The organism is Sphingobium sp. PNB, from assembly GCF_019873065.1.
GTDB classification, from domain to species: domain Bacteria; phylum Pseudomonadota; class Alphaproteobacteria; order Sphingomonadales; family Sphingomonadaceae; genus Sphingobium; species Sphingobium fuliginis.
This window is the reverse complement of sequence record NZ_JAINEZ010000034.1, coordinates 1-49,683: the sequence shown is the minus strand read 5'-3', so window position 1 is coordinate 49,683 and position 49,683 is coordinate 1. Positions and strand designations below refer to the sequence as shown.

Sequence of the window (49,683 nt, the reverse complement as noted above, 5' to 3'; positions counted from 1 at the left end):
CATGACCCTTGCTCCTTTCGCAAACGGCCTGCTGCCGTAAGGCAACAACGCTCAGTTAAGGGGCGAGCCATCCATAAAGGGGGACCGGGTCGGCCTTTTCCTGCCCAATGTCCCTCATTATGTCGCGGCCTATTATGGTGCGATGATGGCCGGGGCGACGGTCGTCAACTATTCCCCCCTCTACACGGCCGCCGAGCTGGAACATCAGGTCGAGGATAGCGGGACGAAGATCCTCTTCACCCTGTCGGCCAAGGCATTGCTGCCCACCGCGCTGGAAGTGCTGGACAACAGCAGCCTGGAACGGCTGGTCGTCGGCTGCGTCGCGGAAGTCCTGCCGCCTGCCAAGTCGGTGCTGTTCCGGCTGTTCAAGCGCAAGGAGACGGTCGCGGTACCGCACGATCCGCGCCTTACCCATTATGCGGACCTGCTGCGCCATGGCGAAGACCCCGTGCCGGTCGCCATCGATCCGGAGCAGGACATCGCCCTGCTGCAATATACCGGCGGCACCACCGGCCGGCCCAAGGGCGCGATGCTGACCCATCAGAACCTGACCGCCAATGCGCGGCAGGTCCGCCTGATCGATCCGCATCCCGAAGCGCCCGACCGCATATTGGCGGTGCTGCCCTTCTTCCATGTCTTCGCCAATACATGCGTGCTCAACCGGACGGTGCTGAACGGCGGGGAGATGGTGATGCTGCCCCGCTTCGACGGCACGCAGGTTCTGGCCGCGCTGCAGCGGACCAGGGCGACCTCGCTGCCCGGCGTGCCCACCATGTACCAGGCGCTGCTGGATCATCCCGCGACGCCCAATATCGACTTCTCCTCCCTGCGCCTCTGCATTTCCGGCGGCGCGCCGCTGCCGCTGGAGGTCAAGCAGCGGTTCGAGGCGATGACGGGCTCCAAGCTGGTCGAGGGCTATGGCCTCACCGAAAGCAGCCCGGTCGTCTGCTCCAACCCCTATGAGGGCCTCAACAAGTCCGGCACGGTGGGGCAGCCGGTGCCCGGCACCCGCGTCAAGCTGGTCGACCGCGAGGACCCGACCCGTCCGCCGTCCGAGGGCGAACCGGGCGAACTGGTCTTTTCCGGGCCGCAGATCATGAAGGGCTATTGGCAGCGGCCGGACGCCGACGAGGAGGTTTTCGTCGACGGCTGGCTGCGCACAGGCGATGTCGGGCTGATCGACGAGGACGGCTATGTGAAGATCGTCGACCGGCTGAAGGACATGATCGCCGTGGGCGGGTTCAAGGTCTTCCCCAGCGAGGTCGAGAAGGTCCTCTACCACCATCCGGCGGTCAAGGAAGCGCTGGTGATCGGCATTCCCGACCATTATCGGGGCGAATGTCCGAAGGCCTTCGTCACTCTTCAGGAGGGCTCCGGGATCGACGGGGCCGCGCTCAAGGACTGGCTGAACCCGCAACTGGGCAAGCATGAGAAGGTGTGCGAGGTGGAGGTGCGCCTCAACCTGCCCAAGACGCTGGTCGGCAAGCTGTCCCGAAAGGAACTGGTGGCCGAGGAACGCGCCAAGGCGGAGGCGGCGATGCGGCAGACTGGAACCGCGGGCTGATCCTTCCTATCTCGGCGGCCAATTCAGGATAAGGACTCCCTATATGGCCGAAGAGATCGCAACCCTGGCTGGCGGCTGCTTCTGGTGCACGGAAGCGGTGTATCAGAATCTGAAGGGCGTGAAGGCCGTGGAAAGCGGCTATATCGGCGGCACGCTGCCGAACCCCAGCTATGAGCAGGTCTGCTCCGGCGCGACCGGCCATGCCGAGGCTATCCGCATCACCTATGATCCGGCGGCGATCGGCTATGGCGACCTGCTGGACATTTTCTTCGCCACCCATGATCCGACGACGCTCAACCGGCAGGGCAATGACATCGGCACCCAGTATCGGTCGGCCATCTTCCCCCATTCGCCCGAACAGGCGGCGGAGGCGAAGGCCGGGATCGAGCGCGCCCAGGCGGATCAGGCGAACCCGATCGTCACCGCCATAGAGCCCGACGCGCCCTGGTATCCGGCGGAGGATTATCACCAGAAATATTGGGAGCGGGTAGGGGACCGGAACCCCTATTGCATGGCGGTGATCCCGCCCAAGCTCGCCAAGCTGCGCAAGGGCTTTGCCGAGCGGATCGAAGCGCCCTAACGGTTCGTCGCCCACGGCTTGCCCTGGCCGCCAGCGTCTTTAAGCTGGCGGACATGACAAGCCGGGGAAGAGATATGAACAGGATCGCATGGGTGGCCGCGCCGGCTTTGTTGCTGTTCCTGCCGGGCTGCATCGCGCGGACGGCGGCGAATATCGTGACCGCGCCGGTGCGCGCGGGCAGCCAGGTGGTCGACTGGAGCACCACCAGCCAGGAAGAGGCCGACCGCAATTACGGCCGCAAGATGCGCAAGCAGGAGGCGCGCGAAGCCCGCGAGCGGAAGAAGGAGGAAGAACGCCGTCGCCGCGAATGCCGCGATGCGGGTTATGATAATTGCGGGTGAGTGATTTCTCGCCCTTTTATCCGGCCCATCCCCACGCGTCATGCTGAACTTGTTCATAGGCGGGCCGCATGAATGCGAATGTTAAGCCGCTGCCCGCCGCAACCGGTCATTGATCGCCACCCCGATCCCCTCATTCGGGATTGGCGCCACCGCGATCCGCTCCGCCGCGCTGGCATCCGCGATGTGCAGGGCCGCGAACAGATGCGCCGCCGCTTCCCGAATATCGGCGTCGGGGCTGAGATTCACATGACACGGCATCAGGCCGAAGCCGATCAGATATTCGTCCTTCTCCGCCTTCAGCGCGTTCAGCCGCACCGGCTTGGACGGCGCATAATGGCTTTCCAACTGCCCCGGCGCCTCGATCTTCGCATTCTCAGCGCCCGTCACCACCGGCAGCCTGCTTGCCTCCTCCAGCATGGCCGCCGTGATCGGGCCCGGTCGCAGCAGGCGGATGCAGTCGCTTTCCGGCGCGACGATGGTCGATTCCAGCCCTTCGCTGGTCGGCCCCTCATCCAGGATCATGCGGATCTTGCCGTTGAGGCTCGCCAGCACATGTTCGGCGCGCGTCGGGCTGATCGCGCCGCTGCGATTGGCCGAAGGCGCGGCGAGCGGACGCCCGCTTTCCCGGATCAGCGCCCGCATCGCCGGATGGGCGGGCAGGCGCAGCGCCACGGTCGGCAGTCCCGCCATGACCAGCGGCGACAGTCCGCTGTCTGCTCGCACAGGCAGAACCATGGTCAGCGCGCCGGGCCAGAACCGCTCCGCCAGCTTGTCGGCCACGGGCGAAAAATCGGCCAGACGCCCGGCCATCTCCCGATCGGCGACATGGACGATCAGCGGATTGAAGCTTGGCCGTCCCTTGGCGGTGTAGATCGCCGCCACCGCGTTGGAGTCCGTGGCGTCCGCCGCCAGGCCATAGACCGTCTCCGTCGGCACGGCGACCGGTTCGCCCGCACGGATCAGCAGCGCCGCCTCGCGCAGCGCTTCGCTGCCATAGCGGCTTATTCGGGTGGAAAAGACTGGATTTGGGATGGTCACGACCCCAGCGATATAAGCCCCGATTTCCGGGAGTAAAAGGCCATTGCTACAGAAGAATGACATGGGCGCCGCGCTTGCCCGTCATGCGGATGCGGGCTAAGCGAGGGCGCCATGAACGATGCCCTGCTGACCCGCATTGCCGAAGCGCTGGAACGGATCGCTCCACCGCCCGCTTCTTCCGCCGATCTGGCCGCCGCGCCCGCCTATGTGTGGAACGGCGCCACGATCCGGGCAGTGGAGGCCTTCGCGCCGGTGGATTACGCCCTGTTGACCGGCATCGATGCGCAGAAGCAGGCGCTGCTTGAAAACAGCCGCCGCCATGCTGCCGGACATGCGGCGCATGACGTGCTGCTGTGGGGCGCACGCGGAACCGGAAAGTCCGCCGTCGTTGCCGCCGTCATCGGCAAGCTTCAGGCGGAGGGGCAGGACATCGCCCTGCTGCAATGCGCGATCGATGAACTGGCCAGCCTGCCGCAACTCTTCACCCTGTTGCGCGACACGCGCCGGCCCTTCATCCTGTTCCTCGACGATCTTGGCTTCGATGAAAATGGGGTGGGCGACGCCCGTGCGCTTCGGTCGCTGCTCCAGGGCGGAACCGCCGCCCGCCCGGCCAATGTTCGCCTCTATGTGACGTCTAACCGCCGTCACATCGTGCCCCGCCACCTGTCGGAGCAGGACGACCCCGTCAATCCCCGCGACGTGGTGGACGACAAGATGGCGCTTTCGGACCGCTTCGGGCTGTCCCTGGGTTTCCACGCGATCGACCAGGATGCCTATGTCGCTATTGTCAGCGGCTATGCGGCCAGCCTCGGCCTCAGCTTCCAGCCGCTGGACGCGATCCAGTGGGCGACCCAGCGGGGTAGCCGCTCAGGCCGCGTGGCCTGGCAATATGTGGTGGAACTGGCCGGGCGGCATGGCCTCAATATCTAGGCCGTAAACCCATCCGGGCGTCCTGCGGTTCGACCAGAAAGGCCCATCACGGCGTCGGCAGGGCTTGAAACATATTCCCGCGCCCTCTCTCCTTGTGCCGAGCCTTTTGCCTCAAATCTTGAGCGCGCCATTCATGGGTTTGCGGCCGGGGTATTTTGGCGGAGTGTCCCTCTCTGCCGGCCCTCGACGGGAGAGGATCAAGGGCACTCCCCGGCAAGAACCCATCACCTCACTTCGCCGCCGTCACCCGCCAGACGACCCCGCCGACATCGTCGCTCACCAGCAACGCGCCCCTGGCGTCCGCCGTCACATCGACCGGGCGCCCATGCGCCTCGCCCTTGCTTCCCAGGAAGCCCGTCAGCACATCGACCGGCTTGGCCTTGCCCGCCTCCCCATTGTCGCCAAAGGGCACGAACACGACCTTATAGCCCGCGGCAGGCTTACGGTTCCAACTGCCGTGCAGCCCGACAAAGGCGCCGTTGGCATAGGGCGCGCCCAGCGTCACCTTGTCGGCGAAGCTGAGGCCCAGCGGCGCCACATGATTGCCCAGCGCATAGTCCGGCCGCTTGGTATATTCGCGAACCTCCGGCCGCTGCGGCTGGACACGGCGATCCTCATAACCGCCCCAATAATTCCACGGCCAGCCATAGAAGGCGCCGAATTCCACCCGCGTCAGATAATCGGGCACCAGATCGCTGCCCAGCATGTCGCGCTCGTTCACCACGCCCCACAAGGCGCCGCTCCTGGGCTCGAAAGCCAGCCCCACGGGGTTGCGCAGGCCCGAAGCGTAGATGCGATAGGCGCCCGTATCGGGATTGACCTCCAGCACGGCGGCGCGATTGGCCTCCGTCTCCAGGTCATTTTCCCCGATATTGCTGTTGGAGCCGACGCCCACATAAAGCAGCCCCTGCGGGCTTGCGGCCAGGCTGCGCGTCCAGTGCATGTTGGGCGCCTGCGCGGGAAGGTTCAGGATCTTGCGCCCCCTGGCCGTGATCCTGCTGTCCCCTTCCTTGTAGGGAAAGGCCATCAAGGCATCGGTATTGGCGACGTAGAGCGTGTTCCCCACCAGCGCCATGCCATAGGGGGAGTTGAGCCCGGTGAGGAAAGCGGTCTTGGTTTCCGCCCGCCCGTCGCCATCGGCGTCGCGCAGCAGGGTGATGCGGTTGGCGGACGGCACGCCGGCGCCTGCCTTGTTCATCAGATAGTTCATCACCCGGTTGACGATGCCGCCCGTCGGGCGTGACGGGCTGTTGGTTTCGGCCACCAGCACATCGCCATTGGGCAGGCGCAGCAGCGAGCGGGGATGGTCCAGCCCATCCGCGAAGCGATCGACGTTCAGCCCCTTTGCGGGAACCGGCTTTTCCCCACCCTTCCACGGCACGGCATCCGCGACGTTCATCGTCGGGATCATTTCGCTGCGGGGGCTGGTGAAAACCGGCTCCTTGCCCACATCCGCGCCGGCCGGAAGCCGCGCCGTATCTCCCCGCGCGAAATAGAAGAAAAGGCCGATGAGAACGGCCAGCGTGAGGAGGGTGAGCGCGATCAGATGCTTCTTCATGGCTATCCGTTTATGCTGGCCCACAGATGGTGGCAAGGCGCGCAAGTGCCGGGTGCGGAGCTATTTTCCCCGATCCCGCACCCATAGCAGCACCGCGATCACGATGCCCAGCGCGGTGCCGCCCAGCAGGCCTGCACTTGGCTGGCCCATCAGGCCGCCGACGATTGTTCCGCCCAAAATGGTGAGCGCCAAAATGGCGCCTGCGCCGATCGGTTCTTTTCTGGCATTGGTCATTTCCCGGTCCTTGCCACGCGCGGGGATGCATGGCCAGCGCTTTCCCGCCTGCGCCTTTTCAGGACAGGTCTGTGCCGCAACGGGATGTTTGTGCCATGGCGGGACTTGGCTAACCGGCCGTTCACCCTTCCAGGCCGCGCTGCTCCGTCGATGGCCATGGTTGGCATGGGGATTGAACCATGATCCTTACCGTCAGGGTGGGGACTTTGGGGGGCTTCGTCATGAACATGCCATATCTTTCCAATCGAAAGAGCTATGAGGACGCAGCTGAGCTGATGTCGCTGTTTGGCGACAATGCAGGCTATGAAGCCGCGGCGCGCGCCGACCGAAGCCGCGATCTGGGCAACCATATCCGCTTCTGCCATTGGCGGCAGATCGAGCGGCTGATCGTGCTGCTGACCCATGAAGGGCCGCTGGGCACGATCCATTGATCCAGCGCATCTCCGAAGCTTCGCTCGCCCCGACTTCCCATCCGTCATGCTGAAACGAGTCCGGCATGACGGATGGAGCAGATCGAATGTTGGCCTATAGCCGCAGGCCAGCCGTTTCCGGCAGTCCCGCCAATATGTTGAGGTTCTGCACGGCGGCTCCGGCCGCGCCCTTGCCGAGATTGTCGAGCGCCGCCACCAGCCGCGCCTGACCGGCCGCCTCATTGCCGAAGACGAACAGCGCCAGCCGGTCGGTCGCGCCGACATGCTCCAGCCGGACCTGAGTCATCGCCGCGCTGTCCTCCAGCGCTTCCACGCTGACGATGGGCGATCCCGCATAGGCGGCGGCCAACACGCCATGCACATCGGCCACCGAAGGCGCGCCGGGCAGGGCGCGCAACTGCAACGGCACCTCCACGATCATGCCGCGATAGGCATTGGCGACGGCCGGGGCGAACAGGGGCGGGTGCTGCAAGCCGGAATAGCGCAGCATTTCCGGCACATGCTTGTGGGCCAGCCCCAGTCCATAGGGCCGGAACGCGCTCGGCGCGCCCTCCGCGCCTTCATATTCCGCGATCATCGACTTGCCGCCGCCCGAATAGCCGGACGCGCCGGATACCGTCACCGGCCAGTCGCCCGGCAGCAGACCGGCGAGCACCAGCGGTCTCACCAGCGCCAGGAAGCCTGTCGGCCAGCAGCCCGGATTGGCGACGAACCGCGAATTTGCGAGCCTGTCCCGATGCCCCGGTTCCAGTTCGGCAAAGCCATAGGTCCAGCCGTCCGCCACTCGATGGGCCGTCGACGCATCGATCACCCGCGTCCGGCCATTGTCGATCAGGGCCACCGCCTCCCGCGCTGCATCGTCGGGCAGGCAGAGGATGACGATGTCCGCCGCGTTCAGCGCGTCCCTGCGCGCCGACGCGTCCTTGCGCCTGTCCTCGTCGAGCGTGATGATCGACAGTTCGGGACGACCCGCCAGCCGCTCGTTGATTTCCAGACCCGTGGTGCCGACGCCGCCGTCGATGAATATCCGATGTGTCATGTGCCGATTCTCCGCCTCGCCGTCACGGGTTCCGCGTGGTCCGCCGCCAACCGTCCGACGACGTCGGCCAGTGGCTCGATCACCACGCTCATCCAATGGGCGTTGGCATGTATCATGTTGCGCTCGTCGGTCATGATGCCGACATGGCCGGGGAAGAAGACAAAGTCCCCTCGTCGGAGCGGCGCATCCGGCGCGAGGGGGGAACCGATCCCCTCCCGCTGCAGATCGGTGTCGCGGGGCGCCTTGATACCGCACTGGCCGAGCGATACCTGCACCAGGCCGGAACAGTCGACGCCGCGATGCCCGCGCCCGCCCCAGACATAGGGCTGGCCCAGATAACGCTCCGCCACCGAAACCCAGTCGCTTTCCAGCGCGTCGATCTCCGCGACATGGCGCCGATGCACGAAGCCTTCCGCACAGGCGAAGAAATCGCCCTGCGCCTCTGCCGCGAACTGCGCGCCGCGCGGCCAGTAATCGGCAATGGGCGACTTGATGTCGGCGGCGCTGAAGAGCGGCGCCGTGCCGGTGATCACGCGGCTGTTCACCACCTCCCGCACGTCCAGCGCTTCCCGCCGGACATAGCCGACATAGCCGTCATGCCCGCAAAAGCCCCAGGCCCAGTCCGCCGTCACGTCCAGCGCGTGGAAGCTCTCGCCGCGCAGCAATTCGCTGACCGCCTGCGCCTTGGGCGTGTCGGACGCCAGCACCGGTGCGCCGGCGGCGACGCAGGTCAGTTCGACGGCGCGGGCATAATGGGCGGAAAACAGCACGCCGGCCAGCGCCAGGTCGGCCAGGTCGCCGCGCGCCGCGTGGACGCGCGTGTCGAGCCTGACCGATCGGCCGTCCAGCTTGAATCGGATGCGTTCAGGCGGTGCGTTCCGCAGGGGAGAAGTTGAGGCGTTCATCGCGGCCGGTTCCTGCGATGAAATGGTGAAAGGCGTCAAGAAATTCCGCCCCTTTTGGGGTTCGGGTGATGAAAATATTGCGTCGGTCGGTGGAGTCCCGTTCCCGCCGCAGATAGCCAAGCGCCGATAATTTGTTGAGTGCGCGGGTGATGACCGGCTTGGAGACGTTCAGCGCTTCCGCGAGTCCCCGCACCGTATGCGGCCCCGCGCCGATGTAGACGGTCAGCATCAGCGCCATCTGCCGGTTGGTGAGGTCGGGTTTGCCGGACCGCACATAATCGACCAATGTGCGCATCCATTGGCTGAGCGGCTTCAGGCCGGGACGGTTCAGCTCTGCGGCTTCAGTCTGTGCGGAATGGGCATCCATGACCCCGTAACGCACGATAGCCAATCCGGTTGCGTAACGGCCTCGGACAATCGCTTTCTTTTTACTTTTTACGGCCGTAGCGCGCTTGCAGCATATGGAAGGCGGCGCGCAGTCCCAGCGCCTCGCCCCCCTTGGGCCGCCCCGGCCGGGAGGCGGGACGCCAGGCAAAGGTGTCGAGATGCAGCCAGGGCACGGCGTCGGGCACGAACCGCCTGAGGAACAGCGCGGCGGTGATCGCCCCTGCGAAGCCGCCTTCGCCCGCATTGTTGATGTCGGCCACATCGGACTTCAGCATTTCCGCATAGCCGTCCCACAGGGGCAGGCGCCAGGTCGGATCGTCGACGGCGGTCCCGGCCGCATCCATGTCTGCGGCGAGCGCCTCGTCATTGGCGAACAGGGCGGGGAGGTCCGGCCCCACGGCCACCCGCGCCGCGCCGGTGAGCGTCGCATAGTCGATGATCAGGTCCGGCTTGTCCTCTCCCGCCAGCGTCAGCGCGTCGCCCAGCACCAGCCGCCCCTCGGCATCGGTATTGCCGATCTCGACCGTCAGCCCCTTGCGCGACCGCAATATGTCGCCGGGCCGGAAGGCATTGCCGGACACCGCATTCTCCGCCGCCGGGATCAGCAGGTGAAGCCTAACCGGCAAGCGCGCGTCCATGACAAGCTGCGCCAGCGCCAGGGCATGGGCCGCGCCGCCCATGTCCTTCTTCATCAGGCGCATGGCGGAAGACGGCTTGATGTCCAGGCCGCCGCTGTCGAAGCAAATGCCCTTGCCGACGACCGCGACCTTCGGGTGCCCGGGATCGCCCCAGCGCAATTCGATGAGGCGCGGCGCGAAGCCCTTGTCCGCGGCCTTGCCCACGGCATGGATCATCGGGAAGCCATGTTCCAGCGCATCCCCCTTCGTCACCTTGCAGTCCGCGCCGAAGCGTTCCGCCACCTTGCGGGTTGCAGCTTCCAGTTCGGCCGGCCCCATGTCGGCGGCGGGCGTGTTGACCAGATCGCGCACCAGCGCCACCGCCTCCGCCAGGCGCGTGGCCGCATCGATCTGCGCCACTTCCGCGGTCAGCAGGACGCGCGCTCCCGATCCATTTTCTTCGCTGCGATAGCGGTCGAAGCGATATTGCGCGGTCAGCCATCCCAGCATCGCCGCGCCGGCCGCGCCTTCGACCAACCGATAAGTCCCCTCGGGCAAGGCCTCGGCCAGCCTGGCAAGGCACCATGGTCCCAGCTTCGTGGCGGAAGCGACGCCCGCCACTACCGACCAGTCCGCCGGATCTTCGCCAGGCAGAATGGCGAATTCATGCGCCTTGCCCTTGAATTTCTGCGCGGCGGCCAGCGCGCGCACACGCTCCGGCTGGCTTCCCAGCCAGCTTTCCAGCCCTGGCGCATCCACGATCAGGATCGAACGGGCGGGTTGATTGTTGTCGGCTTTCAGCAGGTCGGAAAAATCGCTCATGCCCTATGTTCTGGAGAAAGGCGGCGGGTAAGAAAAGCCCAATCTTTCGTCGTCCGCGCGCCTCCTTCGACCGCGCTATCATTTGCGTCGGGCGGAGCGCAGGCATAGATTGAACGAAGTTAAAAGAAGGAGAGACATGATGATGCACAGCGACGATGGCCGCCTTCAGGCCCTGCGCGCCCGTGCCTATGCGCTGGCGGAAAGCGGGCGTTTCGACGGCGCGCATGCGGTGGAGCAGGCATTGATCGCGGAAGGCTGGCCCAATGCCGGCGCGGCGCTCCAGAGCAGCTATGCGCGCAAGGCGATCAGCGAACGGTGCATGGCGGCAGCCAAGGCCCATTGATGCGCCGGATCAAGGGGAGGGAACTGGCGGGACTGCCCCTGGGGGCGGTCCTGCTGCTTTGCGCCTGTTCGCCGTCGAAAGATGCCCGGAATGCGGGCGAAGCGGCTTTGCCGGGCAACGATGTCGCGGCCAGCAATTTCGCGAACCGCATGTCCGGCCAGCCGGAACCGCCGCCGCCCGCCCAACCCTTCGAGCAGAAGGAGAAGACCGATCTGCTCGAATTCGCCTATGGCTACCCTGCCCAGGCCGCGCAGATACCCGCCCTGGCGGAGAAGTTCGGCAACGCGCTGAAGGTCGGCAAGGCGGATGCGTTGAAAATGGCGCGCGAAGACCAGAAGGCCGCCAGCGCGTCCGGCTATCCCTTCCGCGCCCATGCGCTTGACGTCCATTGGACGGTCGCCGCCGATACGCCACGCTTCCTTGCGCTCCAATCGGAAAGCTATGTCTATACCGGCGGGGCGCATGGCATGACCGGCTATGACGCATTGCTGTGGGACAAGGCGCGCAAGCGGGAGACGGCGGTCACGGCGTTGATGACTTCGCCTGCCGCCTTCGCGGCCGCCATCCATGACCGCTTCTGCGACGCACTGGACAAGGCTCGCGCCGAAAAGCGCGGCGAGCCGGTGAAGCGGAGCGATGACGACGACTTCACCAAATGCATCGATCCGATGCAGCAGGTGCTGGTGCCGACGTCGAAGGACGGCAAGCTGATCGACGGCGTCACCGTGGTCATCGGTCCCTACAGCGCCGGGCCCTATGCGGAGGGAAGCTATGAGATCGCGCTGCCTGTGGACGGGGCCATGCGCAAGGCGATCAGGACGGAATATCAGGACGCCTTTGCGGCGGCAGAATGACGCTGCCCCCCCCACAATGCGCCGTGCCCCTGCGAAGGCGGGCGTTCCGTTCTGACGTCGGAACTGGGTTCCTGCCCTCGCAGGAACATGGTGCCCTAAACCGACGGCACTCCGTAAAGGTCATGCTCGTCGGCATCCTCGATCAGCACGTTCAGGATGCTGCCCGGCTGCAAGCCTTCGCCCACGTCGCGCAGGAAGACATTGCCGTCGATTTCCGGTGCGTCGGCCTGGCTGCGCGCGGTCGCGCCGATGGAGCCGTCCTCGTCCGCTTCGCCCACCTCGTCGATGATGACGGGCAGCACGCGGCCGACCTTCGCCTGTAACCGTGCGGCGGAAATGGCGGCGGTCTTCTCCATGATCCGCTGATAGCGTTCTTCCTTGACCTCTTCCGGCACGGCGCCGGGCAGGTCGTTGGCCGCCGCGCCCTCCACGGGTTCGAAGCGGAAGGCTCCCACGCGGTCGAGCTGCGCCTCGTCCAGCCACTGGAGAAGATAGTCGAAATCCGCCTCCGTCTCGCCGGGAAAGCCGACGACGAAGGAGGAACGGATCGCGATGTCCGGGCAGATGTCCCGCCATTTGCGGATGCGGTCCAGCACCTTCGCTTCGTTCGCCGGGCGCTTCATGGCCTTGAGGACAGAAGGCGCGGCATGCTGGAAGGGAATGTCGAGATAGGGGGTCAGCAGCCCATCGGCCATCAGCGGGATCACCTGATCCACATGGGGATAGGGATAGACATAGTGCAGACGGACCCAGGGCGGCGTGCCATCGGCGGTGCGAAGCTGCCCCAGTTCGCGCGCCAGATCGGTCATGTGCGCGCGAACCTCGCGCCCCTTCCACTGGCGCGCCTCATGCCGGGTGTCGACCCCGTAAGCGGAGGTGTCCTGGCTGATGATCAGCAGTTCCCGGGTTCCGGCATGCACCAGCTTTTCCGCCTCGCGCAGCACGGCGTCTATGCGCCGGCTGACCAGATCGCCGCGCAGCGAGGGGATGATGCAGAAGGAGCAGCGATGGTTGCAGCCCTCCGAAATCTTCAGATAGCTATAGTGGCGCGGGGTCAGCTTGAGCCCACCCTCCGGCACCAGATCGACGAAGGCGTTGGGGATGGGCGGCGACGCCTCATGCACCGCATTGACCACCGCCTCATATTGATGCGCGCCGGTGACGGCCAGCACCTGCGGGAATTTCTGACGGATCAGTTCCGCTTCATTGCCCATGCAGCCGGTGACGATGACCCGGCCATTCTCCGCAATCGCCTCTCCAATGGCTTCCAGCGATTCTTCCTTGGCCGAATCGAGGAATCCGCAGGTGTTGACCAGCACGACGTCGGCGCCGGCATAGTCGGCGGACATCTGATAGCCGTCGGAACGCAGCTTGGTCAGGATGCGCTCGCTGTCGACCAGCGCCTTGGGACAGCCCAGCGACACCATGCCGACCTTCGGCGCTTCGGGAATTTTGGTTGCCATGATCGGCGCGCACATAGGGATTTTTGCGCGCAATGTCACGGGGGCAGGAAATCAGGGCAGGGACCGGGCTTCCCCGGCGGCCGCCCCCTGCACGATTTCTATGATCAGGTCGCCGGTCTGGAGCCGGGCCGCGCCCTCTTCCCAGAAGCCGATGGCCCGCCCGTCGCGGTAGATGCGTACCCCCAGACCAGTGGCGATGGCGGAAAGCGGTTGCCCGATCTCCTCCGGCAGAACGAAGCGCTCGTTCAGCTTCACCTGACCGCCCGAAGCGGCAAGGTCCGACATATAGTCGGCAATATGCTGGCCGCTGGTGCTGCCCGCCAGCAGCAGCCCGGCGAAGCTGACCGGGTTGATCACGGTGGTCGCGCCCGCCTGCCGCGCGGGCAGTTCGTTATCCTCGTTGCGCACGACGATGCTGATGGGCAGGCGAGGGGCCAGATGCCGCGCCGTCAGGGTGATGAGGATCGAGGTGTCGTCCCGCCCCGCCGACACGATCAGCGTCCGCGCCCGGTGGATCGCGACGTCGTTCAACGTCCGGTCCCGCGTCGAATCGCCGCACAATATGTTGCAGCCCAGCGCTTCGGCCTCGGCCAGCGCCTTCTCGACCGGGTCGACCACCACGATCTCGCGCGGGTCGACGCCCCGCGCCAGTAGCTCGCGCACCGCCTCGGCCCCGCTGGTGCCGAAGCCGGTCACGACGATATGATTGTGCAGATCGGCCTGAATGCGAGCCATGCGCCACCTGTAGAGGATGTTGCGAAAAAAGAGATTATAGGCCGTGCCGAGGAAGATCAGCCAGACGAACAGGCGGATCGGCGTCACCAGCAATGCTTCGAACAGCCGGGCTTCCGGGCTGACCGGCACGATGTCGCCATAGCCGACCGTCGTCACGGTGACGGTGGTGAAATAGAGCACGTCGACGAAGCTGATCCTGCCGTCGAGATTGTCCTTCAATCCATCCCGGCCGACCCAGTGGATCAGCAACACCAGCCCGATCAGGCCGAACACCAGCCCCACCCGCCAGGTGAGGTCGGCCCAGATCGGCAGCGAAGACCGCCGCCGCAGAAAGCCCGCCGCGCTGGACGGCGGCCTTACCGGAACGATCCTCATCGGATCTTTTCTTCGATGATGCGGATGGGAGGCATCGTGGGAATGGTGAAGGCAGGAAGAAGGAATGCGCGCGACATCGCCATGTCTTTAACGCGCTGGCCCCGCCATGGCCAGATTCCGTTCCGGTCGGCTGCAAAACCATATCCCCGCCTGGGCAGGAACATGCCGTCAGCGGACCTGCTCTCCGAAGGCCTGCGCCGTCGCCGCGATCGCACTGTCCTGCGTCAGGTCGTAATGCAGCGGCGTCACCGTCACATAGCCTTCGGCAATGGCGGCCAGATCGCTGCCTTCCGGCACGGAGTCGCTCTTGCCCAGGCCGAACCAGTAATAATCATAGCCGCGCGGATCGGTGCCATGGATGATCTTCGTCCGGTCCACATCGTGAAAGCCCTGCCGCACCACGCGGATGCCCTTTACGGCTTCGGGTTCGACGGCCGGGAAGTTCACGTTGAACAGCAGCCGGGGGCTGGCCGGCATGGCGATCAGCGGGCGCAGCACCCGCTCGCCCCAGGCCCGCGCCGCCGCGAAGGGCACGGCGTCGCCCATCCCCTCCCGCACATAGACCTGGCTGAGCGCGATCGATCTGATGCCCGAGATCGCGCCCTCCATCGCGGCCGATACCGTGCCCGAATAGGTCACGTCCTCCGCCAGGTTGGCGCCGCGATTGACGCCTGACAGCACCAGATCGGGCTTCGCATCCTTCATGAGATGGCCGACCGCCATCATCACCGCGTCGGTCGGCGTTCCCGACACGCTGAAATGCTTCTCGCCATGCTGCCGGACGCGCAACGGCCGCGTCAGCGTCAGGCTGTGGCCGGCGCCGGACTGCTCCTCGCTCGGCGCGACGATCCAGATGTCGTCCGACAGCGTCCGGGCGATCTCCTCCAGCACGGTCAGGCCCGGCGCATGGACCCCGTCGTCATTGGTGAGCAGGATGCGCATATATCTGGAATCCCTTCGCTTGGGGGCCGGCAGCCTACCGGGGCCGCAACCGCGTCAGCCCGCCCATATAGGGGGCCAGCACTTCCGGCACGATCACGCTGCCGTCCTCCTGCTGGTAATTTTCCAGAACCGCCACCAGCGTCCGTCCCACGGCCAGTCCCGACCCGTTCAGCGTATGGAGGAAGCGCGTCTGCTTCTCCCCCTCCGGCTTGTAGCGAGCGTTCATCCGCCGCGCCTGGAAATCGCCGCAATTGGAGACGGAACTGATCTCGCGATAGGTCTGCTGGCTAGGCAGCCAGACTTCCAGATCCCATGTCTTGCGGGCGCCAAAGCCCATGTCGCCGGTGCACAGCAGCACCTTCCGATAGGGCAGGCCAAGCGCCTGCAAAACCCCCTCAGCCGCGGCGCACATGCGCTCATGCTCGGCCTCGGATTCCTCGGGCCTGCAGATCGCCACCAGTTCGACCTTCTCGAACTGGTGCTGGCGGATGAAGCCGCGCGTGTCGCGCCCGGCCGATCCGGCTTCCGACCGGAAACAAGGTGTCAGCGCCGTCAGCCGCAGCGGCAGGCTTTCCACCGCCACGATCTGTTCGCGCACCAGATTGGTGAGGGAAACCTCCGCCGTGGGAATCAGCCAGCGCCCATCGGTGGTCCTGAACAGGTCCTCCGCGAATTTCGGCAACTGTCCCGTGCCGAACAGGGCCTCATCCTTCACCAGCAGCGGCGGGTTGACCTCCTCATAGCCGTTTTCGCCCGACTGGCGGTCCAGCATGAACTGCGCCAGCGCGCGGTGCAGCCGCGCCATCTGCCCGCGCAGCGCGGTAAAGCGCGCCCCGGAAAGCGCCGCGCCGCCTTCGAAATCCAGCCCCAGCGCCGGGCCAAAATCGGCATGATCCTGCGGCGTGAAGGGGAAGCTCCGCGGTTCGCCCCACCGTGCCACCTCGACATTCTGGACCTCGTCCTCCCCCGTCGGCACGTCGTCCGCCGGCAGGTTGGGGATCGCCGCCAGCCGCGCCGCCAACGCTTCGGCAATCTCGCGATCCTCCGCCTCCAGGGCGGGCAGACTCTCCTTGAGCGCCGCGACTTCGGTCTTCAGCGCGTCGGCCGTCGCCATGTCCTTCTGCGCCATCGCCTGGCCGATGGCCTTGCTCGCCTCATTGCGGCGCGCCTGACCCTGTTGCAGCGCGGTCTTGATCGCGCGGCTCCGTTCGTCCAGCGCCAGCAACTCCGCGCTCAGCGGTTCAAGCCCGCGCCGGGCCAGCCCCGCGTCGAAAGCGGCGGGATTTTCGCGAATGAAACGAATGTCGTGCATGGGTCAGCCCTATGCCGTTCTGCGACCAGCCGCGCAACCCTGCACACCGCCGTCCGTTGGTGGTAAAATCAGGCGTTGAGAAAAGAGGAACGGGACGATGCAGATAGACCATGACGCGATGGTGCTGGTGGCCGATGGGCGCAAGATGCTGTTCTTTCGCAACAAGGGCAGCCCGGCCTTTCCCAATCTGGAAACGGAAGAGGTGAAGGAGCAGGATAATCCCCCCGATCGTGAGCAGGCCTCCGACGGCACGGGACGTGGGCCCAATTCGGTCGCGAGCCATCGCGGCTCCGTCGAGCAGACCAATTTCCACGATCTGGAGGAAGCGCGCTTCGCCGCGGAAGCGGCAGAATTGCTGAAGCGCCGCGCGCTCGCCAATGATTTCGAAAAGCTGATCGTCGTCGCGCCGCCCGCCGCTCTGGGCGAAATGCGCAAACATTATCACAAGGAAGTGCAGAGCCGGCTAGTGGGTGAGATCGCCAAGGACCTGTCGAACCACCCGGTGCCGGAAATCGAGCGGATCATCGCGACGAGTTGAAACCCGACCCGGCCGGCGCTCCCCCCGGATGCGCCGGCCGGGTCGCCCCGCGGTTAACCCTCGGCGCCCGCCTTGGCGCGCGCGAAACGCTTGCGCGCCAGCAGGGCCGCCGCGCCCGCCCCGAACAGCAGCACCATCGGCGGCGCCGGCACGTCGGTCGGCGGCGGCGGATGATGATGGTCGCCGCCCGACGAACTGGATGAAGAGGACGTCGAGGACGAAGACGACGTCGAGCTGCTGGTCGAGGAACTGGTCGAAGAGGAGCTGGACGTGGAGCTCGACGTCGAGGAGCTGCTGGTCACATTGCCGCTGGAGGTCGAGACGTTGCCCGAAGAGGTCGACACATTACCGGATGAGGTGGAAACCCCGCCCGTGGACGTCGAAACGCCGCCGGTCGAGGTGGACACGCCGCCCGTGGTCGAACTGGTGGAACTGGTGATGCCGCCGGTCGAGCTGCTGGTGGAGGAGATCACCACCGATCCGCCCGAACCGCCGCTGCTGCCGCCGAAGAAGCCGCCGAAAAACCCGCCGCCGCCAAAGCCGGGGCCACCCGCCAGCACCACCGGCGCGCCGCCGCCACCGCCGGACATGACCGGCATTTCCGCGGCCGCGACCGGCGCCGGCAGGGGGATGGGCGCCGCCTGGGTGGTCACCGTCACCGTCTGCGGGGCGCAGGAAACCGTCTTCACCACGCGCTGCACCTTGCGCACCGCATAATGCTTGCGGGGCGCCGCCTTGACGCTCTTCGTGCTCTGAACCCCTGCCGGACGCGCGCTTTCCGCGACATGGACGGCGCCGCCGCCGATGATCGCGCCGCCGGCGGCGCAAGCGCATAATTTAGCCAATGCCATCCGTACCGACATAGGTTCCACTCTTGTTTGTCTTCGGCCTGACGATCTCGTCACCGCGTTGCGCAGTAACGGATGCGGGGCCGTTCCCTATTGCTAACAACGCAAAACAAAGCGTTAACTTCAATGGCGTTAACTCTGAATATCGGGGTCAAGTCGAGGAAAAAACTAACAAATTATGAACTCATATGGTTAACGTCCCATTGTGATACGGCGGCCGGCCGCTTGGGCGATACGGCTGGTCTATTTTCTTTTATGATCTGCCGATGGCCGGGAATCGCGAATTTTCTGGGGATAAGCGCGCCGCAATGCGCGGCCGGCGCGCCGGACGACCGATTGCCCGCTTGTCTCAGGCCTTGGCGCTGGCTATTAGGCGCCGTCAACCACAAGTCACGGATACCCCGGCACTTTCAGCATCGGGGGTCCCGCGAGTCGGAGAGCCAGATGGCATCGGTCCTGAATTCCGATAAAGACGGCCAAAATCCGCCGAAATCGGCTGTAACACTCCCACCCGACTATCGTCCTTCCGCAGACGAAGAGTTCATGAACCCGCTTCAGTTGGAATATTTCCGGCAGCGCCTGTGGGACTGGAAGAAGCAGATTCTGGCCGAAGCGGAAGGGACATTGGCCGTCCTGCAGAACGAACCGCTCCGCGAACCCGACCTCAACGATCGCGCATCGAGCGAGACCGACTGGTCGATCGAACTGCGCACCCGCGACCGCCAGCGCAAGCTCATCTCCAAGATTGACGCCGCGCTCCGCCGCATCGACGAGGGCGAATATGGCTATTGCGAAGTGACCGGCGAACCGATTTCGCTGGGCCGCCTGGAAGCCCGCCCGATCGCGACCATGACGGTCGAAGCGCAGGAACGGCACGAGCGGCAGGAAAAAGTCTCTCGCGACGATTAACCTTTTATCCATGCCGCCATGGCAGGGTCGCCGGGAAATTCCAGTGATCTTGCAGGGCGTTGTCGATGGATAGCAATCAGGATGATGGTGATCGTGGTCCGGCGCGTTCCGGCCCGCGCGACAGCCTTTTCCTGCTCACCAATCTAAGCTCGGCCGACGGGGTTCCGCTCGGCCGCGCCCGCGTCCGCAATCTTTCCGCCACCGGCCTCATGGCCGATTGTGAGCGCGCCGTGCCCAATGGCATCCGCATTCGCTTCGACCTGCGCGGCATCGGCCAGGTCCATGGTTCGGTCGTCTGGTCACGGGAGGATCGCATCGGCATCGCGTTCGACGTGCCGATCGATCCCCAACTCGCGCGCCGCCGGGTTTCCGCGCCGGAAGGACAGCTTGCGGTGCCCGATTATCTGCGCCAGCGCCGCTTCATGCGCTGAGCGTCCAAAGCGGATTACAGGGTGGCTCGGATTGCCGCCGCCCACAAAAAAGCCCCGCAAGGCATGGCCCGGGAGCTTCTCCCGGAAGGGCAGGATCAGCGGCAAGGGACCGCCGATCCATGCCTTTCACACAGGCGTCACCGCTGTCAGTGTTGCGCCTCCATTTCCTCCTTCAGCCGAAGCTTCTGCTTCTTGAGCGAGGCCACCAGGATCGCGTCAGGCATGGGACGACTCGTCTCCGCCTTGATTCGAGCCTCAAGCCCGGCATGCTTGGCCGAAAGAGCTGAAATGTGGCTGTTTTCCATGACATTCTCCTTACGAGGGCAATGGATGAACGAGTAGATCACGATTCGCTGGCCGAGTCTTCGGGCGATTCGCGCTTTGCGACGGGCCGCTTTGAAATTTGCGATGGTTCGTGCCGGCCCGCCGGGCTATCAAGGGGCGATGGGACGGCAATGGGTGCGAAAGTAGGTGTATGGTGAGCCGCGAAGACATCATGCGTCGGCTGGAATTGTTGCGAATCGAGCATCGCGACCTGGACGGCGCCATCAGCGCGCTGGTCGATTCCGGTTCGGGCGACCAGATGCAGGTCGCGCGCCTCAAGAAGCGGAAATTGCGCCTGCGCGACGAAATGGCCCTGCTGGAGGATCAGCTCGTCCCCGACATCATCGCCTGAACGGTTGAACGGATTATGGCCAATGCGGTCCTGACTGATCCCGAATGACACAATTCGGGGTTAACGGGCCCGCATCGGGACTGACAAGGCGCCCGCTCTATGGCACATATCGGCCATGAAACTCGCCGCGTCTCTTGAACAGGGCATGCATCGCCGCCTTGTCGACGGTCTCTATGTCGAAGCCATGGTGATGGCGGATGAAGCGCGCGCCTATTTCGATGTGCGTGAGGGAGGCGATCCGGAGACGGACGATCCGCTTCGCCGCGTCGCCTTCGCCTGCGAATCGCTCAAGGTCACGACGCGCCTCATGCACATCATCGCCTGGTTGCTGAGCCAGCGCGCCTGGCAACGGGGGGAACTCAGCGATGCGGAGATGCTGGACGAGAAATACCGCCTCGGCCATGCCGCGACCACCGATCCTTCGGTGGCCGGCAACTTCCCCTTCGCCGCCCGCGCATTGATAGAGGCAAGCCAGGACCTTTACGAAAGGGTCGCCCGCCTTCAGGATCGCATGGCGCGTCCGCGGGCGCAGGCGGAACCCAATCCGGCCCGGGCATTGATGGATCGGCTCAACGCCGCCTTCTGACGGGGGGGGTCGCTGGGGCGGGTCGGCAGGAGCGGGGTTACACATCTCCACGCCATCCAGCCTTTCAGCCTAAATCCCCGCACAGCCTGTCCCGCCATGATCTTGGGGGCTGGCCATCCGCCCGATTTCTGGTCTAGATCAGCGCTATGAATACCGGTTTGCGGACCTGCCGCCGCATTTCAGGCCTGCCGCAAGCTGCTCTTCTCGTGCCGCTGCTTCTGCTCGCGCCTGTCGCTCATGCGCAGGCGGCGGCGCAGGCCGGCGCCCAGCCGGTTCCCGATCAGCCCGATCTGGATCCCAATCTGGCCCCCATGCCCGACATCGGCGTCGACTGGCCGGACATGGGACAGCCCGACATCGTCACGCCCATGGTCGAACTGCCGCCCCAGTCTTCCGACGTGCCGCAGCAGGCGGTCGCGCCCGAAGCGGCCGAGGAACAGGCTGAGGAGGCCGTCACCTTTGCGGATACGGGCGCGGACACGGGTGAGGAGCGCCGCTACACCGTCGCGATGACAGGCGTGGAGGAGATTGCCGACGCCCAGTTCACCACCCGCTTCAACGAACTGTCGGTGCTGCATCAGGGCGAGGGGAAGCCCGCAAATCTCGCCCAGATCAACCGCCGGATCAAGGAGGACAGCGACCTGCTCGACCGGTTGCTGCGCGCCAAGGGCTATTATGCCGCGCGCATTCGCGGCGCCGTGACGCCGCCGGCGGCGGGCAGCGACAGGCTGGCGGTCACCTTCCGGATCGTGCCGGGCGCGCGCTATCTGCTGTCGTCCGTCGACCTGAAGGGCCTGGAGAGCACCGGCGAGCGCGAACCGGAATTACGGTCCGCCTTTCCGCCCAGGGCGGGCGATCCGGTCGATGCCGACGCCATCCTCGCCGGCCAGCAATCCCTGGCCGTCGCGCTGCTCGAGAACGGATTTCCCTTCGGCAAGGTCGAGGAACCGGAAGTCCGCATCGACCATGAGGAGCGCAAGGGCGATCTGGACATCGTCGTCAATCCCGGCGCCTACCGCACCTTCGGCAGGATCGTCATGGCCAATGATGCGCTGTTCAGCGCCCGCCATGTCCAGCGCATCGCCCGCTTCCGTCCCGGCGACACCTATATGGCATCCGATGTCGAAGACCTGCGGCAGGCGCTGATCGCCACCGGGCTCGTTTCATCGCTGACCATGACCCCCAGGGATGCGGGAGACGGCGAGCATGTCGACCTGGCCATCGACGCCCGGCCGGCGCCGCTGCGCACCATAGCGGGCGAACTGGGCTATGGCACCGGGGAGGGTTATCGCGCAGAGGTGAGCTGGGCGCACCGCAATTTCTTCCCGCCGGAAGGGGCGGTGACTGTGCGCGGGGTGATCGGCACGCAGGAGCAGACGGCGTCCTTCACCTATCGCCGCAACAATTTCCGCCGTCGCGACAATGTGCTGACGGGCCTGCTCTCCGTCAGCAACATCAAGCGGGACGCCTATGACGCGCGCACCATAACCCTGTCGGGCGCGCTGGAGCGGCAGACCAACATATTGTTCCAGAAGAAATGGGTCTGGCGCATCGGCGGCGAGCTGATCGCGTCGGACGAAGCGGATGCGTTCAGCAACGGCAGCCGGCGCACCTTCCTGATCGGCGCCATTCCATTGAGCCTCACCTATGACGGCAGCGACGACCTGCTGAACCCCAGCCGGGGGTTCCGCCTGGGCGGCCGGCTCAGCCCCGAACTGTCCTTCCAGAACAGCACCTTCGGCTATGCCCGCGTGCAGCTTGACGGCAGCGTCTATCAGCCGATGAACGACCGGATCGTGCTCGCGGCCCGTGCGCGTTTCGGCACCATATTGGGGTCCACGGTCGACCGGATCGCGCCCTCGCGGCGCTTCTATGCCGGCGGCGGCGCTTCGGTGCGCGGCTATGGCTATCAGGCGATCGGCCCGCGCTACGGCCCGAACGACGATCCGGTCGGCGGCAAGAGCCTGGCGGAATTCTCGCTGGAATCGCGCATCCGCTTCGGCAATTTCGGCGTCGTGCCCTTTGTCGACGCCGGCAACATCTCGACCAGTTTCCTGCCGCGCTTCCGCGACCTGCGCATCGGCGCGGGGCTGGGCGTGCGCTATTACAGCAGCTTCGGCCCGATCCGCATCGATGTCGGCACGCCGCTCAATCCGCAGTCGGGCGATCCGAAGATCGCCGTCTATGTCTCGCTGGGGCAGGCCTTCTGATGGCCGGGGAGACGCCCGCCGCGCCGCCGCCGCCGCGCCGCCGCCGCGCCTGGGACGGCCGCTGGCAGCGTTGGGTCGCCGGCATTCTCGCCACGCTGCTGCTGATCGCCGCCGGCGCGCTGGCCTGGCTCGACACCGTGCCGGGCCATCGCTTCCTCGTCTCCCGCATTGCGAAGATCAGCCCGCCTTCGGGCCTGCGCATCCATGTCGACCGGATCGACGGCAGCATCTACCGCAAGGCCGTTCTCCATGGCCTGACCCTGTCCGATCCCAAGGGCGCCTTCCTTGACGCCCCGCGCGTGGAACTGGACTGGTGGCCCTTCGCCTGGCTCTCCAACCGGCTTGATATAGACCGCCTGGTCATTCCGCAGGCGACGCTGCACAAGCTGCCCAAGCTCAATCCCAGCGAGCGGGAGGGGCCGATCCTTCCCGGCTTCGACATCCGGCTGATGCAATTTTCGGTCGGGCGCCTCATCATGGAGCGGGGCATCACGGGCAAGGTGCAGCAGGCGACGCTTTCCGGCGATGCGGACATTCGCGGCGGCCGCGCCATTATCGATCTTTCCGCCCGGGTGTTGAACGGAGAGGATGCGCTCAACATCGCGCTCGACAGCCGGCCCGACGATGACAAGTTCGACCTCGACGTCACGGTGAACGCACCCAGGGGCGGCGTCCTTGGAATCATGGCCGGGTTGAAGCAGGACGCCAATCTCCGCATCCAGGGGCAGGGAAGCTGGACCCGCTGGAACGGCCGCCTGGCGGGCACGCTGGACAGCGAACCCGCCATAGACCTGAAGCTGGCGGCCCGCAGCGGCACCTATACGGCCGCCGGCACCGTCGAGGGAGCCGCCATGGCGGGACAGGGCCTTGTCCAGCGCCTTTCCGCGCCGCGCCTCGCCATCCAGGCGAGCGGATCGATGGCCGACCGGGTGATCGACGGCAAGCTGTCGCTCCGCTCCGCCGCGATCGACCTCAGCGCGGACGGCGCCATCGACCTGCGCAACAATGCGCTCGACAATCTGCTGGTCGATGTGAAGCTCGCCCGCCCGCAGGCTTTGCTCAAGTCGATGGGCGGCCGGGATATTGCGGCGCGCATCCGGCTGGATGGCCCGCTCTCGGGCTTCGGCTATGAATATCTGCTCACTGCCAGGCAACTCGCCTTCGGCAAGACCGTGATCCACGATGTCCGCGCCGACGGCAAGGGACGCAGGGCGAAGGGCGGCCCGGCGCTGATCCCCGTCCATCTGCGCGCCCGGCGCCTCGATGGCCAGGGCCCGCTGGTAGAGGGGATCATCCGCAATTTCGACCTGAACGGCGTGTTGCAGCTCAGGAACCAGCAGGTCGTCAGCAATCCGATGACGGTGCGGTCCGACAAGCTGCACGGCAGGCTGCTCTTCCTCGCCGACCTGAAATCGGGGCGTTACGACATCGGCCTGGACGGTCAGATCAGCGGCTTGGCCATTCGCGGCCTGGGCGTCGTCGACCTGACGTCGAAGCTGCGCGCCGTGCCCGGCCCCCGGGGCGCCTTCACCTTGAGCGGCAATGCGATGGCGCGGATGCGGCGGCTGGACAACAGCTTCCTGCGGTCGCTGGGCGGCGGCCTGCCGGTGTTGCGCAGCGGCCTGTCGCTCGGACCGGACGGGGAGCTTCAGTTCACCGGCCTCCGCCTGGAGGCGCCGCTGCTAACGCTGTCGGCCAAGGGCTATCGCCGCCGCGACGGCACGTTCCATTTCGAAGGCAATGGCCAGCATGGAAGCTATGGTCCGCTGCGCCTGATCCTGGACGGCAGGATCGACCGTCCGACCGTCGATGTCGTGCTGCAGAGCCCGCTGAAGGCGCTTGGCGTCACGGACATGCACGCCCATCTGGTTCCCGATGCGGCGGGTTACGCTTTCACGGCGGAGGGGGGATCGACGCTCGGTCCCTTCACCGGCAACGGCGCGATCCTGCTGCCGCCCGGCGGCCAGGCGATCGTCCGCATTGCCCGCGTGGCCGCATCGGGCGTCAGCGCCAGCGGCGACCTGCGCCCGGTGACCGGCGGGCTGGACGGCGTGCTGAACGTCAGCGGCCCCGTGACCGGCACCGTCGCCTTTGCCCCTGTAAACGGCGTTCAGCAGCTGAAGCTCGCCCTCACCGCCACCGACGCCAGTTTCGACGGCCCGACCAGCATCGCCGTGCGCCGGGGCAGGCTGGATGCCACGATCCTGCTCGACCCTTCCGGCACGACGATCGGCGCCACGGCGCAGGCGCGGGGCCTGCGCATCGGTGCGATCCAGATCGGCCGCCTTGCGGCCAATGCCGATCTGGTCGACGGCAGCGGCAAGGTGACGGCCAGCCTATCCGGCCAGCGCGGCCGCCTCTTCGACCTCAGCGGCGAGGCGCAGGTCACGCCCGACCGCATCCAGCTTCAGGCCGGCGGCACCATCGACAAGCGGCCGATCAAGCTCAATCGCCCCGCCATATTCACCCGCACCCAGGACGGCTGGCGCCTGGACCCCGCATCGATAGGCTTTGCGGGCGGATCGCTCCAGCTTGGCGGCGAACTCAGCGGCCAGACCACCAGCATAGAGGCGCGGCTGCAGAAACTGCCGCTTTCGCTGCTGGACATCGCCTATGACGATCTGGGCCTTGGCGGCACGGCGACCGGCTCGCTCAGCTATGTGCATACGCGCGGCGGCATGCCGACGGGGAAGGCCGAACTGCGCGTGCGCGGCCTTTCCCGCTCCGGCCTGTCGCTGAGTTCCCGTCCCGTGGATGCGGGCGTCAACGCGGTCCTCAGCCATGACCGTCTGGCCACCCGCATGATATTCGTCGCGAACGGCCAGACCATCGGCCGGTCGCAGGCGCTGCTCATGCCGCTCGGCACCGAAGGCACTCTGGTGGAGCGGCTCAACCGCGCGTCCCTGTTCGCGCAGCTTCGCTACAATGGCACCGCCGACACGCTCTGGCGCCTGACGGGGGTGGAGATCGTGGACATATCCGGCCCGGTCAGCGTCACCGCCGACGCGCGCGGCACGCTGGGCGACCCCGTCATCGCGGGGTCTCTCGCGACGGACAATGCCGCGATCAACAGCCCCGTCACGGGCATGCGGCTGCACGGCGTCAAGGCGCGGGGCCGCTTCTCCGGCGCGCAGCTCGTCATGACCGGCTTCAGCGCCGCCGCGCAAAATGGCGGCACGGTCACCGGGACGGGCAGCTTCATCTTCAACGGCATAGCGGGGGTCGGCATGGACCTGCGCCTCCAGGCGGAGAATGCCGCGCTCCTCGAACGGGACGACATCGCCGCCACCGTCACCGGCCCGATCACCATCGCCTCCACCGGCAAGGGCGGCACCATCGGCGGCGACCTGATCCTCAACCGCAGCCGCTTCACCATGGGGCGCGCCGCCGCCGTGGCGCAGATTCCCGAACTGCGCGTGATCGAGATCAACCGTCGCGGCGACGAGATAGAGCGGCCCCGCACCAGCATTCCCTGGGACCTCGCGATCAAGGCGCGCGCCCGCAACCGCCTGACCGTCACGGGCCTTGGCCTTGAGAGCGAGTGGCGCGCCAATCTGGACATCGGCGGCACGGTCACGAGCCCGGCTATTGCGGGCACCGCCGATCTCGTCCGCGGCACCTATGACTTCGCCGGCCGCCGCTTCGACCTCAAGGAAGGCAAGATCCAGTTCGACGGCCGCACCCCCGTCAACCCAACGCTCGACATCGATGCGGAGGCGGATGTCAGCGACCTCACCGCCACCATTCATGTCGGCGGCACGGGCCTCAAGCCCGTGATCAGCTTCACCAGCGTGCCCGCGCTGCCGCAGGACGAACTGCTGTCCCGCATCCTCTTCGGCACGTCGATCACCAACCTGTCCGCGCCCGAGGCGCTGCAACTCGCCTCGGCCGTGGGTTCGCTTCAGGGGCAGGGCGGCCTCGACCCGATCAACGCCGTGCGCAAGGCGGCGGGGCTCGACCGGCTGCGCATCATCGCCGCCGATCCGACGCAGGGGCAGGGCACCTCCATCGCGGCGGGCAAATATCTGACCCGCAAGACCTATGTGGAACTGATCACCGACGGGCAGGGCTATTCCGCGACCCGCATCGAATATCAGGTCACGCGCTGGCTCTCGCTGCTCGGCGCCATCTCCACCCTTGGCCGCGAAAGCGCCAACGTCCGTGTCTCAAAGGATTATTGAACGTGACCAAATCCCGCATCGATGCGGCCGCCGCGATCAGCGTGATGGACCTGTTCACCATCGGCATCGGGCCGTCCAGTTCGCACACGGTCGGGCCGATGCGCGCCGCGCTGATGTTCATGGACTCGCTGCCCGCCATCCCGGCCCGCGTGCAATGCGAACTCTATGGATCGCTCGCCCTCACGGGCAGGGGCCACGCTACCGACATGGCGATCCTGCTCGGCCTCTCCGGCCAGCGTCCCGACAGCGTCGATCCCGACGCCATTGCCGGCATCCTCGCCACCATCCGCAGCGAGCGCCGCATCCGTGCGGGCAGCGTGGAGGACCGCTTCGTTCCCTTCGACGAAACGACCGACCTCCTCTTCCGCATGGGAGAGTTTCTGGAGGCGCACAGCAACGGCATGCGCTTTTCAGCCTGGTTCGACGGGCAGGAGGAGCCGCTGGTCCGCGATTATTATTCGGTCGGCGGCGGCGCGGTCCTGCCGGGCGCGGAGGCGATCGCCGCCGACGCGCCGCTCGGCCATAATGTCGTCCAGCCCTATCCCTTCTCCTCCGGCGCGGAAATGCTGGCGCTGGGGGAGAGCACCGGCCTCAGCATCGCCACGCTGGTCCTGCGCAACGAGGGGGCCTGGCGCGCGCCGCGGGAAACCGAAGCCTTCCTCGACAGCGTGATCGACGCGATGAGCGCGTCCATCGATCGCGGCCTGAAGGAAGAGGGGTTGCTGCCCGGCGGGCTGAAGGTCCGACGCCGCGCCCGCGCCATCCATAACCGGCTGGTGCTCCAGCAAAATGCCCTCGGCCCGGCGCAGATCTTCGAATGGGTCAGCCTCTTCGCGCTGGCGGTGAATGAGGAAAATGCCGCCGGCGGGCGCGTCGTCACCGCTCCGACCAACGGAGCGGCGGGCGTCATCCCCGCCGTATTGCATTATTATCGCCGCTTCGTCCCCGGCGCCGACCGGGAGGGGGAGCGCCGCTTCCTGTTGACCGCGGCGGCCATGGGCTTCCTCTACAAGAAGCGCGCCTCCATCTCAGCCGCCGAAATGGGCTGCCAGGGGGAAGTGGGCGTCGCCTGCTCCATGGCTGCCGCAGGTCTTGCCGCCGTGTTGGGCGGCACCAACCAGCAGGTCGAAAATGCCGCGGAGATCGGCATGGAGCATAATCTCGGCCTCACCTGCGATCCCATCGGCGGGCTGGTGCAGATCCCCTGTATCGAGCGCAACACCATGGGCGCCGTGAAGGCGATCAACGCGGCCTATCTCGCGCTCCAGGGCGATGGCCGCCATATCGTCAGCCTGGACGCGGTGATAGAAACCATGCGCCAGACCGGCGAGGACATGGCGAGCCGCTACAAGGAAACGAGCCTTGGCGGACTGGCCGTCAATGTCGTGGAATGTTGATCAACTCACCGCCTGCACGCCTCAGCTACGCGGCGAACCGAGCTGGTTTTGTGGCATAAAGGACACAAATTCAGTTGTTTATCTCAGGTTCATGCAACCTCCAGGGACTTCCATGACTTCACCGTCTCCCCGGCTGACAGGGGATTGAGAAGATAAAGTGGAGTACCCGAATATGCGTAAGATCCTGGCCGCAACCCTCCTGACCGGTGCAGCGGTCGCAAGCCCCGCTCTGGCGCAGGACGTCAATCCTACCTTCACCGGCCCGCGCGTCGAGGCGATACTGGGCTACGACCATACCGGCGCCGGCAGCAGCGTGGACAATGACAATGGCCGCGACGACCAGTCGATCGACGGCCTGCTCTACGGCGTGGGCGCCGGCTATGACGTGAACCTTGGCAGCGCGGTGGTCGGCGTCGAGGGCGAATATACCGACTCCACCTCGAAGAGCGGCCGATCGGACCCCACCGACCAGTTCGGCTTCGGCCGCGTCAAGCAGGGCCGCGACCTCTATATCGGTGCGCGGGCGGGCATATTGGCCAGCCCGAACACGCTGGTCTATGTCAAGGGCGGCTACACCAACACGAAGCTGGACGTGCTGGCCGGCAACACCAATGTCGAAACCGACACCAATTTCAAGCTGGACGGCTGGCGCATCGGTGCGGGCGTGGAGCGCGCCATCAACGCCAATACCTTCGCCAAGCTCGAATATCGCTATTCCAAATATGAGGATGCGCATATCGACTTCGCCAACGGCACGACGACCGACGAATTCGGCATCGACACCGACCGGCACCAGATCGTCGCGAGCCTGGGCTGGCGCTTCTGACGGGAGGGAGGGGCCGGTCGTTCCGGCCCCTTCGCCCCACGGCATGGCGCGCCGTCCTGTCGCCCTGCCTTCGAACCTGCTATGACGCTGCCCGTGCACAACGCCATTCCCCATCTTTATTCCGTCGGCATAGAGCCGGACGACATCGACTTCATGGGTCATGTCAACAATGCGAGCTATCTGAAATGGGTTCAGGCGGCCGTACTCGACCATTGGCGGGCGCTCGCTCCCACCGAGGCGGTTGCCCAGCATCTATGGGTCGCGCTCAAGCATGAGATCACCTATCGCAAGCCGACCTTCCTCAACGACGACGTCATCGCGACCGTCCTGCTGGAAAAGGTGCAGGGCGCGCGCGCCTTCTACGAAACGGTGATCCGCCGTGGCGAGGAAGTGCTGGCGGAGGTGAAGTCGAGCTGGTGCTGCCTCGACGCCTCCACGCTGCGTCCGGCGCGCCTGGCGCGGGAGGTGATCCAGCATTTCTTCGCGCCGGACGGAACGTGACGTTTCGACCCTGAACGGGCCGCCTAAAGCGTCGCCTCTATCTCCCGCGCTGCAATATCCGGCTTTTCCGCCAGGCTGATCGGCCGTCCGACCACCAGGATCGAGGCGCCCCGGTCCAGCGCCTCGCGCGGCGTCACCGCGCGCTTCTGGTCGCCCATCGCGCCGCCTGCCGGCCGCACGCCCGGAACCACGAAGAATCCGTCAGGCCACGCCTTCTTCGCCAGCGCGACCTCCTCGCCGGAGCAGACGATCCCGTCCAGCCCCGCGCTGCGCGCCAGATCGGCCAGTCGCGCCACCTGATCCTCGGCCTTGCCGCCCACGCCGATGTCGAGCAGGTCTCCATCGTCCAGGCTGGTCAGCACGGTCACGGCGACCACCCGGGTCTTGGCCCCTGCCGCCGCCTTCGCGTCCTCCAGCATGGCGCGCCCGCCGGCGGCATGGACGGTCAGGATCGCAGGCTCCAGCACATGCAGCGCCTGCACCGCCTTGGCGACCGTGTTGGGAATGTCGTGCAGCTTCAGATCGAGGAAGATCGGCAGGCCGAACTTCATCATCTCATGCACGCCATGATGGCCGTGGGCGCAGAAGAATTCGAGGCCCAGCTTCAGCCCGCCCACATGATGACGCACCTGCTGCGCAAGGTCCTGGGCCTTGCGCAGGTCGGGCGTATCGATGGCGACATAGATGGGGCTGGTCATGCTGGTCCTGTGGTGGAGAGGGTAGGGGTCGCGGCCTTGTTGTCCGCGACGGCGAGGGATGGAGGGGCGGAAGACGAGGGGGCGGCGGTCGCCGCGACGAGCGCGCGCTCGGTACTCTCCAGCTTGCGCTTCATGCGCCAGCGGGTTGCCCGCGCCATGATCCAGAAGGGCAGCGCACCCAGCAAATAGGCGCCGATCAGCAGGACCGGCAGTTTCGTTTCCATGACCAGGTCGCCCCAGAGATTCACTTCTACGCGCGTGTAATTGGCGACGCAGAATAGCGCGAGGGCGACGGCGATGACGACCCAGAAGGCAGTCCGCAGAAATTGCATCAACGCTCCTATAGCTGCTGAGCGGGCAGCTTAGGCGATTTTGTCGCGCTGCGGAAGCGCTTCGTCGGACGGAGGGAAGGCGATGCGCAGGGAAAGCGTCTTTTCCGCGCCCGGTTCGATGCTGTCCATGCCCGCCGGACGATTGACGGCATCGGGCATGTGGGTGACAGGTTCCAGGCAGAAATCCGGGGAAAGGGGCGGGCGATAGACATGGAACCATGACGCGCCCACGGCGCTGAGCACGACCCGCGTCCCATCCCCTCGCCGGACGGTGGCGCTGCCGTCCCAGCCGCCATAGGCATTGTCGATCAGGCTGTTTCCCCGCACCCGCGCGCCCGCCGACCAGTCGCCCAGCGCGTCCGCCGCCACCTGCCGCACGGGCAGCATGTCGGCTGTCGCAAGCCACAGCCGGTCCGCCCGGAACTGGAGCGACGTGTCTTCGTCCGCCTGGAAATAGGGGTGGAAGCCAAGGCCCGCTGGCATGGCCTCATCGCTGATGTTGCGCAGCGTCAGGCTCATTTCGATGGCATGGTCGGACAGGGTGAAATGCTGCTGCGCTTCATAGGCCCATGGCCAGCCGCCATCGCCGTCATATCGGTGCGTGAGGTGCGCGCTGTCCTGCGCCGCCGCCGCGACGCTCCATGCCGAGGTCCAGCCGATGCCGTGGAGGCTGTGCGGATGGTCCCCGAAGTTGAGCGGCATCCGCACGTCGCGCCCGGCGAAACGAAAGCGGCCATGGGCGATCCGGTTGGTATAGGGCACCAACGGGAAGCTCGCCATCTGCAACGGATCGCTGCTGTCGGCCGGAGCGGCCCGCAATATGTCCGTCCCCGCGAAGCGAAGCGCCGCCAGCGATCCGCCGATGGCGGGGGCGAGCACGGCTTCCACCGCCCCCGCCTTCAGGGCGATCCGGCCGCTCAGCCGACCATGTCCTCAAGCTCGCGGCCTTTCGTCTCATGCACCAGGGCGCGAACGAAGAAGAAGGAGACGGCGGCGAAGAAGGCATAGCCGGTATAGGTGATCGCCAGGCCGGGCGAGACCGCCAGCGCCGGGAAGCTGACGGAGATCAGCGCATTGGCGATCCACTGCGCGAAGCCCGACACGGCAAGCCCCGATCCCCGGATCTGGTTCGGGAACATCTCGCCCAGCATCACCCACATGATCGGACCCCAGCTCATGTTGAAGAAGATCACGTAGAGATTGGCGGCCACCAGCGCGATCACGCCGTTATTGCCGGGCAGCGATACGGCGCCGTCGGCCGCCGTGACCGCCGTGGAGAAGGCATAGGCGACGGTCGCCAGCGTCACCGCCATGCCCGCCGATCCGATCAGCAGCAGCGGCTTGCGCCCGATCCGGTCCACCAGCGCGATGGTGGCAAGGCAGGCGCCGATCGACAGCACGCCCGACAGGATGTTGGTCTGGAGCGCATAATCCTCCGAAAAGCCGACCGCTTCCCACAGGGTAGCGCCATAATAGAAGACGACGTTGATGCCGACGAGCTGCTGGAACACGGCCAGGCCGATGCCGGTCCAGACGATGGGCCGGATCTTGCCGCTGGCCTTGTCGATCAGGTCGCTGAGCTTGGGCCGGTGATGATCGGCGGCCAGACTGTTGCGGATTTCGACCACCTTGCGCGATGCGGCTTCGGCGCCGAACAGGCGGGTGAGCACGGCTTGGGCGCGCTCCTCCTGCCCGCGCGCCACCAGATAGCGGGGGCTTTCCGGGATCACCAGCAGCGCCAGGAAGTAGATCGCGGCCGGAATGGCCTGGAGCCAGAACATCCAGCGCCAGGCGGGAAAGCCCAGCCACAGCTGCGCCGTCGATCCGCCGGCATAGCGCGCCAGCACGAAATTGGCGACGAACGCGCCGGTCAGGCCGGAGATGATCATCACCTGCTGCACGCTGGAGAGACGGCCGCGCACCGCCGCCGGAGTGACTTCGGAAATATAGACCGGGGAGATCACGCTCGCCGCGCCGACCCCCAGGCCGCCGACGATGCGCGCGACGATGAAGATGACGGACGATCCCGCCGCCCCCGCCAATATCGCGCTGACGAGGAACAGCGCGGCCGACAGCATCATCACCCCGCGCCGTCCGATCAGGTCGGCCATGCGCCCGGCCAGGAACGCGCCGATGGAGGAGCCCACCAGGATGGCGCCGACATTGACGCCGATGCCCAACTTGCCGAGGTCGAAGGCGCTTTCCAGCCCCTTTTGCGTGCCGTTGATGACGCCGCTGTCATAACCGAACATGAACCCGCCGATGGTCGCCACGGCGACGATGGCGGCGATGAAGGCCATATTGACCTTATCGGCACTCCCTTCGGACATTCCTGCTCCTCCGATTTATATTCTAGATGGCTGCAATATAGGATGTTTGCCCGCGCGCGCCGGGATCGAAAGCGAAAAGATCACCGGCACAGGGCTGCGCGAGAAGCTGGTCCCTCGTCAAGCCCTTGCGTGCGGTGGTGGCATAGGCGACCGACAGGTCCGGTCCGCCAAAGGCGATCTTGGTGACATTGGCGACGGGAAAGCGGACCTCCGCCATCAGCCCGCCCGCGGGATCGTACCGCCGCGCGGCCCAGCCGGCGAACAGCCCGGTCCAAAGGCAGCCTTCCGCATCGACGGTCGGTCCATCGGGATAGCCGGCGCCATCCTCGATCTCCGCGAACAGCGCCGTATCATGCAGCGTGCCGTCCGCCGCGATCCGCGTCCGCCAGATCCGCCTGCCCAGCGTGTCGGTGTGATAGAGCAGCGTGCCGTCCGGCGAGACGGCAGGACCATTGGTGATCGAGACCGGAGGCAGACCGCTTTCAGTCAGCCGGCCCTGGTGCAGCCTGTAGAAGCGCCCGCTATCGGCCTCCTCCCCATCGTCCATCGACCCGAACCACAGGCCGCCCGCCGGATCGACAGTGGCGTCGTTCAACCGGTTGCCGGGCCGGTCGGCCTCCGGCGCGTGCAGCAGCGTGAAGCCGGCGGCATCGGGATCGAAGCGGTGCACGCCGGACTGGAGCCCGACGGCGAACGATCCGTCCTGCGCCGGAACGATCCAGCCGACCTGGCCCGGCGCGTCCCAACTGCGCGCGACGCCCAGATCGGGGTCGAAGCGGTGGATGCGCTTCTCCTTGATGTCGACGAACCAGAGCGCTGCATCCCGCGCCACCCAGACGGGCCCTTCGCCCAGGGTCGCGCCGACGCTGAGGACGCTTTCCGGAACCGGGGCCATGGCCTCAGCGCCAGCCCGCATCGATGAAATAATCATGCCCCGTGCACATGCGCGCGTCGTCGGACGCCAGGAACATGGCCAGCGCGGCCACGTCCGCCGGCATGATCCGCCCGTCCAGGCATTGCGCGGCGACGATCTCCGCCTCGCCTTCGGGCGTGTACCATTTCATCTGGCGCGGCGTCTTCACATTGCCGGGAATGATGGTGTTGACGCGGATATTGTCGCGCCCCAGATCGCGGGCCAGACTGCGCGTCAGCCCCTCGATCGCCGCCTTGGCGGTCTGGTACAGCACCAGATCGGGCAGGGCGAGGTGCCAGCTTATCGACCCGAAGTTCAGGATCACCCCGCCGCCCGCGCGCTTCATCGCCGGGGCCACCGCCTGCGCCGCGAAGAAGAGGTGGCGCAGGTTCACCGCCATGCGCTCGTCCCAATAGGCGGGCGTGACATCCTCGATGCCGTGGCGGTCGTCATTGGCCGCATTGTTGATCAATATGTCGACGCCGCCAAGCTGCGCTTCCACCGTGGCGATCATGGCGTGCACGGCTTCGATGTCCCTGAGGTCGCAGGGGTGGAAGACGGGCGCGAAATCCGCGTCCTTCAGCCGTTCCGCGACGGCCCGGCCTTCTTCCTGCGCAATGTCGCAAAAGGCGACCCTGGCTCCCTGCGCGGCAAAGGCTTCGACCAGCCCTTCACCGATTCCGCTGCCGCCGCCGCTGATGAAGACGCGCTTGCCCTTCAGGCTGGGATAGATGGCGCCGCTCATGCGAGCAGGCCCCGCTTGGCGAGATTGGCCATCAGCGCGGCAAGTCCGAATTTCCACGGCGCCGCCTGCTTCGACGTCACGACCCGGTTCATCAGCCGTCCCAGGCGCGGGGTGGAGATGGCGACGATGTCGCCCACCTTGTGGGTGAAGCCGCGTCCCGGTTCGTCGCGATCCTGGACGGGTGCGAACAGCGTGCCCAGGAACAGGGCCAGACCGTCGGGATATTGATGCTCGGAAAGCGTCTGACGCACCAGTTCCAGCGGATCGCGGCTGATCTGGTTCATGCTGCTGGTGCCTTCCAGCCTGTAGCCTTCCGGGCCGTCGATGGTGAGTTCGACCACAGCGTTGCGCACGTCATCGATGGTGAAATCATTGTCGAACAGCCGGACGAGCGGCCCCAGCGAACAGGATGCATTATTGTCCTTGGCCTTGCCCAGCAGCAGGGCGGAACGACCCTCCAGATCGCGCAGATTGACGTCGTTGCCCAACGTCGCGCCGACGGTCCGGCCGCCGGCATCGACGATCAGCACGATCTCCGGCTCCGGATTGTTCCAGTTGGAATCGGAACGGATGCCGATCTCCGCGCCCGCGCCCACCGTCGAGAGCACCGGCGCCTTGGTGAACACTTCGGCATCCGGGCCGATGGCGACCTCCAGATATTGCGACCAGAGCCCGTCCTCGATCAGCGCCTGCTTGAGCGCCGCCGCCTCGGCCGAACCCGGCACGACGGCGCGGATCGACCCGCCGACCCGCTCCTCAAGCCGCGCCCGGATTTCCGCCGCCGCGCCTGCTTCGCCGCGCGCCTGTTCCTCGATCACCCGTTCGATGGCGGAAAAGGCGAAGGTCACCCCGCAGGCCTTGACGCATTGCAGGTCGACCGGGCTCAGCAGCGGCAGGTCCAGCCTATCCAGCGCGCCCAGCGCCACGCCATTGGCGGTCCTTGCGGCAGGCAGCATTTCGACCAGTTGCGCGACAGTGGGGGCGACGCGGCTCATGTCATAGGCGATGCCGCCTTTGACCAATATGGGGGTTGGGCCATCCGCCGTTTCCACGCGGCCAAGGAACAGGCCAGACCGCCAGTCGGCGGGAAGGCAATCGAGCAAAGTGGAGACCCCCGGCATCATCGACTCCTAAGAACGTCCGTTATTGATAGCGCTACCACCACGACTGGCGGTCGAAGTCAAGGGTGCTGGGAGTCGTAGCCGCGGAACCGCCCCATCGCCCGCGCATTTCCTCCTGAAAAAGGAGGCAGCACGCTCATGGCCGCTCGCGCATATTGGCAGGGGCAGATTCGTCTGGCGCTGGTATCCATTCCGGTGGAGATCTATGCCGCCACCAAGTCCGGCGCGCAGATCGCCTTCCACCAGATACACCAGCCCAGCGGCAAGCGCGTCCGTTATGAAAAGACCGTTCCGGGCCTGGGTCCGGTCGATCCGGAGGACATCGTCAAGGGCTATGAGCTGTCCAAGGGCGACTATGTGCTGCTCCAGCCCGACGAGATCGACGCGGTGAAGCTGGAGAGCAAGAAGACGCTCGAACTCACCCAGTTCGTCGACGCCAGCGAGATCGATGTCCTCTATTATGAGCGGCCCTATTATGTCGTGCCCGCGGACGATCTGGCGGAGGAAGCCTTCATCGTCCTGCGGGAGGCGCTGCGGCGGACGAAGAAGGTCGGGCTGGGCCAGCTTGCCATGCGGGGCCGGGAATATATCGTCTCGCTGAAGCCTTGCGGCCGGGGCATGGTTCTGGAAACGCTGCGCTATGCCGATGAGGTGAACCGCGCCCAGAGCTATTTCCGCGACATAGAGGATGCGAAGCCCGATGCGGAGCTGCTCGACCTTGCCGAGACGCTGATCGAGAAGAAGACCGCACCCTTCAAGCCCGACAGCTTCCACGACCGCTATGTGGACGCGCTGGAAAGGCTGATCGAAAAGAAGAAGAAGTCGAAGGGCCGCCGCGTCATCGAGGAGGAAGAGGAGGGCGCGGCTCCGCGCGGCAGCAATGTGATCGACCTGATGGCGGCGCTCAAGAAGTCGGTCGGTTCCGGCGCGGCTTCTTCCGCCGCGAAACCGGCGGCGAAGAAGGCGCCTGCCGCCAAGGCGCCCGCCAAGGCCACGACGCGAAAGACCCCCGCCAAGCCGGCCAGCCGAAAACGGGCCTGACCCATGGCCGATGCCGATCCGCTCAGCACCTATAACCGCAAGCGCGATTTCACCCGCACCCGCGAGCCGGCGGGCAAGCGCGGACGCAGCCACGGCAATGGCAACGGCTTCATCGTGCAGAAGCACGATGCGACCCGCCTGCATTACGACTTCCGCCTGGAAATGGATGGCGTGCTCAAGAGCTGGGCAGTGACGCGCGGCCCCAGCATCGATCCCGCGGACAAGCGGCTGGCCGTCCGCACGGAGGATCATCCGCTGTCCTATGCGACGTTCGAGGGGACCATTCCCAAGGGGGAATATGGCGGCGGCACCGTGATGCTCTGGGACGAGGGCACATGGGAACCCGTTCCGGGCAAGAGCGCGAGCGACATCGAAAAAGGGCATCTCCATTTCATCCTGCACGGGCAGCGGATGCGGGGCGAATGGCTGTTGATCCGGCTGAAGCCGCGAGGCAGGGAAAAGGGAGAAAACTGGCTGCTGCGCAAGATCGAGGATGCCCATGCCGGCAGCGCGGACGAACTGACCGCGCGTGAGCTGACGAGCATCAGGAGCGGTCGCACCATGGCGGAAATCGCCGCCGGCACGCCGCCCATGTCGCTGAAGGGGAAGAGGGGAAAAGCCTTCGACGCGGCGATGGCGCAGGCCGACCGCGCCGTCCCGGCGAAAAGGCGCGCCAAGGCAGGGACGGGCCGCATGCCGGCCTTCCAGCCGCCGCAACTGGCGACGCTGGTCGATGCCGTGCCCACGGGCAATGGCTGGATGCACGAGATCAAATATGACGGCTATCGCTGTCTGGTTTCCGTATCGGGCGGGAAGGTCAAGATCTTTACGCGGTCGGGCCTCGACTGGACGGACCGGTTTGCGCCGTTGCCGGCGGAAATCGGGGCGATGAACCTGCCCGCAGCCCTGATCGATGGGGAAATCGTCGCCCCGGGCAGCGATGGGAATCCGGATTTCTCCACGCTTCAGCAGGTGTTGAAGGGAGAGGGAAAGGCGGCGCTGCACCTGTTCGCCTTCGATCTGCTGCATCTGGACGGGCAGGATCTGACCGCCATGCCCAATATCGGCCGCAAGGAAAAGCTGGCGGGCCTGTTGGGGGAGGGTTCCGCCCATGTCCATGTCGGCGATCACGTCGTCGGCGCCGGGGAAAAGCTGTTCCACGCCATGTGCGGCGCAGGGCAGGAGGGGATTATTTCCAAGCGCGCCGACGCCGCCTATCGCGGTGCGCGCACGAAGAACTGGCTGAAGGTCAAATGCACCCGCCGTCAGGAATTCGTCATCGTCGGCTGGACCCCCAGCAGCGCCAGCGGCCGGTCCATCCGCAACCTGCTGCTTGGCCAGCGGGAAGGGGATGGCCTGGTCTATGCGGGTAAGGTCGGCACGGGCTTCAACGCGGCCAACAGCGCCGGACTGATCGCCGCCCTGGGCAAGCGCGGGCGCAAGGCCGCCGCGCTCAGTGTGCCGCGCAGCGAAAGCAAAGGCGCCCAATGGGTTCGCCCCGATCTGGTCGCTGAAATCGCCTTTGCCGAATTCACGGCGGAGAATATCGTCCGCCATGCCAGCTTCCTTGGCCTGCGCGAGGACAAGGCAGCCGGCGACGTTCGACGCGAGGAAGCCATGCCGACGCCCGAAGCCCATAGCTCGATCCGGATCAGCAATCCCGACCGGCTGATCTTTCCGGAGGCGAAGATCACCAAGGGCGAACTGGCCGATTATTACGCCCGCATGGGCGCGGCGATGCTGCCCTGGATCGCCCGCCGGCCGATCAGCCTGGTCCGCTGTCCGCAGGGCCGGGCGAAGAAATGCTTCTTCCAGAAGCATGACAGCGGCAGCTTCGGCGATCATGTCAAACATGTCCCGATCCGCGAGAAGGAAGGGAATGAGGAGGATTATCTCTATATCGAGGATAGCGAGGGATTATTGGCCTGCGTCCAGATGGGCGCGATCGAATTTCATGGCTGGGGGTCCAGTGTGGCGGATGTGGAGCGGCCGGATCGCATGATCTTCGACCTTGATCCCGACGAAGAGCTGGACTTCGAGGATGTGAAGAAGGCCGCGCGGGACATCCGGCGGGCGCTGGAGGATCTGGGCCTCACCAGCTTCGCCATGCTGTCCGGCGGCAAGGGCATCCACGTCGTCGTGCCGCTGACGCCGCAGGCGCAATGGCCGGAGGTCAAGGATTTCGCGGACCGCTTCGCCCGCGCCCTCGCCACCCAGGAACCGGACCGCTTCACCGCGACGATGAGCAAGGCGAAGCGCAAGGGCCGCATCTTCATCGACTGGCTGCGCAACCAGCGCGGCGCCACGGCTGTGCTGCCCTATGTGGTGCGTGCCCGCGAGCCGGCTTCCGTCGCCGCCCCCGTCACCTGGGAAGAGCTGGACGGGATCGACAGCGCCGCGCATTTCACGGTGAAGGATGCTGCCGTCCTGCTGGACCGCGCCTCTTCGCGGGACCTGCGCGGCTGGGGCGAGGCGCATCAGCCGCTGCCGGCGCATTAGGACGGCCTGCGTCAAATCTGACGGGGACCTTACGCTCCGGATTTTTGCTGTAGCATCGGTGCGAAGGGAGAGCGGGTTCGCGCTTCCCACACGGCGCTTGGGCGGATTTTTGCCGCATTCGCCTTTTCTGCGCCTGTGCTTTGTTGCATATCGGGAATCACCATGACGAAGCCGACCGAAGAAGCGCCCGATAGCGGCGCCGCCGCCCCTGCCTCCACCACTGAGACGTCCGACATGGCCTCCGCAGCGCGCAAATCGGCGGGCAAGGCGGTCTGGATGGGAACGGCCGTCGGCATAGGATCGGCCGCCATCGTCGCGGCGTTGCTCTACGCGAACAAGAAACGGGGCTGAAGCTCCCTCCGGGAAAGCGAAAAAAAAGGAGGCGGCATGGCCTTCGCTCCATGCCGCCTCATGATGCGACCCTTCCAGGGCTCTGTCCCCGCTCGGACGGGGAATTATCCTATGCCGCGCTGCCGCTCAGATAGGCGATCAGTTCCGGCTTGCTGACCGACATGCTCTTGTCCGCGTCGGCGGTGACGAAGGCGCCGTCGGCCCAGGCGGTCACTTCGGCGGGCGGCAGGGACTGGCCCGTCGCCTTCAGCTCCTGATCCTTGAGCGCCACCATCCAGCGCGAAAATTCCGCCTTGTCGAGCTGGCCGTCATGATTCTGGTCATAGGCCGGAAATTCCGTATCGACGATGGATGCGACCGCATCGCCCGACGCGGCGGGCTGGGCCTCATTCCCCTGCGGCGAGGCGGGAGCGGCTTCCTGCGGCGCGGCTGCCCCCGCCTGCGCAAGGGCGGGCGTTGCGGCCAGGAGGGCGCCCGTCAGAAGAAATGCGCGGATCATCATCTGCTCCAGAACCGATCGTCCGTATTTCACATGGGGTAATAGCCAGATAAAACATGTGGTTCCTGACTTTTTGTTCATGTCGCTCCACTCATCTTCCGATTCGCGTCGTTTCGCCGCCCGATCCTGCCATTAATGGGATGAAGTACGGGAAAGCGGCGCTTCCTGCCCTGTCCTTGCGGTCGATTTGCCCCGGAAAGGCGGTGCTGCTAGGCGGCGCAGCGACATTCAACTCATGCACGCAGGATTCGCCCGATGGTCCCCCGTTACGCCCGCCCGCAAATGACCGCCCTCTGGGAGCCGGAAGCCCGCTTCAAAATCTGGTTTGAGATTGAGGCGCATGCGACCGAAAAGCTGGGCGAACTGGGCGTCGTGCCGGCATCCGCGGCCAAGGCGCTCTGGGACTGGTGGGCGACCGAGCCTGCGATCGACGTGCCGGCCATCGACGCGATCGAGGCCGTGACCAAGCATGACGTCATCGCCTTCCTGACCTGGGTTGCGGAGCAGGTGGGCGACGAAGCCCGCTTCATGCATCAGGGCATGACGTCCAGCGATGTGCTCGATACCTGCCTTGCCGTGCAGTTGAGCCGCGCCGCCGACCTGTTGATCGAGGATCTCGACAAGCTGCTGGAGGTGATCAAGCGCCGCGCCTATGAGCATAAACTGACCCCGACCATCGGCCGCAGCCATGGCATCCATGCGGAGCCGGTGACCTTCGGCCTTAAAATGGCAGAGGCCTATGCGGAGTTCAGCCGCTGCAAGGCGCGCCTGATCGCCGCCCGTGCCGAAGTCGCGACCTGCGCCATTTCCGGCGCGGTCGGCACCTTCGCCAATATCGACCCCCGCGTCGAGGAGCATGTCGCGGAAAAGCTGGGCCTTGCCATCGAGCCGGTGTCGACGCAGGTCATCCCGCGCGACCGCCATGCGATGTTCTTCGCCACGCTGGGCGTGATCGCCTCCTCCATCGAGCGGCTCGCCGTCGAGGTCCGCCACCTTCAGCGCACCGAGGTGCTGGAGGCGGAGGAATATTTCTCGCCCGGCCAGAAGGGCAGTTCCGCCATGCCGCACAAGCGCAATCCGGTGCTGACCGAGAATCTGACCGGCCTTGCCCGCATGGTGCGCAGCTATGCCCTGCCGGCGATGGAGAATGTGGCGCTGTGGCATGAGCGCGACATTTCGCACTCGTCGGTCGAGCGCTATATCGGTCCCGACGCGACCATCACGCTCGACTTCGCGCTGGGCCGGCTGACGGGCGTCATCGACAAGCTGCTCGTCTACCCTGAGCGGATGATGAAGAATCTCGACAAGATGGGCGGCCTGGTCCACTCGCAGCGGGTGCTGCTGGCGCTGACGCAGGCGGGCGTCTCGCGGGAGGACAGCTACCGCTATGTCCAGCGCAATGCGATGAAGGTCTGGGAATCGGACGGCCAGCTATCGCTGATGGAATTGCTGAAGGCCGACCCCGATGTCGCGGCCGCCCTTACGGCGGAGCAGATCGAAGAGAAGTTCAACCTCGACTATCACTTCCGCCAGGTCGACACGATCTTCCGCCGGGTGTTCGGGGAATAGGATCGAACAGGCCCGGCAAGCCGTGCCGGGCCTGCCGGTTCCGTGATCCTGTGAAAGCAGGAGCACGGTGCAGCCCTGGTGGATCGCTGCCGCGCTAGAACCCGGCCCTCACGAGAGAAAAGCCGTCAATGCGGAACGGCGTCCGACTGCCGCCGGATCAGCTCATAATCGAGCAGCAGATGCGAAGGCTTTTCCCCCGACTTGCCCTTGCGCGCCTTGATCTGCCGCACCAGCAATTCGACGGCGGCACGTGACATGGCGCTGATCGGCTGGCGGATCGTCGTCAGTTCGGGCCAGATCGTGGTCGCCAGCGACGTATCGTCGAAGCCGCAGACGGTCAGGTCGCCCGGCACGTCCAATCCGCTGCGATGGGCGATGGCGACGGCCGCCGCCGCCATGTCGTCATTGCTGGCGAAGATCGCGGTCGGCGGCTCGGGCAGCGCCAGAATGCGTTCCGCCGCATCCAGTCCGGAGCGATAGGTGAAATAACCCTGCTCGACCAGCGTCTCGTCCGGCTCGATACCCGCTTCCGCCAGCGCATCGCCATAGCCTTCGAACCGGCGCTGGCTGGCGCTCTGGTTCGGGTGGCCCTTGATGAAGCCGATGCGGCGGTGGCCCAGCGCGATCAGATGGCGCGTCATCGCCAGCGCCGCGGCATGGTCGTCGATGCTGACGGCCGACATGTCGGCTGGTGCTTCCCCGGTGGCGACCGCGACCGCGACGATGTCCGCCGCCTTCAGCGCATCCTTCATGGCCTGATGATCGCACAATGGGGGCGGAAGGATGACTCCGTTGATCCGGCCGCGCAACAGATGGTCGACCACCGTGTCGATGGCGGTTTCCTCATCCCATTTCTCCACCACCAGATCGACCCCGCTGCGGCTGGCCTGGTCCAGGCTGCCGACCAGGAATTCGCTCAGATAGGAGGCCGACGGGTTGCTGTAGAGCAGGCCGATACGGGTTTCGTCCCCGCCCGCCAGACTGCGCGCGGCGGCGCTGGGCGAATAGTTGAGCGCGGCGATGGCCGCTTCCACCTTTTCCTTGGTGGCGCTTCTCACGATCTGTTCGCCGTTGATGACGCGGGACACCGTCATGGGCGACACACCCGCATGTTTCGCAACATCGTTGATGGTAGGGGCGTTGCGCTGCCGCCTAGAGCTTCTCGGTTCCATGAGCGTAATGGTAACGGGAAGCTCGCCCGATACTAAGCAAAATCCTCCAACCCGCTTCCGGACCGGTCAGGCGCGGCCCCTGTTCCGGGGATGGCCGCCCGCATCCAGCACGGTTTCCATCGCGACATAGGTGGAGGTGCTGGCGACATGGGGCAGGCTGGAGATCTTCTCGCCCAGCACGGCGCGGTAACGGCGGATGTCGGCGGTCCTCACCTTCAGCAGATAATCGAAGCTGCTGGCGATCATATGGCATTCCTCGACCTCGGGAATGCGGCGGACGGCGGCATTGAACTCATCCAGCGCCTTTTCGCGCGTGTCGGACAGCTTCACCTCCGCAAAGGCGACATGGTCCATGCCCAGCTTCGCGGGATCGACGATGGCGCGAAACCCGCGGATCACCCCGGTGTCGATGAGGCGACGCAGGCGAACCTGACAGGGCGTCTTGGACAGGCCCACCGTCTGGGCAAGATCGGTGACTGTCATGCGGCCATCTTCGACCAGGGCGGCGACGATCTTCCGATCGAACTCGTCCATTTCGATCGTCGGCGGCTGATTTTTCATGGATTGCGCCGTGGGAGCAAGTTGTCGCGAAAGGCCATGCATTTTCCGACAAGGATGATGGTCGGGGAGAGAGGAGGGTTAAGTCGCCGGTTAAGTGGGCTAAGTTGATGCCTAGAAGTCCTAGGAGTGGCGGTTTTCTGGGAGTTCCGTTTGTGGCAGTGCTACGTGCGAGTGCTACGTTATCCACCTTCGGACCGCAATCCTTTATGTTGAACAGTTACCTACGCAAACGCCCCCGATCTCAGCATTGGCAGCTTCGGATGATGGTCCCGGCCGCTGCGCGACCGGTCATCGGCAAGCGTGAATTTACCAAGTCTCTCCGTGAGACTGATCGTCGGCGGGCTGAGGAATCTGCCCTGCCGATCCTGATGGCGTGGAAGTCTAGGGTAGAAGCTGCCCTTTCGTCGTCAGATCGGGGTACGAACGCCGATGGCTACCTTGTTTGTCCTACGGCGACTGAGTTGGAAGAGGCGGCACTTGTCGTTGGATATGAGCGGGCCAGCGAACGCGTTGTGCAGCTAATAAAGGTCAAGGCCCAGCTTGGCGATGCCCATTACCGAGCGCTTCGCTCCAAGTTCAAACGCCGACATGCTGATTCTGTGCGCCTACTGAAAGGGGATGATTACACCTACTGGCGCGGTCATGCTGTACGGCAGGTCCATAAGCGCGGCTGGGATTTGCCACAAGGAAGCCTTCCATTCGAGGAGTTCGTTCAGCAGCTAGGTCGGGCAGGTACAGACACGTTTGCGAGGGCGGTGGCGATCATTGACGATACGGAACATGCCTTCATGCCATCGGCTCCTGTTCAAGCAGCGATTAAGAGGAAAAATGACCGGGCGCGTGATGGCGAGCGCATAGCCCAGCTATATGATATTTATCAGGCACAGCGCCTCGCAGAAGGCAAAAAGCGGCCCGATACCTTGCGGCAGGATCGCAAGCCTGTTGATGAGTTCGCCTCATTTGTTGCGTAGCCTACGGTCTATCCAGCCGTCCGATGTACGAGAATGGCGTAATCTTCAAACCTCCCTTCCCATTACCTATGGGAAGCGGAACGAGTTCAAAGGGATGCCCCTCCGGCAGATCGCCGCTGTGGCTAAAGAGAGGGGAATGAAGACTCTCGATCTCGTCACAGTCAATAAAAAGCTGTCTGCTGTTTCGGCGCTATTTTCGTGGGCTAAGCGCGAAGGGTATGTTGAAGAGAACCCTGTCACTGGGCTGTTCTATCAGGTCGATAAGCAGAAGAATGCGCGTCCGCCCTTCACGGTGGAGCAGTTGAATATCATCCTTCGGTCGCCGCTGTTCACCGGATTCCTTCGGGATGGGAAAGAGTTTAAAAAGGGAAATGTCCAGACAAGAGACTGGCGCTTTTGGCTCCCGTTAGTCTGCTTGTTCACCGGTGCCCGACTAGGGGAAATTGCCCAGCTGCGGCTTGATGATGTTCGACAGGAGGGGGATGTTCATTACATCGAGATAAAACATGAGGAGAAAACGGGGCAGGCGACGAAGAACGGGAAAAATCGCATTTCTCCCTTGCATTCCACGCTCATTGCTATCGGCTTCATTGATTATGTATGCGTGCAAAGAGAACGGGCCAAAGAAGATGGCGAGCAGCGCTTGTTCCCGGAACTTCAGAAAAATGAACGAGATCAAAGTGGTAAGGCGTCCCGCTTCTGGCGCGTATATTTAGAACGTATCGGTTTAAAGGAAGCAGCGGACGGTCTGGGTTCGCATTCCTTCCGGCATGGTTTGACCGATCAACTCCGCCTTGCTGGATATTTCGATCAGGATATCGCTGTTGTTCTTGGGCATAGTCAAAAGACAGTTACGTCAGGATACGGAAATTTACGGCAAGGCACCATTGGAAGTCTGTCTGAAATTATCGAAGATGCTCGCTTTGAAGGTGTAGATTTTACGCACCTTTATGCTTAGATAATATTAAGACGGATTTGGAGCTTGTAGAGCGCGATTATTTGTTTTGGCTACTTGGGTGGCCAAGCCCTCCAAATCGCGCTCCAAGGCCCCCTCCAGGGGCAAAATAGACCATTATCAGCCATCAGTCCTGATAAAGTGAGTGAGAATTTTTCACAATTCTCATTCGCAGAGGCTATAATAAGTTCAATCATAAACAATAAATATCACAATTACTAAGGTCAGTCCTAAGTTAATACTTATAGTACTAACGGTTTACTGTCTGATCCGGTCCATCTAATTTCCGATTCGTCAGCGCGGAATCAGCCGCTTGACGAAATTAGGATTTTTAACTTTGCATACCGTTCGTCCCCTATCACCCTCATCCATTGGCTGGCTGCACATGATCTTCCGTCACCCTGATCTTCGTGAGCCGGGCGGAACAGTCGTCAGGAAAATAAGCGCCGTGCCCCGATACATTACCCAAGCGGTGTTGACGGGCGTAGCGAGGCTCAAGGGCTTTGATGTGAAGGTCCACGGCTCTCTGTACCTGATATCGAGGCCTGCCGTTGTCGCTACTAAATTGGTCGGCAGTGATGCCGCCATCGAAGCCGGGGTGTTGCCGTATCTGATGGGCATACAAGCCTTAAAGAAGAGGTGAAGCCGATGCGCGGGAAGGCAATGGTCGTCCCGCGCTGCTTCTTGCCTGCCGATCACAAGGCCTACTGACCGACACAGGTGCTTTCATCATTGATGACGTTGCTGTGTCTGGCAAGGGTGGGAAGGGGACGGTCCGCTGTCGAGCATGGCATGGTGGTAAGCTGCCGACATTCGTTGTAGGCTCGACCTATGACGAAGCCATGGATCATCGCGCTCTGGGTCTTCACGGTTGCGTTGGCAGGGTGGCTGCTTGTCGATGGTCAACGCTTCGCTGCCGCCGGTGTAATGGGCACCGCGTTATTCTGGGAAGCGATCCATCTTGTGTTCGGCAGCAAGGACACCGAATAGCGCCGATGGGTGGTTTCGCGACAGTCAGGTTTGCAGCCACTTCGACAATAAAGCGGACTTTTACGGATATTTAAAAAGAGTTTGCCTTACTCTCGTCATGGAACCAGACCTCAGCATCGCACAATCTTTAAAAGTCGCATTTTTGTCTGCGTTTGCCGGATGCTTTTTATCAACGATCATCTTTTGCTGTGGCATTCTTGCGACGGCGGATGGAATGTTTAGTTTTAAGGGCATCATTGCAGTGCAGATGTGGGGAGCGCTAGTCGGCGCAATGGCATTGCTTTTTTCAATCCCCGCAGCGTTAATTTTAGGCACCGCTCTACATTGTATTCTTACTCTCCAAGTCGCTGCCAATCCGAAGTCGTATGCAGTGTTATTCGCACTGATTGGCGCGGCCGTCGGATGGATCATATTTTTGGTCATGTTCAGCGATGGACTAGGTTCAACTATTGAAATGGCAAAATATGCCTGCCCCTTCTACGGTGCGGGGGTAGCTGGAATAATGCCTCTGACGGCAGCATGGCTGAACAAGTCTATTGATCTACCATAGTGTGTCCGATTGCCGGAAAAGCTCAACGTCCAGTTTATGGCAACTTCTGGTCGGTTTATGCCTGCCATAAGGGTGAGCTTTGGCATTCTACCGCGATTGCTGGTCCACCAGCCGTTGCAACCATACAGATTGTATTTCAAGCCCAGCATTTCCGTTACTAGCGAAATGATCGTATGTTAACTTTTTAACATATAGCAACGCATTGCGGATGCAGTTCAATTTAAAATTTTTCCATTTTGTAAATATAGCTATAATATAGATAAATTTTATGTTAAGAAAATACGCCATATTAGGAATAATATTAACAATAATAAGAAGACATGTTCGTTTTAACACTTCAGGTACTAGCGGTTGCTGCCTCTGATTTCCTGTATATCTTTGCGTTCCGTCACTCCAGACGAAAGGAAATACAGATGGAATTTACGCAATTACGCTTCGCCTTCATGGATGAGGACGAGCCTCTTCCCCCGGCCTCAAACGACAACCAGCCTTCTGATGTAGGGCCTTCCGATAATCGGCAAGGGGAGTCTGCCTCCCAACCTGCTCGATCAGCCCAGCGAATCCTCTCTTGTTCGACATGAGGGGGAAGGAATGGTGCGATCCCTTGCGCTCTGCACCTTCTGTCAAACAACCCTGCCCTTTCGATCACAGAAGAAAATCATGCTCATCGAAAGCGCTTCACGTATGTATTATAAATTGAACTGCTTCTTAAATGTCTATGAATACGCCTTACTATAAAGATTATATCTCTTCTAAACTATTTAAATTACCTATTATTAAATCAATATCTTTAGATGAAGCAATAGATATGACTTGGTTTCTATCCTTCTATCTAAAGCCTATCTCTATTGAATCCTTTGCTCTTATTAAAGACCTCCTTGAATTGGCAAAGCCTGATATGGGAAGGCGGAACAAGTTTTCGGATGGATTTATCAACGCCATGGAGTTGACGGTCCCCATGCTGTTGAAGGCAGCGGGAGAGGAAGACGGCGGCTTTCTATATCGATCCATGGCTACCGGGAGCTTCAATGCAGGGGCATTTGGAAACGATACAGTTTCCGGTGTGTCGGTAGGGCATAGGCCGTTCAGGAACGTCATAAACGGCTTGCACAGGGAAGGCTTCATAGAGGTCATCACCGGCTATATAGAGGTCATCACCGGCTATAAGGAATGCGCGGCGTCGGTTTTCAGCAAAGGGGTAGCAACCCGGTTCAGGGCCATGCCAAAGCTGATCGACCTTGCGAAGGCCCATAATATATTCCCGGAACTATGGTCTTTTCATTTTGGCGCTGCGCCAAGGCCGATCCGGGTTGCCGATCCGATCCTGTTGAAGACCGGCAGCACAAAGACATGGAAACCCGGAAGGAATGGCGAGAAGGGAAAGCAGGATAAGCAAAAGGGTATAATGCTGCCTGTGGATTACAGCCTGCCGCATGTCGCGGCCTATGCCGAAGAGGTCAACGACCTAACCGCCTATTTCGCCAAGCAGGACATTCAGCCTGCCCATCTGCACCATCGCTTTGTCCGGGTGTTCGGGGAGGGCGACAAGGATGGTGCCGATTTCAGCAAGGGTGGTCGTCTCTATAGCCATGGCATCGGCAAGGGCTACCAAAACGTCAAAAAGCATATCCGCAGGGCCATGACGATCAGCGGCGAGGCCATTGCTGAGGTCGATCTTCGGGCCAGCTATCTAACGATATTGCACCAGCGCATGGGCGTACCGCTGCCCGCAACCGATCCCTATGACATGCCGGTCGTACCGCGTAGCATCGTAAAAATGTGGGTATCAATCACCCTAGGCAATAGCGGCTTTCATACCCGCTGGCCTCCTGAATCGAAGAAGCGTTATAGCGAGGATGAGGAAACGAAGGGCCGCGATCTACAGGCGGATTACCCGTTCGGCAAAACGCAGCGAAGGATATTGGACCACCTGCCGCTCTTGGAGGAATGGGCTAAGAACCCGATAGGATGGGGCGACTTGCAGTTCATCGAAAGCACCGCCGTCATTGATGCCGTAAAGACGTTGGCGTTTGTCCACGACATACCGGCATTGCCCCTCCACGACGCCCTGATGGTTCCTGAATCGAAAGCGGAAATAGCGGCGCAGTGCCTATTCGAAAGCTTCTATAAGCATGTGGGGATAGCACCGCATATCACGATCAGTTCCCATAGGAAGGTTGCCGGACATACGGTCCATTGAAGGGGTGTGAGCTTCCCTATAAATCAAGGTCGGCACTGTGAATGGACAGGGAAAAGGGTGAAGCTGTTTTTCTAAGACTTCACCCCCTCCCTGCAATATCATGCTTCCGGGATGGTCAGCGGCACGGCTCCATCCATCGCCTTCATGCAATTATTCCTGGCCCTGATCGCCGCGATCATGGCGTCGGTATCATCATTGCTATCGATGAAGGTTTGGCCGTTGGTCCATACAAAGGGCTGGTAGCCGTTGTAGGCACCAAAGCTGTTACGTCCAAGAATCTGTCCATACATGCAGCGGCCCTTGGCGCTGACGGTCAGGTCTTTGAACTTAACGGAAGTCGGGTCCTTCATGGCGTCCCTAGCGCTCGCCATTGCCCGTTCTGCAAATTCCTGATCGGGATTAGCGGGTTTGGTGAAGGTCAACATGTCGTTGGCGTACAGGACGATAAGAAGGATGACGATGAAGGGTGCGGCAACAAAGCCCCACTTCAGGATCGTTTCTACAATCTCCATATTCTTTGTGGGTTCGGTGCGCGGCGACTGACAGGATGCGAGCGTAGCGACAATCAAGATGAGAATCGGTTGTTGGGGTGTCGGTGAAGGGCGGAGGGCGT

50 protein-coding genes and 1 pseudogene are annotated in these 49,683 nt (G+C 64.0%); 27 read left to right on the top strand and 24 right to left on the bottom strand.

Features of this window, described 5'->3' with window-relative positions:
- Positions 1-76: 76 nt before the first annotated feature.
- From K7W03_RS13300 to K7W03_RS13290, 3 genes and pseudogenes are all read left to right on the top strand, one after another.
- Positions 77-1,564 (top strand): annotated as a pseudogene (locus K7W03_RS13300) (long-chain-fatty-acid--CoA ligase); the annotation flags it as partial.
- Between the two features lie 43 nt (positions 1,565-1,607).
- Positions 1,608-2,144 (top strand): peptide-methionine (S)-S-oxide reductase MsrA, encoded by a 537-nt coding sequence (gene msrA / locus K7W03_RS13295; protein WP_025548856.1) that lies wholly within the window; start codon positions 1,608-1,610, stop codon positions 2,142-2,144.
- Between the two features lie 74 nt (positions 2,145-2,218).
- A complete protein-coding gene (locus tag K7W03_RS13290; RefSeq protein WP_048575912.1) occupies positions 2,219-2,485 on the top strand; it encodes a hypothetical protein in 267 nt (88 codons plus the stop codon).
- 81 nt (positions 2,486-2,566) lie between these two features.
- On the opposite strand, the gene K7W03_RS13285 is transcribed toward K7W03_RS13290, so the two are convergent.
- The gene (locus tag K7W03_RS13285) at positions 2,567-3,523 is read right to left on the bottom strand and encodes an L-threonylcarbamoyladenylate synthase (RefSeq protein WP_222886528.1); all 957 of its coding nucleotides are present in this window, start codon (positions 3,521-3,523) and stop codon (positions 2,567-2,569) included.
- 111 nt (positions 3,524-3,634) lie between these two features.
- On the opposite strand from K7W03_RS13285, the gene K7W03_RS13280 reads away from it, so the two are divergent.
- Positions 3,635-4,453, top strand: coding sequence for an ATP-binding protein (locus K7W03_RS13280; RefSeq protein ID WP_025548859.1), 819 nt, complete (start codon positions 3,635-3,637; stop codon positions 4,451-4,453).
- 229 nt (positions 4,454-4,682) lie between these two features.
- On the opposite strand, the gene K7W03_RS13275 is transcribed toward K7W03_RS13280, so the two are convergent.
- Both K7W03_RS13275 and K7W03_RS13270 read right to left on the bottom strand, forming a co-directional pair.
- Positions 4,683-6,011, bottom strand: a complete 1,329-nt coding sequence (locus K7W03_RS13275; RefSeq protein ID WP_061935446.1) for a PQQ-dependent sugar dehydrogenase — start codon at positions 6,009-6,011, stop codon at positions 4,683-4,685.
- 60 nt (positions 6,012-6,071) lie between these two features.
- Positions 6,072-6,245 (bottom strand): hypothetical protein, encoded by a 174-nt coding sequence (locus K7W03_RS13270; RefSeq protein WP_165363299.1) that lies wholly within the window; start codon positions 6,243-6,245, stop codon positions 6,072-6,074.
- 227 nt (positions 6,246-6,472) lie between these two features.
- Here K7W03_RS13270 and K7W03_RS13265 point away from each other — a divergent pair, with 227 nt between their 5' ends.
- Positions 6,473-6,676 (top strand): hypothetical protein, encoded by a 204-nt coding sequence (locus K7W03_RS13265; RefSeq protein ID WP_037482318.1) that lies wholly within the window; start codon positions 6,473-6,475, stop codon positions 6,674-6,676.
- A 94-nt stretch (positions 6,677-6,770) separates the two neighbouring features.
- Here K7W03_RS13265 and argC read toward each other — a convergent pair whose 3' ends face one another.
- The 4 genes from argC to K7W03_RS13245 form a co-directional block, all read right to left on the bottom strand.
- Entirely contained in the window at positions 6,771-7,715 is a 945-nt protein-coding gene (gene argC / locus K7W03_RS13260; protein WP_102999719.1) for an N-acetyl-gamma-glutamyl-phosphate reductase, read from the bottom strand.
- A complete protein-coding gene (locus K7W03_RS13255) occupies positions 7,712-8,620 on the bottom strand; it encodes a C40 family peptidase (RefSeq protein WP_222886527.1) in 909 nt (302 codons plus the stop codon). The genes argC and K7W03_RS13255 overlap by 4 nt, the downstream gene beginning before the upstream one ends.
- Entirely contained in the window at positions 8,580-8,987 is a 408-nt protein-coding gene (locus K7W03_RS13250; protein ID WP_025548865.1) for a MarR family winged helix-turn-helix transcriptional regulator, read from the bottom strand. The genes K7W03_RS13255 and K7W03_RS13250 overlap by 41 nt, the downstream gene beginning before the upstream one ends.
- A gap of 61 nt (positions 8,988-9,048) precedes the next feature.
- The gene (locus K7W03_RS13245) at positions 9,049-10,446 is read right to left on the bottom strand and encodes a leucyl aminopeptidase family protein (protein WP_025548867.1); all 1,398 of its coding nucleotides are present in this window, start codon (positions 10,444-10,446) and stop codon (positions 9,049-9,051) included.
- A gap of 139 nt (positions 10,447-10,585) precedes the next feature.
- On the opposite strand from K7W03_RS13245, the gene K7W03_RS13240 reads away from it, so the two are divergent.
- Positions 10,586-10,789: a hypothetical protein gene (locus K7W03_RS13240; protein WP_007684028.1), complete on the top strand. Its 204-nt coding sequence runs from the start codon at positions 10,586-10,588 to the stop codon at positions 10,787-10,789.
- Positions 10,789-11,643 carry a PdaC/SigV domain-containing protein gene (locus tag K7W03_RS13235; protein WP_222886526.1) on the top strand — a complete coding sequence of 285 codons (855 nt, stop codon included), beginning with the start codon at positions 10,789-10,791 and terminating at the stop codon, positions 11,641-11,643. The genes K7W03_RS13240 and K7W03_RS13235 overlap by 1 nt, the downstream gene beginning before the upstream one ends.
- Before the next feature lie 95 nt (positions 11,644-11,738).
- Here the strand turns inward: K7W03_RS13235 and rimO are convergent, their stop codons facing one another.
- The 4 genes from rimO to serS form a co-directional block, all read right to left on the bottom strand.
- Complete coding sequence (gene rimO / locus K7W03_RS13230) at positions 11,739-13,121, bottom strand: 30S ribosomal protein S12 methylthiotransferase RimO (RefSeq protein ID WP_170825621.1); 1,383 nt, start codon at positions 13,119-13,121, stop codon at positions 11,739-11,741.
- A gap of 36 nt (positions 13,122-13,157) precedes the next feature.
- Positions 13,158-14,216 carry a potassium channel family protein gene (locus tag K7W03_RS13225; RefSeq protein ID WP_222886525.1) on the bottom strand — a complete coding sequence of 353 codons (1,059 nt, stop codon included), beginning with the start codon at positions 14,214-14,216 and terminating at the stop codon, positions 13,158-13,160.
- Between the two features lie 168 nt (positions 14,217-14,384).
- Entirely contained in the window at positions 14,385-15,158 is a 774-nt protein-coding gene (gene surE, locus K7W03_RS13220; RefSeq protein WP_222886524.1) for a 5'/3'-nucleotidase SurE, read from the bottom strand.
- 34 nt (positions 15,159-15,192) lie between these two features.
- Complete coding sequence (gene serS / locus K7W03_RS13215; protein ID WP_222886523.1) at positions 15,193-16,470, bottom strand: serine--tRNA ligase; 1,278 nt, start codon at positions 16,468-16,470, stop codon at positions 15,193-15,195.
- A 97-nt stretch (positions 16,471-16,567) separates the two neighbouring features.
- Between serS and K7W03_RS13210 the strand changes: the two genes are divergently transcribed.
- Positions 16,568-17,008: a host attachment family protein gene (locus tag K7W03_RS13210; RefSeq protein WP_025548877.1), complete on the top strand. Its 441-nt coding sequence runs from the start codon at positions 16,568-16,570 to the stop codon at positions 17,006-17,008.
- A gap of 53 nt (positions 17,009-17,061) precedes the next feature.
- On the opposite strand, the gene K7W03_RS13205 is transcribed toward K7W03_RS13210, so the two are convergent.
- A complete protein-coding gene (locus tag K7W03_RS13205) occupies positions 17,062-17,871 on the bottom strand; it encodes a PEP-CTERM sorting domain-containing protein (protein ID WP_222886522.1) in 810 nt (269 codons plus the stop codon).
- A 429-nt stretch (positions 17,872-18,300) separates the two neighbouring features.
- Between K7W03_RS13205 and dksA the strand changes: the two genes are divergently transcribed.
- Together dksA and K7W03_RS13195 are read left to right on the top strand one after the other, a co-directional pair.
- On the top strand, positions 18,301-18,765 hold the full coding sequence (dksA, locus tag K7W03_RS13200; protein ID WP_025160963.1) for an RNA polymerase-binding protein DksA: 465 nt from the start codon (positions 18,301-18,303) through the stop codon (positions 18,763-18,765).
- Positions 18,766-18,830: 65 nt separating this feature from the next.
- Positions 18,831-19,196 carry a PilZ domain-containing protein gene (locus K7W03_RS13195; RefSeq protein WP_025548880.1) on the top strand — a complete coding sequence of 122 codons (366 nt, stop codon included), beginning with the start codon at positions 18,831-18,833 and terminating at the stop codon, positions 19,194-19,196.
- 146 nt (positions 19,197-19,342) lie between these two features.
- On the opposite strand, the gene K7W03_RS13190 is transcribed toward K7W03_RS13195, so the two are convergent.
- A complete protein-coding gene (locus K7W03_RS13190) occupies positions 19,343-19,501 on the bottom strand; it encodes a YdcH family protein (protein WP_007684009.1) in 159 nt (52 codons plus the stop codon).
- A 191-nt stretch (positions 19,502-19,692) separates the two neighbouring features.
- Here K7W03_RS13190 and K7W03_RS13185 point away from each other — a divergent pair, with 191 nt between their 5' ends.
- The 7 genes from K7W03_RS13185 to K7W03_RS13155 all read left to right on the top strand — a co-directional run bounded on the left by K7W03_RS13185 (position 19,693) and on the right by K7W03_RS13155 (position 29,573).
- Positions 19,693-19,872: a YdcH family protein gene (locus K7W03_RS13185; RefSeq protein WP_222886533.1), complete on the top strand. Its 180-nt coding sequence runs from the start codon at positions 19,693-19,695 to the stop codon at positions 19,870-19,872.
- A gap of 115 nt (positions 19,873-19,987) precedes the next feature.
- On the top strand, positions 19,988-20,458 hold the full coding sequence (locus K7W03_RS13180) for a DUF1465 family protein (RefSeq protein ID WP_222886521.1): 471 nt from the start codon (positions 19,988-19,990) through the stop codon (positions 20,456-20,458).
- 146 nt (positions 20,459-20,604) lie between these two features.
- Complete coding sequence (locus K7W03_RS13175; protein WP_222886520.1) at positions 20,605-22,668, top strand: autotransporter assembly complex protein TamA; 2,064 nt, start codon at positions 20,605-20,607, stop codon at positions 22,666-22,668.
- The gene (locus K7W03_RS13170; protein WP_222886519.1) at positions 22,668-26,849 is read left to right on the top strand and encodes a translocation/assembly module TamB domain-containing protein; all 4,182 of its coding nucleotides are present in this window, start codon (positions 22,668-22,670) and stop codon (positions 26,847-26,849) included. Before K7W03_RS13175 ends, K7W03_RS13170 begins: the two co-directional genes overlap by 1 nt.
- A 2-nt stretch (positions 26,850-26,851) precedes the next feature.
- Complete coding sequence (locus tag K7W03_RS13165; protein ID WP_319024315.1) at positions 26,852-28,246, top strand: L-serine ammonia-lyase; 1,395 nt, start codon at positions 26,852-26,854, stop codon at positions 28,244-28,246.
- A gap of 172 nt (positions 28,247-28,418) precedes the next feature.
- Positions 28,419-29,072, top strand: a complete 654-nt coding sequence (locus K7W03_RS13160; RefSeq protein ID WP_025548890.1) for an outer membrane protein — start codon at positions 28,419-28,421, stop codon at positions 29,070-29,072.
- Between the two features lie 93 nt (positions 29,073-29,165).
- Positions 29,166-29,573, top strand: coding sequence for an acyl-CoA thioesterase (locus K7W03_RS13155; protein ID WP_222886531.1), 408 nt, complete (start codon positions 29,166-29,168; stop codon positions 29,571-29,573).
- Between the two features lie 23 nt (positions 29,574-29,596).
- On the opposite strand, the gene pyrF is transcribed toward K7W03_RS13155, so the two are convergent.
- The 7 genes from pyrF to K7W03_RS13120 are packed head-to-tail and all read right to left on the bottom strand — an operon-like array spanning position 29,597 to position 35,712.
- A complete protein-coding gene (gene pyrF / locus K7W03_RS13150; RefSeq protein WP_025548893.1) occupies positions 29,597-30,271 on the bottom strand; it encodes an orotidine-5'-phosphate decarboxylase in 675 nt (224 codons plus the stop codon).
- Entirely contained in the window at positions 30,268-30,603 is a 336-nt protein-coding gene (locus tag K7W03_RS13145) for a lipopolysaccharide assembly protein LapA domain-containing protein (RefSeq protein ID WP_048575898.1), read from the bottom strand. The genes pyrF and K7W03_RS13145 overlap by 4 nt, the downstream gene beginning before the upstream one ends.
- Before the next feature lie 30 nt (positions 30,604-30,633).
- Positions 30,634-31,506, bottom strand: coding sequence for an aldose 1-epimerase (locus K7W03_RS13140; protein WP_222886530.1), 873 nt, complete (start codon positions 31,504-31,506; stop codon positions 30,634-30,636).
- A 14-nt stretch (positions 31,507-31,520) separates the two neighbouring features.
- Positions 31,521-32,933, bottom strand: a complete 1,413-nt coding sequence (locus K7W03_RS13135) for a sugar porter family MFS transporter (RefSeq protein ID WP_025548897.1) — start codon at positions 32,931-32,933, stop codon at positions 31,521-31,523.
- Between the two features lie 22 nt (positions 32,934-32,955).
- Positions 32,956-33,828, bottom strand: coding sequence for an SMP-30/gluconolactonase/LRE family protein (locus tag K7W03_RS13130; RefSeq protein ID WP_102999806.1), 873 nt, complete (start codon positions 33,826-33,828; stop codon positions 32,956-32,958).
- 4 nt (positions 33,829-33,832) lie between these two features.
- Complete coding sequence (locus K7W03_RS13125; RefSeq protein ID WP_222886518.1) at positions 33,833-34,591, bottom strand: SDR family NAD(P)-dependent oxidoreductase; 759 nt, start codon at positions 34,589-34,591, stop codon at positions 33,833-33,835.
- Positions 34,588-35,712, bottom strand: coding sequence for a fumarylacetoacetate hydrolase family protein (locus tag K7W03_RS13120; RefSeq protein WP_222886529.1), 1,125 nt, complete (start codon positions 35,710-35,712; stop codon positions 34,588-34,590). Before K7W03_RS13120 ends, K7W03_RS13125 begins: the two co-directional genes overlap by 4 nt.
- A 138-nt stretch (positions 35,713-35,850) precedes the next feature.
- Here K7W03_RS13120 and K7W03_RS13115 point away from each other — a divergent pair, with 138 nt between their 5' ends.
- The 3 genes from K7W03_RS13115 to K7W03_RS13105 all read left to right on the top strand — a co-directional run bounded on the left by K7W03_RS13115 (position 35,851) and on the right by K7W03_RS13105 (position 39,603).
- Complete coding sequence (locus K7W03_RS13115; RefSeq protein ID WP_025548903.1) at positions 35,851-36,753, top strand: Ku protein; 903 nt, start codon at positions 35,851-35,853, stop codon at positions 36,751-36,753.
- A 3-nt stretch (positions 36,754-36,756) separates the two neighbouring features.
- Entirely contained in the window at positions 36,757-39,252 is a 2,496-nt protein-coding gene (gene ligD, locus K7W03_RS13110; RefSeq protein WP_222886517.1) for a DNA ligase D, read from the top strand.
- Positions 39,253-39,414: 162 nt separating this feature from the next.
- Positions 39,415-39,603 carry a hypothetical protein gene (locus tag K7W03_RS13105; RefSeq protein WP_048575891.1) on the top strand — a complete coding sequence of 63 codons (189 nt, stop codon included), beginning with the start codon at positions 39,415-39,417 and terminating at the stop codon, positions 39,601-39,603.
- A gap of 109 nt (positions 39,604-39,712) precedes the next feature.
- On the opposite strand, the gene K7W03_RS13100 is transcribed toward K7W03_RS13105, so the two are convergent.
- Positions 39,713-40,102 (bottom strand): EF-hand domain-containing protein, encoded by a 390-nt coding sequence (locus K7W03_RS13100; protein WP_025550944.1) that lies wholly within the window; start codon positions 40,100-40,102, stop codon positions 39,713-39,715.
- 255 nt (positions 40,103-40,357) lie between these two features.
- On the opposite strand from K7W03_RS13100, the gene purB reads away from it, so the two are divergent.
- Positions 40,358-41,671 carry an adenylosuccinate lyase gene (purB, locus tag K7W03_RS13095; protein WP_222886516.1) on the top strand — a complete coding sequence of 438 codons (1,314 nt, stop codon included), beginning with the start codon at positions 40,358-40,360 and terminating at the stop codon, positions 41,669-41,671.
- Between the two features lie 125 nt (positions 41,672-41,796).
- Here the strand turns inward: purB and K7W03_RS13090 are convergent, their stop codons facing one another.
- Both K7W03_RS13090 and K7W03_RS13085 read right to left on the bottom strand, forming a co-directional pair.
- Entirely contained in the window at positions 41,797-42,843 is a 1,047-nt protein-coding gene (locus K7W03_RS13090; protein ID WP_025550940.1) for a LacI family DNA-binding transcriptional regulator, read from the bottom strand.
- Positions 42,844-42,909: 66 nt separating this feature from the next.
- The gene (locus tag K7W03_RS13085; RefSeq protein WP_048575918.1) at positions 42,910-43,404 is read right to left on the bottom strand and encodes an Lrp/AsnC family transcriptional regulator; all 495 of its coding nucleotides are present in this window, start codon (positions 43,402-43,404) and stop codon (positions 42,910-42,912) included.
- Positions 43,405-43,664: 260 nt separating this feature from the next.
- Between K7W03_RS13085 and K7W03_RS13080 the strand changes: the two genes are divergently transcribed.
- The 6 genes from K7W03_RS13080 to K7W03_RS13055 all read left to right on the top strand — a co-directional run bounded on the left by K7W03_RS13080 (position 43,665) and on the right by K7W03_RS13055 (position 49,070).
- Positions 43,665-44,375 (top strand): hypothetical protein, encoded by a 711-nt coding sequence (locus K7W03_RS13080; protein WP_222886515.1) that lies wholly within the window; start codon positions 43,665-43,667, stop codon positions 44,373-44,375.
- Between the two features lie 136 nt (positions 44,376-44,511).
- Positions 44,512-45,333, top strand: a complete 822-nt coding sequence (locus tag K7W03_RS13075; RefSeq protein WP_222886514.1) for a site-specific integrase — start codon at positions 44,512-44,514, stop codon at positions 45,331-45,333.
- 310 nt (positions 45,334-45,643) lie between these two features.
- On the top strand, positions 45,644-45,973 hold the full coding sequence (locus tag K7W03_RS13070) for a hypothetical protein (protein ID WP_222886513.1): 330 nt from the start codon (positions 45,644-45,646) through the stop codon (positions 45,971-45,973).
- A gap of 188 nt (positions 45,974-46,161) precedes the next feature.
- Positions 46,162-46,320, top strand: coding sequence for a hypothetical protein (locus K7W03_RS13065; RefSeq protein WP_222886512.1), 159 nt, complete (start codon positions 46,162-46,164; stop codon positions 46,318-46,320).
- Positions 46,321-46,417: 97 nt separating this feature from the next.
- A complete protein-coding gene (locus K7W03_RS13060; RefSeq protein ID WP_222886511.1) occupies positions 46,418-46,870 on the top strand; it encodes a hypothetical protein in 453 nt (150 codons plus the stop codon).
- 712 nt (positions 46,871-47,582) lie between these two features.
- A complete protein-coding gene (locus K7W03_RS13055; RefSeq protein WP_222886510.1) occupies positions 47,583-49,070 on the top strand; it encodes a hypothetical protein in 1,488 nt (495 codons plus the stop codon).
- 98 nt (positions 49,071-49,168) lie between these two features.
- On the opposite strand, the gene K7W03_RS13050 is transcribed toward K7W03_RS13055, so the two are convergent.
- A partial coding sequence (locus K7W03_RS13050) for a hypothetical protein (protein WP_222886509.1) occupies positions 49,169-49,683 on the bottom strand: 515 nt, incomplete at its 5' end.

What these genes read in the sequence shown, in the direction of transcription:
- K7W03_RS13120 (WP_222886529.1), bottom strand. Translation starts at nt 35,712, where the DNA reads ATGCCGGGGGTCTCCACTTTGCTCGATTGCCTTCCCGCCGACTGGCGG.
- K7W03_RS13245 (WP_025548867.1), bottom strand. Translation starts at nt 10,446, where the DNA reads ATGAGCGATTTTTCCGACCTGCTGAAAGCCGACAACAATCAACCCGCC.
- K7W03_RS13115 (WP_025548903.1), top strand. Translation starts at nt 35,851, where the DNA reads ATGGCCGCTCGCGCATATTGGCAGGGGCAGATTCGTCTGGCGCTGGTA.
- ligD (WP_222886517.1), top strand. Translation starts at nt 36,757, where the DNA reads ATGGCCGATGCCGATCCGCTCAGCACCTATAACCGCAAGCGCGATTTC.
- K7W03_RS13255 (WP_222886527.1), bottom strand. Translation starts at nt 8,620, where the DNA reads ATGAACGCCTCAACTTCTCCCCTGCGGAACGCACCGCCTGAACGCATC.
- serS (WP_222886523.1), bottom strand. Translation starts at nt 16,470, where the DNA reads ATGCACGACATTCGTTTCATTCGCGAAAATCCCGCCGCTTTCGACGCG.
- K7W03_RS13205 (WP_222886522.1), bottom strand. Translation starts at nt 17,871, where the DNA reads ATGTCGGTACGGATGGCATTGGCTAAATTATGCGCTTGCGCCGCCGGC.
- dksA (WP_025160963.1), top strand. Translation starts at nt 18,301, where the DNA reads ATGGCATCGGTCCTGAATTCCGATAAAGACGGCCAAAATCCGCCGAAA.
- K7W03_RS13190 (WP_007684009.1), bottom strand. Translation starts at nt 19,501, where the DNA reads ATGGAAAACAGCCACATTTCAGCTCTTTCGGCCAAGCATGCCGGGCTT.
- K7W03_RS13195 (WP_025548880.1), top strand. Translation starts at nt 18,831, where the DNA reads ATGGATAGCAATCAGGATGATGGTGATCGTGGTCCGGCGCGTTCCGGC.
- K7W03_RS13265 (WP_037482318.1), top strand. Translation starts at nt 6,473, where the DNA reads ATGCCATATCTTTCCAATCGAAAGAGCTATGAGGACGCAGCTGAGCTG.
- K7W03_RS13250 (WP_025548865.1), bottom strand. Translation starts at nt 8,987, where the DNA reads ATGGATGCCCATTCCGCACAGACTGAAGCCGCAGAGCTGAACCGTCCC.
- K7W03_RS13135 (WP_025548897.1), bottom strand. Translation starts at nt 32,933, where the DNA reads ATGTCCGAAGGGAGTGCCGATAAGGTCAATATGGCCTTCATCGCCGCC.
- rimO (WP_170825621.1), bottom strand. Translation starts at nt 13,121, where the DNA reads ATGTGCGCGCCGATCATGGCAACCAAAATTCCCGAAGCGCCGAAGGTC.
- K7W03_RS13275 (WP_061935446.1), bottom strand. Translation starts at nt 6,011, where the DNA reads ATGAAGAAGCATCTGATCGCGCTCACCCTCCTCACGCTGGCCGTTCTC.
- K7W03_RS13290 (WP_048575912.1), top strand. Translation starts at nt 2,219, where the DNA reads ATGAACAGGATCGCATGGGTGGCCGCGCCGGCTTTGTTGCTGTTCCTG.
- K7W03_RS13085 (WP_048575918.1), bottom strand. Translation starts at nt 43,404, where the DNA reads ATGAAAAATCAGCCGCCGACGATCGAAATGGACGAGTTCGATCGGAAG.
- argC (WP_102999719.1), bottom strand. Translation starts at nt 7,715, where the DNA reads ATGACACATCGGATATTCATCGACGGCGGCGTCGGCACCACGGGTCTG.
- K7W03_RS13175 (WP_222886520.1), top strand. Translation starts at nt 20,605, where the DNA reads ATGAATACCGGTTTGCGGACCTGCCGCCGCATTTCAGGCCTGCCGCAA.
- msrA (WP_025548856.1), top strand. Translation starts at nt 1,608, where the DNA reads ATGGCCGAAGAGATCGCAACCCTGGCTGGCGGCTGCTTCTGGTGCACG.
- K7W03_RS13125 (WP_222886518.1), bottom strand. Translation starts at nt 34,591, where the DNA reads ATGAGCGGCGCCATCTATCCCAGCCTGAAGGGCAAGCGCGTCTTCATC.
- K7W03_RS13090 (WP_025550940.1), bottom strand. Translation starts at nt 42,843, where the DNA reads ATGGAACCGAGAAGCTCTAGGCGGCAGCGCAACGCCCCTACCATCAAC.
- K7W03_RS13280 (WP_025548859.1), top strand. Translation starts at nt 3,635, where the DNA reads ATGAACGATGCCCTGCTGACCCGCATTGCCGAAGCGCTGGAACGGATC.
- surE (WP_222886524.1), bottom strand. Translation starts at nt 15,158, where the DNA reads ATGCGCATCCTGCTCACCAATGACGACGGGGTCCATGCGCCGGGCCTG.
- K7W03_RS13105 (WP_048575891.1), top strand. Translation starts at nt 39,415, where the DNA reads ATGACGAAGCCGACCGAAGAAGCGCCCGATAGCGGCGCCGCCGCCCCT.
- K7W03_RS13130 (WP_102999806.1), bottom strand. Translation starts at nt 33,828, where the DNA reads ATGGCCCCGGTTCCGGAAAGCGTCCTCAGCGTCGGCGCGACCCTGGGC.
- K7W03_RS13170 (WP_222886519.1), top strand. Translation starts at nt 22,668, where the DNA reads ATGGCCGGGGAGACGCCCGCCGCGCCGCCGCCGCCGCGCCGCCGCCGC.
- pyrF (WP_025548893.1), bottom strand. Translation starts at nt 30,271, where the DNA reads ATGACCAGCCCCATCTATGTCGCCATCGATACGCCCGACCTGCGCAAG.
- K7W03_RS13060 (WP_222886511.1), top strand. Translation starts at nt 46,418, where the DNA reads ATGGAACCAGACCTCAGCATCGCACAATCTTTAAAAGTCGCATTTTTG.
- K7W03_RS13180 (WP_222886521.1), top strand. Translation starts at nt 19,988, where the DNA reads ATGAAACTCGCCGCGTCTCTTGAACAGGGCATGCATCGCCGCCTTGTC.
- K7W03_RS13185 (WP_222886533.1), top strand. Translation starts at nt 19,693, where the DNA reads ATGCGTCGGCTGGAATTGTTGCGAATCGAGCATCGCGACCTGGACGGC.
- K7W03_RS13100 (WP_025550944.1), bottom strand. Translation starts at nt 40,102, where the DNA reads ATGATCCGCGCATTTCTTCTGACGGGCGCCCTCCTGGCCGCAACGCCC.
- K7W03_RS13225 (WP_222886525.1), bottom strand. Translation starts at nt 14,216, where the DNA reads ATGAGGATCGTTCCGGTAAGGCCGCCGTCCAGCGCGGCGGGCTTTCTG.
- K7W03_RS13240 (WP_007684028.1), top strand. Translation starts at nt 10,586, where the DNA reads ATGATGCACAGCGACGATGGCCGCCTTCAGGCCCTGCGCGCCCGTGCC.
- K7W03_RS13210 (WP_025548877.1), top strand. Translation starts at nt 16,568, where the DNA reads ATGCAGATAGACCATGACGCGATGGTGCTGGTGGCCGATGGGCGCAAG.
- K7W03_RS13270 (WP_165363299.1), bottom strand. Translation starts at nt 6,245, where the DNA reads ATGACCAATGCCAGAAAAGAACCGATCGGCGCAGGCGCCATTTTGGCG.
- K7W03_RS13145 (WP_048575898.1), bottom strand. Translation starts at nt 30,603, where the DNA reads ATGCAATTTCTGCGGACTGCCTTCTGGGTCGTCATCGCCGTCGCCCTC.
- purB (WP_222886516.1), top strand. Translation starts at nt 40,358, where the DNA reads ATGGTCCCCCGTTACGCCCGCCCGCAAATGACCGCCCTCTGGGAGCCG.
- K7W03_RS13065 (WP_222886512.1), top strand. Translation starts at nt 46,162, where the DNA reads ATGACGAAGCCATGGATCATCGCGCTCTGGGTCTTCACGGTTGCGTTG.
- K7W03_RS13075 (WP_222886514.1), top strand. Translation starts at nt 44,512, where the DNA reads ATGAAGACTCTCGATCTCGTCACAGTCAATAAAAAGCTGTCTGCTGTT.
- K7W03_RS13235 (WP_222886526.1), top strand. Translation starts at nt 10,789, where the DNA reads ATGCGCCGGATCAAGGGGAGGGAACTGGCGGGACTGCCCCTGGGGGCG.
- K7W03_RS13160 (WP_025548890.1), top strand. Translation starts at nt 28,419, where the DNA reads ATGCGTAAGATCCTGGCCGCAACCCTCCTGACCGGTGCAGCGGTCGCA.
- K7W03_RS13055 (WP_222886510.1), top strand. Translation starts at nt 47,583, where the DNA reads ATGTCTATGAATACGCCTTACTATAAAGATTATATCTCTTCTAAACTA.
- K7W03_RS13080 (WP_222886515.1), top strand. Translation starts at nt 43,665, where the DNA reads ATGATGGTCCCGGCCGCTGCGCGACCGGTCATCGGCAAGCGTGAATTT.